This is a genomic window from Streptomyces sp. NPDC050287 (assembly GCF_044459385.1).
Taxonomy (GTDB): domain Bacteria; phylum Actinomycetota; class Actinomycetes; order Streptomycetales; family Streptomycetaceae; genus Streptomyces.
Genome location: NZ_JBITIY010000004.1, coordinates 1 through 57671 on the forward strand (window position 1 = coordinate 1; position 57671 = coordinate 57671).

43 protein-coding genes and 5 pseudogenes (1 of these 48 running past the window's edge) are annotated in these 57671 nt (G+C 69.1%); 27 read left to right on the forward strand and 21 right to left on the reverse strand.

Annotated elements, in window-relative coordinates:
* Positions 1 to 99: 99 nt before the first annotated feature.
* The 5 genes and pseudogenes from ACIBK3_RS15025 to ACIBK3_RS15045 all read right to left on the reverse strand — a co-directional run.
* Positions 100 to 954, reverse strand: a complete 855-nt coding sequence (locus ACIBK3_RS15025) for an IS5 family transposase (RefSeq protein ID WP_399365616.1) — start codon at positions 952 to 954, stop codon at positions 100 to 102.
* A 147-nt stretch (positions 955 to 1101) separates the two neighbouring features.
* Entirely contained in the window at positions 1102 to 1401 is a 300-nt protein-coding gene (locus ACIBK3_RS15030) for a hypothetical protein (RefSeq protein ID WP_399365618.1), read from the reverse strand.
* A gap of 3 nt (positions 1402 to 1404) precedes the next feature.
* Positions 1405 to 2079, reverse strand: a complete 675-nt coding sequence (locus ACIBK3_RS15035; protein WP_399365620.1) for a DUF6192 family protein — start codon at positions 2077 to 2079, stop codon at positions 1405 to 1407.
* On the reverse strand, positions 2016 to 2408 hold the full coding sequence (locus ACIBK3_RS15040; protein ID WP_399365622.1) for a hypothetical protein: 393 nt from the start codon (positions 2406 to 2408) through the stop codon (positions 2016 to 2018). Before ACIBK3_RS15040 ends, ACIBK3_RS15035 begins: the two co-directional genes overlap by 64 nt.
* 564 nt (positions 2409 to 2972) lie before the next feature.
* Positions 2973 to 3383: pseudogene (locus tag ACIBK3_RS15045) on the reverse strand (HNH endonuclease family protein); the annotation flags it as partial.
* A 290-nt stretch (positions 3384 to 3673) separates the two neighbouring features.
* Here ACIBK3_RS15045 and ACIBK3_RS15050 point away from each other — a divergent pair.
* The 5 genes and pseudogenes from ACIBK3_RS15050 to ACIBK3_RS15070 all read left to right on the forward strand — a co-directional run bounded on the left by ACIBK3_RS15050 (position 3674) and on the right by ACIBK3_RS15070 (position 7682).
* Positions 3674 to 4501: an SAM-dependent methyltransferase gene (locus ACIBK3_RS15050; protein ID WP_399365623.1), complete on the forward strand. Its 828-nt coding sequence runs from the start codon at positions 3674 to 3676 to the stop codon at positions 4499 to 4501.
* Positions 4502 to 4559: 58 nt separating this feature from the next.
* Positions 4560 to 4757 (forward strand): hypothetical protein, encoded by a 198-nt coding sequence (locus tag ACIBK3_RS15055; protein WP_399365625.1) that lies wholly within the window; start codon positions 4560 to 4562, stop codon positions 4755 to 4757.
* Positions 4758 to 5119: 362 nt separating this feature from the next.
* Positions 5120 to 5359: pseudogene (locus ACIBK3_RS15060) on the forward strand (Tn3 family transposase); the annotation flags it as partial.
* A gap of 195 nt (positions 5360 to 5554) precedes the next feature.
* The gene (locus tag ACIBK3_RS15065; RefSeq protein WP_399366799.1) at positions 5555 to 6994 is read left to right on the forward strand and encodes a sensor histidine kinase; all 1440 of its coding nucleotides are present in this window, start codon (positions 5555 to 5557) and stop codon (positions 6992 to 6994) included.
* 7 nt (positions 6995 to 7001) lie between these two features.
* Positions 7002 to 7682, forward strand: a complete 681-nt coding sequence (locus tag ACIBK3_RS15070) for a response regulator (RefSeq protein WP_399365627.1) — start codon at positions 7002 to 7004, stop codon at positions 7680 to 7682.
* Positions 7683 to 7721: 39 nt separating this feature from the next.
* On the opposite strand, the pseudogene ACIBK3_RS15075 reads toward ACIBK3_RS15070, so the two are convergent.
* The 7 genes and pseudogenes from ACIBK3_RS15075 to ACIBK3_RS15105 form a co-directional block, all read right to left on the reverse strand.
* Positions 7722 to 8363: pseudogene (locus ACIBK3_RS15075) on the reverse strand (phosphatase PAP2 family protein); the annotation flags it as partial.
* A 325-nt stretch (positions 8364 to 8688) separates the two neighbouring features.
* Positions 8689 to 9285, reverse strand: coding sequence for a hypothetical protein (locus ACIBK3_RS15080; RefSeq protein ID WP_399365628.1), 597 nt, complete (start codon positions 9283 to 9285; stop codon positions 8689 to 8691).
* A complete protein-coding gene (locus ACIBK3_RS15085) occupies positions 9282 to 10592 on the reverse strand; it encodes a hypothetical protein (RefSeq protein ID WP_399365630.1) in 1311 nt (436 codons plus the stop codon). The genes ACIBK3_RS15080 and ACIBK3_RS15085 overlap by 4 nt, the downstream gene beginning before the upstream one ends.
* The gene (locus ACIBK3_RS15090; RefSeq protein WP_399365632.1) at positions 10589 to 11383 is read right to left on the reverse strand and encodes an ABC transporter ATP-binding protein; all 795 of its coding nucleotides are present in this window, start codon (positions 11381 to 11383) and stop codon (positions 10589 to 10591) included. Before ACIBK3_RS15090 ends, ACIBK3_RS15085 begins: the two co-directional genes overlap by 4 nt.
* Positions 11384 to 11414: 31 nt before the next feature.
* Complete coding sequence (locus tag ACIBK3_RS15095; protein ID WP_399365634.1) at positions 11415 to 12215, reverse strand: hypothetical protein; 801 nt, start codon at positions 12213 to 12215, stop codon at positions 11415 to 11417.
* Positions 12212 to 12751 (reverse strand): RNA polymerase sigma factor, encoded by a 540-nt coding sequence (locus tag ACIBK3_RS15100; protein ID WP_399365636.1) that lies wholly within the window; start codon positions 12749 to 12751, stop codon positions 12212 to 12214. The genes ACIBK3_RS15095 and ACIBK3_RS15100 overlap by 4 nt, the downstream gene beginning before the upstream one ends.
* A 478-nt stretch (positions 12752 to 13229) precedes the next feature.
* Complete coding sequence (locus ACIBK3_RS15105) at positions 13230 to 13487, reverse strand: hypothetical protein (RefSeq protein ID WP_399365637.1); 258 nt, start codon at positions 13485 to 13487, stop codon at positions 13230 to 13232.
* A gap of 733 nt (positions 13488 to 14220) precedes the next feature.
* On the opposite strand from ACIBK3_RS15105, the gene ACIBK3_RS15110 reads away from it, so the two are divergent.
* Entirely contained in the window at positions 14221 to 14535 is a 315-nt protein-coding gene (locus tag ACIBK3_RS15110) for a hypothetical protein (protein WP_399365639.1), read from the forward strand.
* 81 nt (positions 14536 to 14616) lie between these two features.
* On the opposite strand, the gene ACIBK3_RS15115 is transcribed toward ACIBK3_RS15110, so the two are convergent.
* Both ACIBK3_RS15115 and ACIBK3_RS15120 read right to left on the reverse strand, forming a co-directional pair.
* The gene (locus tag ACIBK3_RS15115) at positions 14617 to 15495 is read right to left on the reverse strand and encodes an alpha/beta fold hydrolase (RefSeq protein WP_399365641.1); all 879 of its coding nucleotides are present in this window, start codon (positions 15493 to 15495) and stop codon (positions 14617 to 14619) included.
* A gap of 243 nt (positions 15496 to 15738) precedes the next feature.
* Entirely contained in the window at positions 15739 to 15894 is a 156-nt protein-coding gene (locus ACIBK3_RS15120) for a hypothetical protein (RefSeq protein ID WP_399365643.1), read from the reverse strand.
* 532 nt (positions 15895 to 16426) lie between these two features.
* On the opposite strand from ACIBK3_RS15120, the gene ACIBK3_RS15125 reads away from it, so the two are divergent.
* Positions 16427 to 17524, forward strand: coding sequence for an NmrA family NAD(P)-binding protein (locus ACIBK3_RS15125; RefSeq protein ID WP_399365645.1), 1098 nt, complete (start codon positions 16427 to 16429; stop codon positions 17522 to 17524).
* Positions 17525 to 17713: 189 nt separating this feature from the next.
* On the opposite strand, the pseudogene ACIBK3_RS15130 reads toward ACIBK3_RS15125, so the two are convergent.
* Positions 17714 to 18420: pseudogene (locus tag ACIBK3_RS15130) on the reverse strand (transposase family protein); the annotation flags it as partial.
* Positions 18421 to 18927: 507 nt separating this feature from the next.
* Between ACIBK3_RS15130 and ACIBK3_RS15135 the strand changes: the two are divergent.
* From ACIBK3_RS15135 to ACIBK3_RS15145, 3 genes are all read left to right on the forward strand, one after another.
* On the forward strand, positions 18928 to 19641 hold the full coding sequence (locus tag ACIBK3_RS15135) for a GntR family transcriptional regulator (RefSeq protein WP_399365647.1): 714 nt from the start codon (positions 18928 to 18930) through the stop codon (positions 19639 to 19641).
* A gap of 34 nt (positions 19642 to 19675) precedes the next feature.
* A complete protein-coding gene (locus ACIBK3_RS15140; RefSeq protein WP_399365649.1) occupies positions 19676 to 20842 on the forward strand; it encodes an NAD(P)/FAD-dependent oxidoreductase in 1167 nt (388 codons plus the stop codon).
* A 133-nt stretch (positions 20843 to 20975) separates the two neighbouring features.
* A complete protein-coding gene (locus ACIBK3_RS15145) occupies positions 20976 to 21323 on the forward strand; it encodes a hypothetical protein (RefSeq protein WP_399366801.1) in 348 nt (115 codons plus the stop codon).
* Between the two features lie 404 nt (positions 21324 to 21727).
* Here the strand turns inward: ACIBK3_RS15145 and ACIBK3_RS15150 are convergent, their stop codons facing one another.
* A complete protein-coding gene (locus tag ACIBK3_RS15150) occupies positions 21728 to 22651 on the reverse strand; it encodes an NTP transferase domain-containing protein (RefSeq protein WP_399365651.1) in 924 nt (307 codons plus the stop codon).
* 140 nt (positions 22652 to 22791) lie between these two features.
* Here ACIBK3_RS15150 and ACIBK3_RS15155 point away from each other — a divergent pair, with 140 nt between their 5' ends.
* The 7 genes from ACIBK3_RS15155 (at position 22792) to ACIBK3_RS15185 (ending at position 40994) form a co-directional block, all read left to right on the forward strand.
* Positions 22792 to 23997 (forward strand): glycosyltransferase, encoded by a 1206-nt coding sequence (locus ACIBK3_RS15155; protein WP_399366803.1) that lies wholly within the window; start codon positions 22792 to 22794, stop codon positions 23995 to 23997.
* 151 nt (positions 23998 to 24148) lie between these two features.
* Positions 24149 to 24532, forward strand: a complete 384-nt coding sequence (locus ACIBK3_RS15160; protein ID WP_399365653.1) for a signal peptidase I — start codon at positions 24149 to 24151, stop codon at positions 24530 to 24532.
* A gap of 651 nt (positions 24533 to 25183) precedes the next feature.
* Complete coding sequence (locus ACIBK3_RS15165) at positions 25184 to 29119, forward strand: amino acid adenylation domain-containing protein (RefSeq protein ID WP_399365655.1); 3936 nt, start codon at positions 25184 to 25186, stop codon at positions 29117 to 29119.
* Positions 29116 to 38427, forward strand: coding sequence for an amino acid adenylation domain-containing protein (locus ACIBK3_RS15170; protein ID WP_399365657.1), 9312 nt, complete (start codon positions 29116 to 29118; stop codon positions 38425 to 38427). The genes ACIBK3_RS15165 and ACIBK3_RS15170 overlap by 4 nt, the downstream gene beginning before the upstream one ends.
* Before the next feature lie 26 nt (positions 38428 to 38453).
* A complete protein-coding gene (locus ACIBK3_RS15175) occupies positions 38454 to 39326 on the forward strand; it encodes a TauD/TfdA dioxygenase family protein (protein ID WP_399365659.1) in 873 nt (290 codons plus the stop codon).
* Between the two features lie 434 nt (positions 39327 to 39760).
* The gene (locus ACIBK3_RS15180) at positions 39761 to 40309 is read left to right on the forward strand and encodes a hypothetical protein (protein WP_399365661.1); all 549 of its coding nucleotides are present in this window, start codon (positions 39761 to 39763) and stop codon (positions 40307 to 40309) included.
* A gap of 16 nt (positions 40310 to 40325) precedes the next feature.
* Positions 40326 to 40994: a class F sortase gene (locus ACIBK3_RS15185; protein WP_399365663.1), complete on the forward strand. Its 669-nt coding sequence runs from the start codon at positions 40326 to 40328 to the stop codon at positions 40992 to 40994.
* 471 nt (positions 40995 to 41465) lie between these two features.
* Here the strand turns inward: ACIBK3_RS15185 and ACIBK3_RS15190 are convergent, their stop codons facing one another.
* The 3 genes and pseudogenes from ACIBK3_RS15190 to ACIBK3_RS15200 form a co-directional block, all read right to left on the reverse strand.
* Entirely contained in the window at positions 41466 to 42014 is a 549-nt protein-coding gene (locus ACIBK3_RS15190) for a GNAT family N-acetyltransferase (RefSeq protein ID WP_399365665.1), read from the reverse strand.
* Between the two features lie 128 nt (positions 42015 to 42142).
* Positions 42143 to 43033, reverse strand: coding sequence for an aminoglycoside phosphotransferase family protein (locus ACIBK3_RS15195; protein ID WP_399365667.1), 891 nt, complete (start codon positions 43031 to 43033; stop codon positions 42143 to 42145).
* A gap of 176 nt (positions 43034 to 43209) precedes the next feature.
* A pseudogene (locus tag ACIBK3_RS15200) lies at positions 43210 to 43808 on the reverse strand (GntR family transcriptional regulator); the annotation flags it as partial.
* Positions 43809 to 44121: 313 nt separating this feature from the next.
* On the opposite strand from ACIBK3_RS15200, the gene ACIBK3_RS15205 reads away from it, so the two are divergent.
* The 4 genes from ACIBK3_RS15205 (at position 44122) to ACIBK3_RS15220 (ending at position 47812) form a co-directional block, all read left to right on the forward strand.
* Positions 44122 to 44865, forward strand: a complete 744-nt coding sequence (locus tag ACIBK3_RS15205; RefSeq protein WP_399365669.1) for an SDR family oxidoreductase — start codon at positions 44122 to 44124, stop codon at positions 44863 to 44865.
* A 431-nt stretch (positions 44866 to 45296) separates the two neighbouring features.
* Positions 45297 to 46136, forward strand: a complete 840-nt coding sequence (locus tag ACIBK3_RS15210; RefSeq protein WP_399365671.1) for a helix-turn-helix transcriptional regulator — start codon at positions 45297 to 45299, stop codon at positions 46134 to 46136.
* A 237-nt stretch (positions 46137 to 46373) separates the two neighbouring features.
* Complete coding sequence (locus tag ACIBK3_RS15215) at positions 46374 to 46967, forward strand: TetR/AcrR family transcriptional regulator (RefSeq protein WP_399365673.1); 594 nt, start codon at positions 46374 to 46376, stop codon at positions 46965 to 46967.
* Between the two features lie 107 nt (positions 46968 to 47074).
* Positions 47075 to 47812, forward strand: a complete 738-nt coding sequence (locus tag ACIBK3_RS15220; RefSeq protein ID WP_399365675.1) for an NADPH-dependent F420 reductase — start codon at positions 47075 to 47077, stop codon at positions 47810 to 47812.
* A 271-nt stretch (positions 47813 to 48083) separates the two neighbouring features.
* On the opposite strand, the gene ACIBK3_RS15225 is transcribed toward ACIBK3_RS15220, so the two are convergent.
* On the reverse strand, positions 48084 to 49268 hold the full coding sequence (locus ACIBK3_RS15225; RefSeq protein ID WP_399365677.1) for an ROK family protein: 1185 nt from the start codon (positions 49266 to 49268) through the stop codon (positions 48084 to 48086).
* A 314-nt stretch (positions 49269 to 49582) separates the two neighbouring features.
* On the opposite strand from ACIBK3_RS15225, the gene ACIBK3_RS15230 reads away from it, so the two are divergent.
* From ACIBK3_RS15230 to ACIBK3_RS15255, 6 genes are all read left to right on the forward strand, one after another.
* Positions 49583 to 50857, forward strand: a complete 1275-nt coding sequence (locus ACIBK3_RS15230) for an ABC transporter substrate-binding protein (RefSeq protein WP_399365679.1) — start codon at positions 49583 to 49585, stop codon at positions 50855 to 50857.
* A 15-nt stretch (positions 50858 to 50872) separates the two neighbouring features.
* Complete coding sequence (locus ACIBK3_RS15235; protein ID WP_399365681.1) at positions 50873 to 51841, forward strand: carbohydrate ABC transporter permease; 969 nt, start codon at positions 50873 to 50875, stop codon at positions 51839 to 51841.
* Entirely contained in the window at positions 51841 to 52710 is an 870-nt protein-coding gene (locus tag ACIBK3_RS15240) for a carbohydrate ABC transporter permease (RefSeq protein ID WP_399365683.1), read from the forward strand. Before ACIBK3_RS15235 ends, ACIBK3_RS15240 begins: the two co-directional genes overlap by 1 nt.
* 65 nt (positions 52711 to 52775) lie before the next feature.
* Positions 52776 to 54311 carry an alpha-N-arabinofuranosidase gene (locus tag ACIBK3_RS15245; RefSeq protein ID WP_399365685.1) on the forward strand — a complete coding sequence of 512 codons (1536 nt, stop codon included), beginning with the start codon at positions 52776 to 52778 and terminating at the stop codon, positions 54309 to 54311.
* A 71-nt stretch (positions 54312 to 54382) separates the two neighbouring features.
* Positions 54383 to 55888 (forward strand): RICIN domain-containing protein, encoded by a 1506-nt coding sequence (locus tag ACIBK3_RS15250; protein ID WP_399365687.1) that lies wholly within the window; start codon positions 54383 to 54385, stop codon positions 55886 to 55888.
* Between the two features lie 89 nt (positions 55889 to 55977).
* A complete protein-coding gene (locus ACIBK3_RS15255) occupies positions 55978 to 56772 on the forward strand; it encodes an RICIN domain-containing protein (RefSeq protein ID WP_399365689.1) in 795 nt (264 codons plus the stop codon).
* On the opposite strand, the gene ACIBK3_RS15260 is transcribed toward ACIBK3_RS15255, so the two are convergent.
* Positions 56664 to 57671 carry the 3' portion of a glycoside hydrolase family 97 catalytic domain-containing protein gene (locus ACIBK3_RS15260; protein ID WP_399365691.1) on the reverse strand. 966 nt of this gene lie beyond the right edge of the window, so 1008 of the gene's 1974 nt are visible here — the last part of the coding sequence; its start codon lies off the right edge, out of view; it ends in the stop codon at positions 56664 to 56666. The two genes, ACIBK3_RS15255 and ACIBK3_RS15260, sit on opposite strands and share 109 nt — an antisense overlap.

Genomic DNA, 57671 nt, shown 5'->3' on the forward strand with positions numbered 1-57671 from the left:
CCATCGTCCTCGCCGCCCTCAAGGCTCGGGTCCTCGCCCAAACCGGCGAGCCTCACGACAAGATCAAGACGACAGGTTAATGATCTGCAAGCCCTTAGGTCAGCGTATGGGCTTCTTCGTCCAACTGCTGGTGCGGGGGCTTTTGCGGGTGAGACGTCGGGTCATCATGGTGATGAGTGCCCAGTTCAGGTGTGCTTCGGAGTGCTGGGGCAGCCGTTCGTAGTCGCGTGCGTTGCGGCGGGCGTTCATGCACCAGCCGATCGTGCGCTCGACCTTCCAGCGGCGGGGCAGGACGACGAAGCCCTTGGTGCCCTTGGGCCGGGAGACGATGCGCAGGGTGAGCCAGAGGCGTTCGCGGGCCCAGTCCACGAGTTCGCCGGCGTAGCCGCGGTCGGCCCAGACCTGGGTGATCTGCGGCTGGGTGAGGCGCAGCCGCCAGAACACGTCGCGGGCGGCATCGCGGCCTTGCATGTCGGCGGGCGTCACCGTGATCATCACCGGCAGGCCGAGCGTGTCCACGGTGATATGTCGCTTGCGTCCGTTGATCTTTTTCGCGGCGTCGTAGCCGCGGCTGTTGCGGCCGACGGTGGAGGCGCCCTTGACCGACTGGGAGTCCACGATCAGCGTCACCGGGTGCGGGCAGCGGCCCTTGCCGGTACGGATCCGGCGCCGCAGCTGGTCACGGATGTAGGTGACGACCCCGGCCCGGTTCCACCTCCAGAAAAACCCGTAGACCGTCTCCCAGGGCGGGAAATCCGCAGGCAGAGCCCGCCACTTCGCGCCGTTGTCGACGATGTAGCGGATGCCGTCGACGATCTCGCGCCGCGGCCACTTCTCCGGGTGCCCGCCGGTCTTGGTCTGGCAGGCCGGGATGGGCAGCAGGGGTTCGAGAAGGGCCCATTCGGCGACGGAGGTGTCGGAGGGGTAGCGGCGGCGACGGGAGGCAGCGGGCATGGCGGGCTCGGCAGAGGTCGGCTGCGAACGGGGGCTATTTGGAGAGCTGGGCAAGGGTGGCGCGGACGCCGGTGAGCTGGGCGGTGGCGAGCTGGGCCCATTCGTCGTCGGGGTAGCGGGCCAGGTGCGGATCGAGCGTGCCCGTGATCACCGGGTCAGCCGGCCGAGGATCTGCCGGAACTGCCGCTTGTCGTACTCGATCCAGTCCGTGGGGTCGTCGGAGAACATGAACCCGTCCCGGCGGGTCCAGGTGATCGGCGTCAGGTTCTCCGCGGCGACGACGTCGCGGACGTGCCGGATGCCCCGGCCGACCTGCGAGCGGGTCAGGCGGGTGGCGGCCATGAGCTGGTAGGTGTGCAGGCCCGCGGGCCTGGCTTCCATCAGGGCGACGCGGACCAGGTCGCCGTAGTGCTCCGCCAGCGGCCGAGCCTCCCGGCGTCGCGGCATGGCCTACTCGCCTTTGAGCAGCTGGACCAGCTGCTCGTCCAGGGTGAATTCGCCGTTGTCGAGGGCTCCTTCGAGCCAGTCCGCCGCCGCGCGGACCCGGCCGATCTGCCGGCGCACGGTCTCGCGTTCGTCCTCGGTGAACTCCTGCCCGCGTAGCTGCGGGACCAGGCGGCCCAGGGTGGCCACGAAGCCGTGGCAGGAGCCGACCAGGTCGAGGTATTCGATGGTGTGCTCGATCGCTCGGGCGGCCGGCGTGCGTTCGCGGATCCGGTCACGGGTCTCGTTGGAGTTGTCGAACTGGGCGCGGTTGACGAGCGTCCGGGTGGTGTCGTCCCGCATCGTCTTCCGGGCGACGGCCGGGCGGCGCAGCAGACCGGTAGTGACCTCCTGCGCGACGGTGTCGTCCCTGGTCCGCTCCGTGACGACCCGGACCTTCTCAGCCGGGGTGACGTGCTCGGTGACCGCCGGCCGCTTCAGCAGGTCGGTGGCGACCTGGGCTGCGACCTCGTCGTCCCGGGTCAGGTCGGCCACGGCCTGGACCTTCTCGTCCACCGTGACCGGCCGGTCGACGCGCTGGCCGACGACCCGCTTCGCGCCGTCCGGCGTCCACTGCCTCACCCCGGTTCGCGGGTTGAACGGCGCGTCCTCGATCGCCGCCCACCGCTCGTCCTCGTCCACGACCGAGGCGAGGATGCGGTGAACGACACGCCCTCCTTTCGGCGCCCCTCCGGCCAGCGGTTGGCGGTGTAACGCCAGTCCTCCACCGTCCGGCGTTCCACGCCGATGTCGTCCGCGAACAGCTGCAACGACTCCGTGACGGTGAACAGGTCGTCCGTGCCGTTCGGCATCGACCCGCCCACCGCCCTCATCGGCTCGATCTCCAACGCCATGTCACCCAGGGCAAATTGAGAGCGGGCGATCTGCGCGATCAGTTCCTTTGCCTGGGTGACGAGCTGCTCGTAACGCTGCCGGGTGACGTTCCCGATCCGGTCGGTCACGTCGGTCATGATGACCACCGCCCTCGCCGGGGTCCGGCCCAGCCACCACGCCGTGACCGGTCAAAGGGGCGCCGACCCCGGTCACTGTCCACCGTGACGCGGGCGCGACACGCCGGGGCAGGGCGTGAACCGGGGGCGCTCGAAGTGCTCGGGAGTCGGTGCCAACTTCCCTGCAAAACATGGGGTGTTCGAGGTGTTCGCGAGGCGTTCGGCTAGGGCGTTTCCGTAACGCCGTTCCGCGACGCCCGCCGCTGACGGCAGGCACGCACCCGGCAACGGTCCGAGCAGTACACCGCAGCCCTCGACCGTTCCACCCCCACCGTCCACGACCGTCCGCAGACCGGGCACTCCGCATGCTCTCCCCGCTGCATCGCCATGACCCGCTGGCGAGTCTGCTGAAGCCTCCGCCACCGCCTTGACCTGCACCGACCCGAACAGAACACCGCCTCCGCCGCCATCGTCTGCGGCAGCGGATCACCGCACTCTCGGCAGTACCGCCGAGCCGTCCCGCCAGCCCCCACACCTCAGATCATCCAGGCGCACGCACCTCACGGCCAGGGATCAAAAACACCTACTCAGGCCCCAGCGCGTCTTGTCGGCCACCCAGTCGGTTGCGTGCCAGCAGCGGTAGCCTTCCGCGGGCAGCAGCCAGGTGGCAGGCTCCTGATCGGCCTTCGAACGGTTCGAAGCGGCCGACACCGCGATCAGAGCCCGCGTGTCTCCCAGGTCGTTGGCGTAGGCCTCACCTTCTTGCGCGCTCCAGGCAAAGGCGCCGGAGTGCCATGCTTCGGCGAGCGGGACCAGATGGTCGATGTCCAGCCCCCGCGTTGCGTCGAACACGCGGTCGTCGTAGGGCGAATACCACTCCCCACCGGTCAGGACACAGTTCGCACGCTGCTCAGGTGCGATGACCGCCTCGGCCTTGAGGAGCTCCTGCCGGGTGTTACTGCCGTCCCGGTCAGCGTCGATCCACTGCCGGATCTTGACATCTCCCGGCCACTCCCACGGCCGCGAACTCCCGCCCCGCACCAGTGGACCGGCCCGCGGCGCCCGGGCGTGAAGAAGGCCGCCGCCCCGGCGTTGGATCCGCGGTTCCCGCACGGCCCGCCCGCAACACCGCGCTGCGGCGGCCATGGGGCCCCAAGTGCCGCTCTGCTTGCGGTCCGCAGCAGGGTTGTTGTCACCGGGCCCCGCTGTCCTTGCATGCCCTCTCACCGCCCCGACCGGCTGGAGGATCCCAAAACGAGGCTGCGCAGGCGACGTTGCGGTGGAGAATGGCAGTCATGACGAACGAGGGCTCCTCCATCGACCCGGCCAAGCCCAGCATCGCCCGCGTCTACGACTACCTGCTCGGCGGCAAGGACAACTACGCCGTGGACCGCGAGATCGGCGACGTGTTCAAGCGCGACCTGCCCGGTTCGGTGGCCATCGCCTTCGCCAACCGCGCGGCCCTGACGCGAGCGGTCAGGGAGATCGCGAAGACCACCGGCATTCGGCAGTTCATCGACCTGGGCAGTGGCCTGCCGACCGCGGACAACGTCCACCAGGTCGCGCAACGGCACGCTCCCGAGTCCCGGGTCGTCTACGTCGACATCGACCCCCAAGTGTTGGTCCACGGCCGCGCACTGCTGGAGAAGAACGACCGGACCCGCGTCGTCGCGGTCGATGTGCGCAACCCCGAAGGCATCCGCACTCACCCCGACACCATCGAGATCATCGACTTCGCTCGTCCCGTCGCCGTCATCCTCAGCGCCATCCTCCACCACGTCAACGATGACGAGGACCCTGCCGGCATCGTCCGCTACTGGCGCGACCACGTCCCCTCCGGAAGCTACTTCTTCGTCAGCCACTTCCGCTCTGGCAACAACCCGGAGACCGCGGAGGCCGAGAAGGTCCTCCAGCAGACGTTCGGCCGCGGCCGGTGGCGCACCGACGCGGAAATCGCCTCCCTGCTGGAAGGCCTGGAAATCCTCGACCCCGGGATCGTCCCCGCGTCCCTGTGGCGTCCCGACGAAACCGACAACGCGTGGGACAGGGGCAAAAGACGAGAGCTCACGGTCTGGGAACACCTCATCGCCGCCGGACTGGCCCGGAAAGCATAGACGGATCCCCGGATGGCGATCGCCGGGCGGTTGCGCCTCTGGCCGCAAGATCGCCGGGGTGGCGCACCGACACGGTATCGACGCCGGCGCCAACTGGCGGGCCGAAACCACCGCTCGAGCGCGTACTGCACCGTCGAAGGCGTTCTCCGTAAGCGTGCCGGTGAATCAACCTGAAACGGCGTCTGTTGTGCACGAGCAGCTGCTGTCGGCGGTCATCGAGGGCGTCGAGGTCACGGATGGCAGTTGGACGATGTGAGCACATACGGCGCTGCCGGCTCGCACTACGACAATTATTTTCCCCGTTTCTGGGCCTTGCTCGTCTTTCGTACGACCTCTCTTGAAAATCACCTGCGGTGACACGCGTCGGCGCGGTTCACGCGGTCTGTTCGCGTGAGGTGATGGTGACGTCCATGCCGAGGGCCGCGAGTTGGGCGATCAGGCGTCGCGTCCGGCGTTCCCTGCCGAGGCGGTTGGTGAGCCGCTGCGCGGTGTTGCGGGCGGGCCGTGCGGGAACCGCGGATCCAGCGCCGGGGCGGCGGCCAGCGGCCGGTCCTTGACCCGGCGCCGCTGCACCGCGCCCTGAACCGGCGCGACGTTGTCCTAGTGCGAGCCGGCAGTCTGGTCCTCAACGCCGTGGTCCTGTGGAACACCCGCTACCTGTACGCCGCTGCCCGACAGCTTCGTGCTGAGGGCCACGATCTCAAGGGTGAGGACGTGGCCCGGCTCTCTCCGCTGAAGGACCGGCACATCAACTCTCTCGGCCGCTATCAGTTCAACCTCGTGGCTAGCGGGCCAGGCAGTGGCCCGCGCCCACTGCGTGACCCGGACGCGACCGAAGACGCGGACGACGAAGGGTAAGACCGGACCGGGAGCACGGTCCCGCGCATGCACCCGCTGGATCCGTGTGCCTGGGCGGTCGTTGAGCTGGCAAGCCCTGCACGAAAAGCGGGGTGATTCGGCGCCCAGTGCTCTCCGGTCACCGGCGCAGATTGGACTTTCGGCAGTGGTCGGACGGCGCCTGATGTCCGTACCGTCACCTCTGTGGACAGCACAATGATCAACCATGAGGTTGCGAACGGAACCGCTGTTTTACGGCGGGCACTTGATCCTGGAACTATTCTCACGGCGGCTACCGCGGTGGCCGCCGGTCTGAGCGTGATGAACCTCTGGTGGGCTGTCCCGACTGCCATCGCCGCGTTCCTGGCAGGACGACGGCCTGGACGGACGGCGCCGACAGCGCTCGCCCTGGTCGCGATTCTCGCGGCCAGTGTGGTGGCCTTTTCCGTCGTTCCTGCTTGGCTCCCCCTGGCCGGCCGCTTTGTGACCGTGGTGGTGGCAGCCACGATGCTGCCGTGGTTCGCGGGCCGGTTCTGGCGCCAGTATCAGCAGCTTGTCCGGGCCGGATGGGAGCGCGCCGATCAGCTGCAACGCGAGCAGCAACTGATCGCTGATCAAGCCCGGCTGCGCGAGCGGGCACGTATCGCCCAGGACATGCATGACGTACTCGGCCATGACCTGAGCCTGATCGCGCTGTCGGCCGGCGCACTCAAACTCGCGCCGGATCTTGAAGAACGCCACCAAAGGGCCGCAGGGGACATCCGAGCCAGAGCCGCGGCCGCGGTGGAGCGTCTCGGCGAGGTGATCGGTGTCCTGCGTGAGGAGACCGACACAACGTCGATGGGCCCCAACGACGCCAGCCTCACGAGTCTGACCTCCGAGGCTTCCGGGGCCGGTCTCACGGTGGAGTTGTGCATCGACGGCGAGGCGGACGACGTGCCGCCCGTGGTCAAACGGGCGGCTCACCGGGTCGTGCAGGAAGCTCTGACCAACGTTGCCAAGCACGCGTCCGGCGCGACCACGACTGTCCACGTGACGCATACGGCAACAGAAACTCAGGTCGTCGTGGAGAACGGCCCGCCGTCGTCCGCGGCCAACCAGCGGCCCCGGCCTCGGAGCGGAGGGCGTGGTCTTGTCGGTCTCGAAGAACGTATGCGGTTGACCGGCGGTTCGTTCGATCACGGCCCGCACGACGGAGGCTACGCGGTCGTCGCGCGTATCCCGCACACACCCTCGCCGCCGTCAACGCCGCTCTCGCCCTCAGCCTCTCGCGGCGACGATTTGCCGCAGGAACATCGCCGCGCTCGGCGCCGGGTCGGCCGGGCGCTGGTCGCCGCGGTCATGGTGCCCCTCGTGACGGGAGCTTTGCTGAGCGGAGCTCTCACGGGTTGGGAGATGCTGTCGGCGTCACGGTCGGTCCTGGACCCACGCGACTATGCCCGCCTGCATGTAGGACAAGATCGTTCCGAGGTGGTGCGTTTCCTGCCGGACCGGCAGACGAACCATCGACCACTGACTGCCGAGCCGACTGGAGACGGCGTAACGTGCGAGTACTACGCGATGACGGCCGACCGGTTCGACGACCGGTCCGGCGACGCCTACCAGCTCTGTTTCCGGAAGGACACCCTGGTGTCCCTGGACACGATCACCCCGTGAGCGCCCGATGATCCGGGTAATGATCGCCGACGATGAGCCGATGATCCGCGCAGGGGTACGCGCCGTTCTTGCCACGGATCCGGATATCGAAGTCGTCGCCGAGGCCGTCGACGGGCACGACGCCGTGGAACTGGTCCAACGCCATCGTCCCGCGGTGGCCGTACTCGATATCCGCATGCCGGGAATCAACGGCATCGACGCCGCCGCGGAAATCCGCAGCACGGTGCCGACCACGAACATCATCATGCTGACGACCTTCGGCGAGGACGACTACATCCTCAAGGCGCTCGGCGGTGGTGCAGCAGGCTTCCTGATCAAGTCGGGCGAACCCGAGGAACTGATCACCGGAGTCCGTGCAGTGGCCGAAGGCGCCGCCTACCTGTCACCGAAAGTCGCGGCCCGGGTCATCGCGCACCTCGCCGCGACGGGCGCGGGCACCCTGGCCGGTCGGCGCTCCGCCGCCCGCCACCGGGTCGCCGCCCTCACCGCCCGGGAAAGAGAGGTACTGGCCTTTCTCGGAAGCGGCCTGTCCAACGGGCAGATCGCCCGGCGGCTCCATGTGGTGGAGGGAACGGTCAAAGCCCACGTGAGTTCCATCCTGGCGAGGCTGGGCGTCGCCAACCGGGCCGCTGCCGCGGTGGTGGCCCACGAGGCCGGGATCATTCCGCCTCAACCTTCCCAGCCGTGATGCCGCCCCCTGGGCAAAGGGCATGAACGCGAGCAGCACCGCCGCCACGACAGCGCCGCCGAGCGTCGCGCCGGCGAGCACATCGTGCGGGTAATGGACCCCCACCAGCACACGCAGCAGCGCGGCAGCCCCAGCCAGCGGCAGCGTGATCGCGGCGAGGCGGGGCCGCAGCACGGCGAGACCGACGGCCAGGCCGGCGGCCAGGGTGGCGTGGTTGCTCGGGAACGACCAGTCCCCCGCTCCGGGGCATTCCGCGACAGATTCGGCGCCTGCGCGTAACGCACGGCAAGGACGCTCCTCGTCCACGACGAGCTTCACCGCTTCGCTCACCGCATAGGCCGCGACGGTGCCGAGACCGGTCAGGACGGATCCGGAGACCTCCCGTGTGTTTTTGCGGCGGATTGCCGTCCACCACATCCAGACCAGCAACATTCCGAGGATCACCAAAGCACCCTCGGTGGCCACTTCCAGGAGAAGGCCCAGCCACGACGGTGCATCCGCCACCGCCCCGGCCACCGACCGGTACGCGGACGCCGAAGCCCCACCCGTGACCTCGACAGCACCAACCTCGCCCAGCCCACCGGGGGCCAGCCAAGTGACGACTCCTGATCCCACGCTCAGGACGGCCAACGCGCCGAGCAGCCGACCGGCTCGGACTTTCATTCGCGGTTCACGTTCCATGGGGCCCGAACGTAGAAGCGGGAACAGCCGGGAACCCGAGCCGAACGGCAACACCGGACCTTGACGATCGTCACGGTTGACAGCTACGAGCACCCTCGTTCCGCGTCACGGGACATCCTGACCTTCAACAAACCTTCGTTTTCTGAAGGTCGCTCTGTGGGGCCGCGCAGACCCCCGCAGAGCCTTCAAAGCCCCTTCAAGAACTGGGTCATTCAACAACCCCGCACCACCGTTTTCCGACATGATCCGGGGCCATGACCGCCCTCGAACCGGCCGAGCCGGGCCTCCTCGTCGCCGAACCACTCGTCCGACGAAACCGCACAGGCTACGTCACAAGATCTCCGGCTGTAGTACGTGGGCCTCGGCTGACGTAGGCGGCGGTTCCGGCGGCGGTGAGTACCGCTGCGACCATGGCCGCGGGTCGGCTGTCGGAGGCCTGTGTCTGCCAGGTCAGCGCCTCCCCCGCGGTGCCCATGCCCGGGAACACCGCCGCGCCGAGCGTCCACCCGAGAGGCAGGAACCACGAGCGAGCGGTGCCGACCGTGGCCGTCCCCAGTGCGGTCAGGCCCAGCAGGCCGGCCGCGTCGCGGACGACACATCCGAACGGCCCGAACCGCGTGCCGGTGAGCAGTGTGGCCAGCAGCAGCATGAGTACGCATCCCAGGGCCGTGGCCAGGTGGGACATCCGCAGCCATCCCCACGGCCTCGCCGCCGTGCGGTCCAGGGCGTCGTCGGGTCCTGAGAGCGTGGTGGTGGCGACGGCTACCAGGAACAGGACCGTCAGGGCGAGTACGGTGCCGCTCACCTCGCCCTTGACGCTGAAGGCCGTCGCCAGCAGCCACGCGATGGCAGTGCCCGCGACGGCCGCGCCGAGCGCCGCCGGCACCTGGCGCGAGCGGACGTAGAGCGTCAGTCCTGTCATCGGGCGCCTCGGCTCAGGAGGTCGGTGGTGTCCTGGCACTTCTGGGCGGCCCGGTAGACGGCGACAACCCGGGCTTCGGCCTCGGCTCGCGGCAGTGCCTGCAGTCCCTTCCAGAGCTTGACGGCGTCCGGGTCATCGAATTCGAGGCCATCGGGACCGGCGGTCGGCTCCCGGTCGAGCAGCCAGTAGGCCGCAGCGGTGGCGGCTGTGAAGTTCCGGTTGTCTCCGCAGCTGAGAGGGCCGGTGAACACTCCGGTGAGCATCGTCGGTTCGAGCCGTCCCGGGTGGGCGAGGTGACCGTGCTTGTCGACCGTGATACGCATCAGCGCGGTGTCGGCCCGCGAGCTCGGTGACGTAGGAGGAGAGAACGTGGAGGTGTCCTCATGTGCCTCGACGATCGATGTTTTCGTCAGGAGTCCCAATGCGTGCCGGGCCTTGGGGGTTACCTCGGGCAGCAACCCTTCGTGCGCCCGGCTGACGCAGACCCGCGGGGTGTCGTCGCTGCACACCAGTTCCTGAGCGACCGGGTCGAGCGTCCCTTGGTCGTAGGCATCGCCGGTCGGCACCACCAGGGCCGTGGCCGTGGCCCCGATGGCCAGCGGCAGCAGCGCGGCGAACGCGAACTTACGGTTTTGGACGGCGAAGAGCACGACGCCGGCCACCGCGACCGCGGCCATCCAGAGTGCCTGGGCAGCGCTGACTCCGCCGTCGACGGTGTCGTAGTCGCTGAACATGCTCATCCCCATGGCCGGGGAGAACGCCGCCGTGAATCCGCCGTCCGGAAGGGCGTGGGGCGCGAGCATCAGTAGCGCGAAGCCGATCACAGCCAGCGCGGGTGCGGTGGCGAGCGCCGGCACCAGGCGTCCGACGGCCAATCCGAGCCAGACCGAGGCGATCATCGCGACCAGCCCGACGGCCACGACGACAAACGCGGCCGGCGGCAGGTAGCGCGCCGTGTCGGCGATCCGCGGTGCCGCCGCGAGGAGCGTGACCAGGTAGGCGAGGAGCACCGCCAGAGCCGTCGTGGCCAGGATCGGCACCATGCGTTGCGATCTCGGGCGGGGCACGGCGGCGAGCAGTTCGGCGACGTTGGCTCGGTGCTCGCGATAGGACTGCCAGGCGCCGGCGGCCATCGCAAGGGGCGAGAGAACCGCGAGGTATTCGCGCTGCGTCATGGCCAGCGCCATCCACCCCGTGGACCATCGCCCCGCGGTGGCGTGGAGGACGATCGTGCCGGCGACGGCGATCAGGAGCGCGGCGCCGAGGGCGGCCGAGCGCCGGAGCTCGATGCCGAGGATGCGGTTCATGCGTTGCTCCGGTGCTGGCGCAGGAGTGCGGAGTAGCCGCGCTCCGCAGGGCTGTCGCCCGCGTCGCCCTGCCCACCGCGGGCGATCAGGTCGTCGGGGGTGCCCTGGAAGAGGAGTCGGCCTTCGTTCATGAGGATGACGTCGGTGCAGGCAGCGACGACGTCCTCGACGAGGTGGGTGGAGACCAGGACACAGCTGTCGGCGCCGAGGTCACGCAGCAGGTCGCGGAAGTCGAGACGTTGTTCGGGGTCGAGTCCGACGGTGGGCTCGTCGAGCAGTAGCAGTTCGGGGTCGTTCACGATGGCCTGGGCGATGCCGGCCCGGCGCAGCATGCCGCCGGACAGCGTCTTCATCTTGGCGTCGGCCTTGGTGGTGAGACCCACCCGATCGATCGCGCGTTGTACGGCGTCGGGTATCGCGGTTTTGGGCATTTCCTTGAGCCAGGCCATGTACGCGATGAACTCGCGGACGGTGAACCGCGGGTAGAAGCCGAACTGCTGCGGCAGATACCCCAGTTTGCGACGCACCTCGCGCAGGTCGGCACGGCCGTCCACCTGCGCGCCGAGCAGCGTCAATGAGCCGCTGGCGGGCTTGACGACGGTGGACAGCGCGCGCATCAGCGTGGTCTTGCCGGCGCCGTTCGGGCCGAGCACACCGTGCACGCCGGCAGTCAGCGTCAAGTCGAGTCCGTCGACGGCCAGGTGCCGCTGGGCCCGGACACGCAGTTCCTTTGCGTGGACGAGCCAAGGATGAAGGGTGGGAGCCGTTTCGGCAGCGCGCACCGCTCGCATGGTCTCTCCTGTTGATCTTGTTGATGGGGGGTCAGTTGCCACTGGTCAGGCGGCGGAAGTGGGTGGCGGCGAGCGGTGTGACCGCGGCAAGGGCCACGGTGGCCACCACCCAGTCGGCGGTGCTGCCCGGCTGCAGTACCGGGGACAGGGACTGGGCCGCCACACTCGGCAGCAGGACTGCCGCGGACCAGACCACCGCGAGTCCGATCGCCGCGCGCCGTACGCCGATGAGGGCGCCGAGCACGAGGGTGGCCCCCGTGAACGCCAGGCACGGCAGCAGGGTGAGGGCCAGCGAGGTTCCGGTGCTCACACCCGCCACCAGCAATGCCGGAAGCACGACGACGAGCACCGCGAGCGTCCGCCGCAGCACCATGGCCAGGCCGGCTGCCGGTGTGGTGGCGATCAGTTCCCAGGCGGGGTCGATCCGCCGGCTCCAGGCCACCGCGACGCCGGGCAGCGGAGCCACCGGGGCCAGCAGCAGAACGAGCGACGGCAGGCTCGGCTCGGCGGAGTCCAGGAGTACGCCACAGCCCAGCACCGCGACGGTCACCGCGAGCCAGGGCAGCAGCGTCCACGCGAGCCAGCGTCGGTGCACGGCCGCTGCTGGTGTGCGTTGCCGGGTCGGCGACGGGCTCGCTTCGATCGCCTGGCCGAGCGAGACGGCGACACGGTCGAGCAGATCCGTCGTGGCAGGGGTGGCCTTGGCGGCAAGTGACTCACGGCAGTTGGCGCACGCGTCGAGATGGACCTCGATCGACCAGAGCGCGGCGTCGTCGAGTCCGTGCCCGCCGTCCGCGTAGCGGGCCAGGACCGTGGCGGTGGGATGAGTCATGAGAGCGCCTCCCGCAACGCGATCCGAGCCCGCCGCGCGCGGGTTTTCACCGTGCCCTCCGGCATACCGAGCAGCACCGCCGTCTGACGGACCGACAGGTCGTCGAGCACCATCGCCTGCAGCACCTGCCGCAACTCCGGTGGCAGCCGCAGCAGCGCCTGTTCGAAGTTCTGGTCGACGCGGTTCGCCATCACCTCGTCCTCGGCGGCCGGCGCGGTCGTGTCGAGCAGGGCAACGGTCGGCACCCGCTCCTGCCGGGCGCGTCGGCGGAACGCGTCGACAAGACGGTTCGCGGCGATCGTCCAGAGCCAGCCGACCGCACTGCCCTCGGTCACGGAGCCCGCATAGCTGCCGGCCGCACGCCAGACCGCCAGGTAGGTCTCCTGGAGCACGTCGGCGACGACGTCGTCGTCGGCGCAGCGGCGGCGGAGCCGCACCGCCAACCAGGGCGAAGTACGCCGATACAACTCGTCGAACGCTGCCCGGTCACCACCGGCGACGCGACGCACGAGTTCTGCCTCGTCGAGGTCTGCCATACCTTTCACGATCAGGGAGACGAAACGACCGTCCATTCAGGTTCTCGGACGCTCCGGCGGCTCCCGAAAGCAACAGCGCTTTACGCCGAGCGCGAGGTCGTCCAACTCACCGGCCGGCCCGAATCGCACCGTGGGCAGTTGCCCCGGATCGCCTCGCGTACGCGGGCCCCGCGCTCGCCGGCGTCGTTACCGGGGGCCAAGTCGGCCCTCACCGTGCAGGGCTCGCCGAGTTCGCCGGAGTCGTCGGCCTCGACGACAGCGCCCTCGACGTCGACCCGGCCGTGATCACCGGTTACAAGGCCGCCCGGAACCGCCCATCCTCCGGGATGTGGAGTGCTGAAGACCTCGTCCGGGAGCCCCGGTTCAAGCGTGTGCCGGGCCGGCCTGATGGCATTCCCGGGCGACGCCTTGCGGGCGCTGCCGGCGTACACGTCGAAGTGCCCGCCCCGCCTTGGCAGGCGAAGCCGGGCGCGTCGTCCTAGACCTCCGACGGTATGGCTGGCGCGGGAAGGTCGAGAACACGGGCGAGGGCGGCTGTGACGGGAGCGCAGTGGCCGGGCAGGTGCCTGGAGGCCCAATCGGCTGCCAGCGTGAGGAAGTCGGCCAGGTCGCGCTCGGCACCGGCCAGCAGGTTGCGGAGCTCGGCGACGGACAGCTCGATCACCGGACTGTCGCTCTGCTCGGTGTTGACAGTGAGCCGGACGCTGTCGCCGAAGCGCTCCGCGACCGGTGACACGGGATCGTGGCCGAAACCGAGCAGGCCTCCGGCGTCGATGAACTGGTGCCAGTCGCGCCAGTCCTCCAGTCCATCACAGCAGCCAGGCAGGAAGGTGACGCCTGTGGAGTTGTCGGTGACCCGCAGGCCGCGGCGGCGAAGAGGTTGTCGAATGTCAGCAGTCCGTGAAGGAACGAGTCAAGTGCGTCGGCCGGACGAGGCGGGCAGTCGCCGTCGGGGCCCATGTCATTGCAGCCGGCGATGCGCATCACCGCCGCCCCGACCTCAGCGGGTGAGAGCTCACCACTGAGAGGCAGAAAGCCGAACGACCCGACCTCGGCGACAGGCCAGAGGTCGAAGCCGTCAGGTGCGTACCTCTCCAGGACGGGCCGCATCACGATCACCCGCGAAGTGTTCCGCATCCCCGCCCGTATCGCCTCCCGATTACGCCGAGCACCCAGCGGGTGTGGTCGGCGGCCGGCGTGGTCCGGATCGCCGCCCCTACCTGTGAGTTGATGGTGGCGTGTCCGGCCCACGGGCGCGATTCGGCGCGGGTGCACAGCCGGTACTCCCGCACGCCGGCCGACGTTGCTGCTGGTGGCCGGCCGGTGCTGACAGGTCTGACGGTTCGGCGGTTGTTCTGTGACGGTCCGGCCTGCGGCCGGCGGACGCTTGCCGAGCAGGTGGATGGGCTGACCTTGCGCTACCCGCGCCGTAGTCCGCTGCTGCAGCATCTGGTGCAGATGGCCGGGTGTTGCTCGCCCGCCGTGGCGGAGCCCGGCTCCCGCACATTCTGAAGGCGCCGCCGTCGCGGACGAGTGTGCTGTTCCAGCTGATGCGCATACGGCTGCCCTCGGTCGCGACACCGCGGGTGCTGGGCGTGGATGACTTCGCGCTGTACGCAGACGTCTACGGCACGCTGCTCGTGGACGCGGACACGCGGCTGCCGATCGAGGTGGCGGCCGGGCGCGATGCGGAGCAGTTGGCCGCCTTGAGCTTGACCACGGACTCGCGTGGTCGGCGCTCCACCTCGGGGACCTGCTGCGCTTCGGTGCCTACCCGCTCATAGAGTCTGTAGGGACGGCTCTCTGGTCTACCGGGAGGGCATCACCGACGGGAACCCCCTGCGTGCCAGGACGTCGGGCGGCGGTCACGCCACCGCGTTCAACAGTCCGGCGAGGATGCCGGGCCGTTCCAGCGCGATGAAGTGGCCCGCTCCCGGCACCTGCGTGAACTCGGCGGCAGGCAGCAGTTCCTTGTCGGCCTGCCGGTCCGAGGGCCGGGACCAGTCCCTCTCCCCGTAGAGGAGGTGGACGGGTGCCTTGACCTCGGGGTAGCGCGAGCGGGCGGCGATGAGACTGGGCAGGCTCTGGTACACGGCCCTGGCGACGGTCGGGTAGCCGGGGCGGCTGCCCACCTGGAGGAGCTCGTCGACGTAGTCTGCCCGCAGAGCGGCCTTGTCGCCCAGCCCGCCCTGAAGGATCCTGCGAAGGGCCGGCTTGGGCTCCACCCCGGCGATCACCGGGCCCACCCCCGGAGTGAGAACGCCGGTGACCACCACACGGGCGAGGAGACTGGACCGGGCGATCCCGCCGGGGAAGTCGTACGTGTTCACCGCGACGACGCGCCGTACCCGCTCCGGCAGATCGGCCGCGGTGGTCAGGGCGAGAACCGCCCCCATGGACTCCCCCATCAGGGTCACGTCATGGAGGTCGAGTTCGGTGAGGAGCCGCTTGACGCCCGCGCGCATGGCCGGCTCGTCGTACGACGCGCCGGGCACGATCTCGGAGTAGCCCATCCCCGGCAGGTCGAGGGCGTACACGGTGTACCGGTCCGAGATCAGGGGGATGAGGGAGCGGAAGTGCTCGGCCTGGGTGCGCACGGTGTGCAGCAGGACCACGGGAGCGCCGGTGCCCGCTTTGAGGTAGCGCAGGGTTCCCTCGTCGCTGCGGTGTCCTGTGCGCGGGACGATGATGTGGCTGGTGGTCCCCGGAATGTGAATCGTGGGACGTGGCTCTGGGCTGGGCATCTTGTCAGCTTCCCTTTGTGTGAACTGCTGCGGACAGGTGATTCGGACCGGGACCGCTCGAAGGGGGGTGACCACGCACCGACCCTTGGACTCGCCGAGAAACCGACCGGTTTCGGTCATCGTAAACCGATCGGTTTCCGCACGCAAGGCTGAGTTTGCCATCCGCAGCAACAGGGTCAGCGCACAAGAGAGACGCGAAGGCGTCATCCGCGCAACGTTCGCCGAGTTCGCACCCAAGGGCCGCTACGGCACCTCCAAGCGCTCCAGATGCAGGTGTACGGCTACACCGCCACCGCAGCCACCGAGGCCCAGGGCGACACGTGCCGCGACGAGCATGTCGACGCTGATGGCCGCGCCGCCGACGACGGATGCGCCCGCGAAACCGAGATCGGTTTCCATAGCGGCAAGTGAGCGGGGAGCCGCTGACCTGTGAGTGATCCGAAAACACGCACGCCCCCGCCGGCCGCCGTTCTCTGCGCCCCACGAGCGCCAAGATGGCCCAACTCCGCGTTGTTATCTGGGCATATGGCCGAAGCGGCCCGTCGATCGCGCGGGTTCAACCCGTTACGAAGACTCCGGCGCTGACCGACGCGCGTTTGCCGGGTCGCGGGTGACGGCCGGGCGCCGGTTTCCGGGTGACGGCCGGGCGCCGGTGGAGGGGAGTTGGGCCTCCGGTCATGCAGGCCGCCTGCGACCTGCGTCCGTCCCGGCCGACCGTGATGGGCGTCTTCCGTGCCCAGGATCGCGAGGTCGTCGAGGCGCCACTGCACGAGACGCTTGCCACTCGGAAACCGAGCGGTATACCCTGCTTGAAACCGATCGGTTTCTCAAAGGGGTCTCAATCGTCGGGCTGATGCAGAGATCAGCCTTGAACGCACCGCGCCCATCGCGCACTGATCACCTACGCAACAACCCTCCGGAGTCGTGTTCCATGTCTTCTCACACCACCTCCAGTATCTTCGTGATCGGCGGTACGGGGGCTCAAGGGATGCCCATCGTCCGCTCCCTTGTCGCCGACAAGAAATACTCCGTCCGGGTTCTCACCCGCGATTCCAGCTCCCCCCGAGCACAAGCGCTCCTCGCGCTCGGCAACGTCTCCCTCCTCGAAGGGTCGTTCGCCGACGAGGACGTGCTGCGGGAGGGGTTCCGCGGCTGTGACGGAGTATTCATCAACATCGACGGGTTCAACACCGGCGAGAAAACGGAGACCTACTGGGCGATCCGCAGTTACGAGATAGCGATTGAAGAAGGAATCAGGTTCTTCGTTTACGGAAATCTCGACTACACCCTCAAGAAGTCCGGCTACGACTCGAGGTTCCGCACCGGCCATTATGACGGTAAAGGCCGCATGGCCGAATGGGTGTTGTTTCAAAATGAAAAGAACAGGGACCGGATGGGTGCAGCGGTCTTCACGTCAGGTCCGTACATTGAGATGGTGATCTCACCGCTCACGCCCATGACGCCCACCATTGAGGACGGAGTCGTCACGTGGCGAGTACCTCTCGGCGAAGGAGCTGTTCCTCACGTGGCTCTCGTGGACTGCGGATTCTATGTTCGCTGGCTCTTCGACCATCCGGAGCGCGCGAATGGCATGGACCTCGAAGTCGCCATCGAACACATGACCTATGCCGACATGGCTGCGGCGTTCGAGAAGGTCACCGGGCATCCGGCACAGTACATCGACACTGATCTGGACACATATTGGAACGCCTCGGACGTGAGGGGAATTGCCGATCAGCCTGCCGGTTACAACGCCGATCCCAACGATAAGAGCACCATGAGCTTCCGGGACAATTTCACTGGCTTCTGGAATACGTGGAAGCACGGAATCATCACCCGAGATTACGCCCTGCTCGACGAAATCCACCCCAACAGGATCAGAAGTGCCGAGGAGTGGTTCCGTCGGGAGGACCAGTTGGGGAGGGAACTCGGTAAAGGTAGCCTCTGGGAGAGGGTCCAACCGGAGAACTGGAGCCTCGACTCTGCGGTCCTCAAGAGCAGTGCAGATATGAGGACGGGCAAGTTGTGAACGGGTGCGCGGTATGGCGGCTCGGTAGACGCTGAGCGATGAATGCATGTCCGCGATCTTCGCCGGGAGTTATTGGCCGACCTCGGCCTGGAATGGGCGACGGCGTCGACAATCGCGGCGAAGAAGTGTGCGGGGAAGCATTCACTGAAGCCTTCTCAGTAACATCTCGTGACGGTTTGTGATCTTCGTTCAGGTAGTGCGGCCGTGTTCCATCTGGAGCAGGACGAGGGCGGCTCGGGCGATCCGGGTGATGCTGCCAGGGTCGAGGCTGACCCGGCGGAGAGCCTTGAACGTGACTTTGAGTAGGGCATTCGCACGCTCGGCGACATAGTGGGTGCCACGGGTCACCTTGTTGAATGCCTCTTGTTCGAGGCCGAGTTCGCGGCCCTGCAGTTTCTTGACCGGGTGGCGGAAGCCCTCGCCGGCGTTCTCGTAGCCGAGGTCGGTCAGGGTCGGGATACCGAGGGTGGCGGCGAGTCGGTTCAGTGCGGTGATCAGGCCGTGGGTGCGGGGCAGGTGGTGTCGTGTTCGCGGCCGGGGCGGACCGGGGACACCCAGACCGGCCAGCCGTCGATGGCGGAGATGACCTGAACGTTCCCGCCATGGTGCTTGTGTTTCCCGGACCACCACACGTCGGCCCCATTGGGGCCGGGGGCGGCGACGCGGTCGGTGCGGATGACGGTGCCGTCCAGGTTGAGGTGGGTGTATCCGGCGGCGGCTGCCCGCTCCAGCGCGGTGGACAGGTCCGGGGCGTGGTCGGCGAGCACGGTCAGCCCCTCGTGCAGATAGCGGTAGGCGGTGGGCACCGAGATCTGGTTGTCCCGGGCGAGTTGGGCCAACCGGGTCCCGTCGACGAACCACCGCAGGACGAGGATGCCCTGCTTGAAGACGGGAAGACCCCAATGATTCCCAGCTCGTACGAGCTGGCCACCAGACCGGTGGCACTGGCCTTCCTCTCAGAGAGGTGGCTGCTGAGTAGATCCTCTGCGAGCGCGGTATTGACCGGTCAATTATCTGATTGTACGGTCTAGTGGACGGCGCTGGTCGCCGTGCAGATCAGACGGGAGACCGACATGACGAATCAGGCAAGGGCCCAGACCCTGGCGCTCGACTACCGGCTGAAAGAATCTCCACCGTGGGAACGGCGCCGGCCGTTACGGGGCCCAGCGTGTTTCAGCGAATCGGTGAAGGCAGGGCCGATCGCCCGTCATCGGCGGTCCGGAAGGCTCCAGGCGCAGGCGCGCCCGTACCGTCGTCGGCTCGGCTCCGGGGTCACCGTCGAACCCGCCCGGCACCGCGCGGGACAGGTCGGGACCAGCACCCCGCCCATGAGGCTCGGACGCTGAAGACTGGGCTGGTCAGCTCGCTCTTACCAGTCAATCGAGTGAATGTACGGTCTAACCATGACCGTGCCACTCTATGTACAGATCAGGCGAGAGTTCGAAGCGAAGATCCAGTCCGGGGCCCTCCCGCCTGGCTCGCGTCTGCCAAGCGAGATGGATATCTCCGCCGAGTACGGCGTCAGTCGTGCCACGGCCCAACGGGTCCTCAATGACCTGGCCGAGGCGGGGCTGGCAATCCGCCAGCGGCGCCACGGATCGTTCGTCGCGGACGTGACGCGGCAGATCAATCTGCTCAACTTCGTCACCCCTGCGGCAGCCGCAAAGGGCGCGCCGGGCAGACACGAAGTGGTTTCCGCGCGGATCGTCAGGGCCGCCGACGCCATCCTGACCCTCTCTGGCGCCTCCGCCGACACGGCCGTAGTGGAACTGGTCCGCCGCAAACTGAACGTACGCGAGGAGCCGCAGTCGGTGGAGCGGCACGTCGTGCTCTTCGCGGCCGCCCCCGACCTGCTGAACGAGAACCTCGAAGACCTCGTCACCCTCCCGTATCTGCAGCGCAGAGGAGTACCGATCGACTCGATCCGGCTCTACCTCGACCCGGTGGCCCTCGACGAGCACGATGCCGCATTGCTGCACAGCGAGACCGGAACGCCCGCGCTGATGAGGCGCAGGGAGTTGCGTGCCGATGACGGCAGCACCGTCGAGGTGGTGACGACCCTCGTCCGTCCGGGAACCGCCGAGTTCTTCCTGGAGCTTCCCGTCCCCGCCATGTGAGCAGCGTGCCGCTGCCAGAAAGGATCCGCACACAATGAAGGTCATCATCATCGGTGCCGGCGTGCTGGGCGTGAGCGTCGCGAGGCAGCTTGCCGTCGCCGGCGAGGACGTTCTCCTGCTCGATCAGCGGGGAGCCGGCACCGGCACGACCGCGACCACCTTCGCCTGGACCAACTCCAGCCGGAAGCCCGACCCGGACTACCACCGGCTGAACCTCGCGGGGATGGAGGAGCACGCCAGGCTCGCCGGGCAACTGCGCGGCGCACCGTCGTACTTCCCCAGCGGAGCGCTGCAGTGGGCGGACACCGCAAACGAGCAGCGGCTCGCCGACAACGTGGAACGACTGCAGGCACTCGGCTACCCCGCACGCTGGGTCACCCCCGACGAAGCGGCGCGGACCGCAGGCGGACTTCGCATCCCGGCGACCATCACGTCCATCGCACACTTCCCCAGCGAGGGATACGTTCTGCCGGACCGCTTCGTGAACAACCTGCTGGCGGACGCCGAGCAGCACGGAGCCACGTTCGCGATCGGCGAGGTCGTAGCAATCAACGACGGGCCTGACCGAGTATCCGTCACCCTGGCCGGAGGCGAGGTCTGTACGGGCGATCGAGTCGTCCTGGCGGCAGGCCGCTGGACGGAACGGCTCGCCGCACGGGCCGGGATCGACGTTCCCATGGTGACGGATGCCGGTCGCGGAGCGCAGACCGTCGGCCTGCTCGGGTACGCCAGGTCACCACAACTCGACCTGCGCTGCGTGGTCCACAGCCCCGGCCTCAACCTCCGCCCCGAGGCTGGCGGGCATACCGTCCTGCAGGCTCTCGATCTGAACGCCCACGTCGATCCGGCAGACCCGCCGTCCGCGGACGGGGACATCGCGAGCACCCTCGCCCGACGGTTCTCCGCACTGCTGCCCGACCCGGGCCGGGCGCCGGAGATCGACCTGCGCATCGGCCTGCGGTCACTGCCCGCGGACGGCCACACCGTCGCCGGCTATGCCTCCGCTCGGTCCCGCGTCTACTGCCTCGTCTCGCACAGCGGGGTCACCCTGGCGCCGATTCTGGGACGCCTGGTCGCGGCCGAGATCACAACCGATCAGGAGCAGGACCTCCTTGGGGCCTTCCGGCCCACACGATTCACCGGCGTACGGCGCTCCGACATCGAGGTGGATCAACACGCCACCAGCCTGGGCGAGCAGTAGCCGACAGCCCTCCCCCGCGATTCCCTTCACGGAAGGCCTGACGGCATGACAGCCACAGACACCCGCGACACACAGTGGGGACCGGCTGGTGCTGGGCGCGCTGACGCAGTACCGGATGGCCACCACCGAGCAGATGCACCGGGTGATCGCCCCCTCGGTGCGCACCCGGCAGACCGGGCGGCGACTGGCCAGACTGCGCGCTGAGGTGCTGGTCGACCGCATCACCTTGCCGCAGGCCGGACGCACCCGTGTGTGGTTTCCCCACCTCGTACGGCGTACAACTCGCCTCCGAGTGGCCCGAGATGAGCGGCCGGCCCTCCAAAACCGTGTCCGATCCGACCACCGTACGGCTGAAGGCCGGCCACACGCTGACCGTGACCGGGACCGCCCTCGTGGCTTCGAAGCCGACATCGCTCAGCAGCGTGTCGTCCGTCGTGCGGTCGGAGGACGAACCGGCTCGCCCGTACCCCGACTTCAGTAGGCGACTGCCAATAGCCGCACGATGACGAGAGGGGGCCCGCACGGGGAGCGTGGGCTGTGTTCGAGGACCGGCTGTACCGCGTCGGCGGTCAAGGCGCGCAGTTCACCGGTCGCGCGCGACGTCGAAGCGGCGCAGACCCTCCGGCTCAGCACACCGCACCATGGCGACCTGGCGCAACCTCGCCATCGGCGCCCTTCGCCTCGCCGGGAAGAGCAACATCACCGCGGGCCTCCGGCGCAACGCTCGCGACGCCAGCCGACCGCTCACCCTCCTCGGACTCACATGGTCACGAAACAGGCGCAACGCGACTACGCCGAGGCCCTGCGACGCCTCTCCCGTGATCGTCGGATCCGTCGTTGGATTCACACTCCCCCCGCATCGCCACCACGTCGGCGCGCAAGAAGTCAGCCCGCGGGGGTGTTGTAGTTGACGATCCCCTCCACCATGAGAGCGACCGCACCGGCCAACGGGTTGGTCGTTCCTGTGCCCACGACGTCGGGAAGCTTGTGCGCCTCGCTCTCAGTGACGGCCACCATGCCCCAGAACGCGTTGAAGCCGGACGGATCCACCGGCTTGTCGGTGGCCGCCCCCACAGTCAGGACGCCTCCCGCTTCGCGCACGGCCAACGCGCCCATCTGGCGGAGCGTGTCGTGATCCCGCTCCTCGGCGGCCACCACGCTCCAGCCCGCCACCTCCACCTGCCGTAAGGCGTCAAGGAGCTTGCCAGGCGTGTCCGGCCCCGCGACAACGATGTCAGGCAGGACGAGGGCCACCGGCCCCTGTGTCATGGGCAGGGCGGACCGTATCGCCCCGTCAAGCCCAGGCCCGAACGACTCGTCCTGGTAGACGAAAACCATCTGGAAGGTGTCGGCATAGCGAGCGAGATAACTCACTGTGTCCAGTTTGTGCGGTGCGAACACGACGACCATGCGCACATTGAGTCCGCTCTTGGCGAGTTCGACGACGGCTTCCAGGCTGCGGTCCAGCACGGTGACCCCAGGAGCCAGACAGTGCAGCTCCTTCGGGTAGGGCGCCCCGAAACGTGTTCCGTATCCCGCACAGGGGAGGATGACCGAAACATCAGGTACGGGTGTGGACGAACTCTGCATCGAGTAACACTCCGGTTGTGTGGACGATGGGGGAACTTGCACACCTCGCCGAGCACAGACTGCCCAGAGCCGGCCGACGCTGAACCTCCGGCCCCACGCACACCGGCGCGCACCACAGCCACTGGGATGACTTTTCCCACTATCCCCTGAAGGCGCAAGTCCGTTGCGAAATAGCCGAGTTGACCGGCGCAACCAAGCGCGATGACGCGAGGCGACCATCGCCTGGCCTGGCCGACACGCGGCCTACACTGCTGCCGATCATTCCTGACGGCCGACGTGTCGCCGCCGCCGGCCAACACCCCCGAACCTGGGCGGAAGCGACGGAAACGCATGGAAGACCCGACGAAAGAGGACGCTGTATGCGGGTGCTGTTGTCTACATACGGGACACGTGGCGACGTCGAACCGCTGGTGGCACTCGCGGTGCGGCTACGGGCGCTCGGCGCTGCGGTGAGGATGTGCGCCCCGCCGGACGAGGAGTTCGCCGAGCGGCTCGCGGGTATCGGAGTGCAACTGGTGCCGGTCGGTCCACCCGTCAGGGAGTTGATGCGCGGGAAGAGCCTGCCCTCGGCGACGGACCTGGCCCGCTACAGGGACGAGTTGGTCGAGACACAGTTCGACACGTTCCCTGCGGCGTTCGACGGATGTGACGTGGTGGTGGCGGCAGGTCTGGGGCAGGTCGCCGCGCGATCCGTGGCCGAGGCCGCGGGTATCTCCTACGTGTACGTGAGCTACGCAGCGGTCCACCTGCCGTCGCCGCACCACGCGCCACCGCCGCGGCCGGGCTGGCCGGAGCCTGAGGTCGCCGACAACCGGACACTGTGGGAGCTGGACGCCCAGAACGTCAACGCGCAGTTCGGCGAGGCCCTCAACCGTCACCGGACGGCGCTCGGTCTGCCACTGGTGGACAACGTGCGCGATCACATCCTCACCGATCACCCATGGTTGGCGGCGGACCCGGTCCTGGGACCGTGGCGGGAGACTCCCGGCCTCGACGTCGTACAGACAGGCGCGTGGACCCTCGTGGACGAACGACCTCTCCCGGCGGACTTGGCGAGGTTCCTGGATGCGGGCACCCCGCCGGTCTATGTGGGCTTCGGCAGTATGCCCCCGGCCGAGGGCATCGGTGGCATGGCCGTCGAGGCGATCCGCGCGCGCGGGCACCGCGTACTGGTATCCCGTGGTTGGGCGGACCTGGATCTCGTCGACGACGGCGATGACTGCTTCGCCGTCGGCGAGGCCAACCATCAGAACCTGTTCGGCAAGGTGGCCGCTGTGGTCCACCACGGCGGCGCGGGTACGACGCTGACGGCGGCCCGGGCGGGCGCGCCGCAAGTGGTGATACCTCTGCAACTGTCGGACAACCCGTACTGGGCCGGCCAGGTGGCGGCATTGGACCTCGGTGCGGCCCTGGACGCTCCGGCCACGACCGCCGAATCTCTTGGCATCGCGCTCAAGACTGCTCTGTCACCCGAGACCCGGGCGCGTGCGAAGGCCCTGGGAAGCCGGCTGAGCACCGACGGAGCGGAGGTGGCCGCGCACTGGTTGGTTGACGAGTCGCGGTGAACGACGCCGGCCCGCGGTGCCCGGGCTGATCCCGGACGCAGGGGCCCCGGGCGGGGTGAACCCGTCCGGGGCTTCAGCATGTGCGGACCGTGGCCCTGCGGTTGATCGCCCACGGCTGACACCGCGCCCTCGGTTGCTACCGTTCCGGTTCATGGATGACGGCGTGTACGTAGGCAATGCGGGCAAGGACGCGGCAGGGGACCGGGGTTGGCTGCTCGGGCACTTCAAGGAGCAGGGCGATCCCCGCCACAGTGACGCCGTCGAGGTCAAATGGGGTGTTCATCCACGCGGTGAGCAACGAGCGCAGTGGGTGCAGGGCGAGGTGCGGACAGCTCTGCTGGTTCTCATCACAGGACGTTTCCGCATGGAGTTCCCCGGCCGCAGCGTGCTGCTGGAACGGCAGGGCGACTATGTCGTCTGGGGACAGGGGGTGGATCACTCCTGGTTCGCCGAGGACGACTCCGTGGTCATGACTGTGCGATGGCCTTCTGTCTCTGGATACGCCGTCCCCGACAACGCGGCGCGACCGAAGTGAACTATCTGCTCCAATTGGTCCGCCATCTTCAGGCAAAAGCCCTTTATGTCGCACCCCGAGCGTAAACAGCACTCCGTCAATTGGCGGGTGTGGCGTTGGTCACCGTTGACCACCCAATCGGAGCGCATTTAGCATCAGCGGAAATGAGACACCGCACTGGCGGCTGAATAAACAGAAGCGTCCGCAACCGCTACTCTGCATGCACCTCGCGCAACTTCAAGGAGTTAGAGTAGACAGATGGCGATGTTCAGAAGCTTGTGCGAGGCGCCGCCGAGTCCCTGAAAGCCCGGTTCGAAATCCGGAACGACCAGCCCTCAGTGTTGTTCGCACAGCAGCGCAGCGAGGGCGATGACCTGGCTGAACAGCTGATACCCCAACGGGGTGTCCCGCCGAAGAACCTAGACCCGTAGGCGTTGATTTCACATCGCACTTTTCGCACTTTGATTGCAACGCATACATTCCGGACGTCAGCCTGAAGCCGCGCAAAGGTGACCATGCCGGGCAATCCCGTACTGGATCGCATGAACCACTGATACTCCGGGAACGCCGGACCCCATTTCCGCCGCGTTCCCTTCTCGTGAAGGGTAATCTGTGTCCTTACCCCGAATCGCAGTCAGTAGTCATTCCGGTGAAGAGACCAAATCCGCACCCTTGTCACTGGCGCAGGAACGCCTGTGGGTCACGGCGCGCATGGACGGAGACGCCAGCGCCGCCTACAACGAGCCGATGCCCTTCGATATCCGGGGACCGCTGGACCGGGACCTGCTCATCAAGGCGCTTCATCTGCTCGCGGCCCGGCACGAGGCTCTGCGCACCCGGTTGGCCCCCTTCGAGGGTTCGGCTCTTCAAGTAGTCGATCCGCCGGACACGGGTTTCCCGGTGACCTTCGAGGATCTGACGGGACTGCCGGACGGGGCCGAACAGTTCACGCGCATACGGTCGGAGGTGGAGGGCACCCCGTTCCGCCTGGGCGAGGAGCCCATGGTGCGCGGCTGCCTGATAGCACTCCAACCGCACCATCACGTATTGATCCTGACGGCGCATCACATCATCTTCGACGGCTGGTCCCGCTCCCTGCTGCTGAGAGAGCTGGGCACGGTGTACTCCGCGCTACAGCACGGGCAGGACGTCTCACTGCCCGGACTTACCTGGCAGTACAGCGACTACACGCGCTGGCAGTGGGAGTGGATGTCCGGAGACGGGCCCGCCTCACACGCCGAATACTGGACCACCGCACTGGCCGGCACCCCGGCCGTGATCTCCCTGCCCACCGATCGGCCCCGCCCACCCGAACAGGACTTCCGCGGCGACCGCTTGCCCGTGACCGTCGACGCGGACCTGACGCGGGCCCTGCGCGCGCTGGCCTCGGACAACGATGTCTCCCTGTACGCGACCGTCCTCACCGGCTGGTCCGTACTGCTGTCCCTGCTCTCCGGGCAGGACGACATCGTTGTCGGGGCTCCCACGTCGAACCGCCGACGCGGGGACGTCGAGGGTCTGATCGGCTTCTTCGTCAACACCCTCGCCCTGCGCGCGGACCTCTCCGGCTCCCCCACCGTCAAAGACGCCCTGAAGCGGGTGAACCAGCGCATCCGTGACGCCCTCAAGCACGTCGACCTCCCCTTCGAGCGCGTCGTCGAACTGGTCAATCCACCGCGGAGCCCCTCCTACACGGCCCTGTTCCAGACCATGTTCGCCTGGGTCCCCTCGATGCGGAAAGAACTCGAACTTCGGGGTCTGAAGGTCGAGTTGCGGGAAGACGCCGCCCACGTACCCGCGAAGTTCGACATGGTCCTGGCCCTGGCCGATGAGGGCCGGCACCTCACCGGGGACATCGACTACGCGGTGGCGCTCTTCGACCGGGCGACGGTCGAACGGTGCATACGTCAATTCCTCCGCGTGCTGCGTCTGATGACCGAGCAGCCAGATGCCGAGATCGCCGACCTGACGCTGCTCGACGAGGACGAGCAGCGGGCACTCCTGGCCACTTTCAGCACCGGGCCCGCCGTGACCGAGCCGGCACCGGCGGGCGTGCTGGAACGCTTCGCCGCGCAGGTCCGCGAACGACCCGGGCAGTGTGCGGTGGTGGCCGATGACGCGGAACTGGACTACGAGACACTCGACCACCGCGCCAACCGCCTCGCCCATGCGCTGATCGCCCGTGGTGCCGGTCCCGACCGTGTCGTGGGCCTGCACGCCGGACGTACGACCGAACTCGTCGTCGGCGTGCTCGGGATCCTCAAGTCCGGAGCCGCATACCTGCCCCTCGACCCCGGCCAGCCCCCGGAGCGGCTCGCTGCCATGGTCAGCGACGCCACACCGGTCCTCGTGCTGACCGACCGGACGAACGCCGCCGACGACAACGGACACTTGTGGGAGCACCTGGCGAAGGTGGAGGCGGAGGGGACGCACGACGAGGCGCCGGCCATCGAGACGGACCCGGCTCGGCTCGCCTACGTCATCTACACCTCGGGATCGACCGGCCGCCCCAAGGGCGTGGCGGTGACGCACGCAAGCGTCGTCAATCTCTTCGACCACTGGCGCGAACTCATGGGCGACGCCCCCGGCGAGGCGGCCTCGGCCTGGTCCAGCATCGGCTTCGACGCGTCGGTGCACGAACTCCTCGCCCCGTTGACCACCGGCGCCGTGCTCCACCTGGTTCCCGACGAACTACGTGGTGACCCTCGGGCATTGCTGGACTGGATGCGCGAACGCAAGATCACCCAGGCGTTTCTGCCCCCGTCCTACGTCCTGTGGATCGGCGAGGATCCGGCCACACGCCTGGCCGGATCGAGCCTGCGTCAGCTCCTGACCGGAGTGGAATCCCTGCCCGAGAGCACCCTGCACCGCATGCGTGAGCTGCTGCCCGGCTTGCGCGTCTGCTTCGGCTACGGCCCGACCGAGGCCACGCTCTACTCGACCGCCTACACCGACCCGCAGCCGTACGAGCGGTCGTGTCCCATCGGGCGGCCGCTGCGGGGCACCCGCCTGTACCTGCTCGACGACCGAATGCGCCCGGTACCCGTGGGAGTTCCCGGAGAGGTCTACCTCGGTGGCGCGAGTCTGGCCCGGGGATATCTGAACCGCCCCGACCTCACCGACGAACTCTTCGTGCCCGACCCGTTCGTCCCCGGTGAACGCCTCTACCGCACCGGCGACTTGGCCCGTTGGCTGCCGGACGGCAACGCCGAGTACGTCGGCCGCCGCGACGACCAGCTCAAGCTGCGCGGCTTCCGTATCGAACCCGGCGAGGTCGAGGCGGCGCTGCTGGCGGTCCCCGGGGTGCGGGAGGCTGTCGTCCTGGCCGACCGCGACACACCCGGTGGCCCTCACCTGGTCGCCGGCGTGGGATGTGACGCCGAAGCCACGCGGATGCCGTACGAGTGGCGCGCGGCCCTCAAGGACCGTCTGCCCGACTACATGATCCCCGCCGTGGTGGTCGAGTTTCCGCGACTGCCGTTGAACCGCAGCGGCAAGGTGGACCGGACAGAGGTGCTGCGCGCCGCGGCTGCAGTCCGCGCGGGGCGGGTCAACACGGCCGCGCCCCGCGACCACGTGGAGATGGCGCTGTACCGGGTCTGGCGCGGGGTGCTGCTGCACCCGGACATCGGAATCGGTGACAACTTCTTCGAGCTGGGCGGCACGTCGATATCGGCGATCAAGATGGCGTCTGCCGTCCAGGAGGAACTCGGCGTCGCGCTGGCCGTCCGGGACGTCATGCTGCACCCCACCATCGAGGCGCTCGCCGAGCGGGTGCGCGGCAACGGCGGCGATGCCGCGCAGTCCGCGGAGCTCAGCAGCCTGGTCGCATTCCGGGCGGGCGGCGGCCGACAGCGTGTGGTGTGTGTGCACCCCGCCGGCGGCACCGCGTTCTGCTACCTGCCGCTGTCCGCCGAACTGGCCGACGACATCGGCGCGGTGGGGCTTCAGGCACCCGGCATCAATCCCGGCGAACACACCCTGCCCGGGGTCGAGGCGATGGCCGAGGAGTATCTGCGGCTCGTCGCTCCCGGCGCCGACGAGGCACTGGTGCTGTGCGGGCTCTCCTACGGCGGTCTGATCGCGTACGAGATGGGCCGCCGCCTGATGGCGGCCGGACACGAGAAGGTGAGCGTGGTCCTCCTCGACACTCACGGTGCTGAGGACGACGAGGCGCGCGCCGCGATCGAGCCGGTCGGCATGGAGGAGTTCCGGGAGAAACTGGTGCGCTTCAACGGCATGTACCCGGGGATCGACGACGACCAGGTCGCCCGGTACCTGAACGTCTACAACCACCATCGCGCGACGGCGCGTGACTACGCCGTACCCGAATCGCCCGCCCGCGTGGTGCTGATGCAGGCGACGGCCGTGGAGGACGACGACACGGACGGCGAGGGTGCCGCTCGTCTCCGCGCGTTCTGGCGCCGTCGCGTCAGCGGTGAGTTCGTGGTCGAACCGGTCGCCTGCGGTCACTGGGACATGCTGGAGAGCGACGGACTGCCGCGCGTCGCCTCCGTCCTCACCTCCGAACTGCATCGGCTGACTTCCGCTCCGGGCCAGGACGAGCCGGAGCGCACAGCACCTTCAGGCACGTCGGAGGTCCGATGAAACCGCGCGTCGAAACGTCCCCCGCCGAGGTGGCCGAGGACTTGAGCGTCCCGCCCGGGATAGCCCTTGAGATTCACCGCCGAGCCCTTCGCACACCACACGCCGAGGCGGTCGTCGACCACGAAGTAGGCCTCGACTATGCGACGTTGAACGCGACAGCCGCCGCCGTCGCCCAGACGCTGAGGTGTCAGGGCGTCACCGCGGGGCAGGCCGTGGCGGTGGCGTTGCCGCGGTCGTGGCGGCTGGTCTGCGTGATGCTGGGGATTCTGCGGCTGGGGGCGCGGGTCGTGCCCCTCGACACGCAGAGCCCGGACGAACGCCGTCACTTCATCCTCCGGGATTCCTCTGCGGTCGCCCTGGTGTGCGAGACGATCGAGAGCGTCACCGGGCTCCCGCAGGACGTGAAGGCGCTCGCCGCGGACACCCTGCTGCCCGAACTTCCGGATGCCGCTGCCGCCGTGGAGGCACCGTCCGTCCCCGGCGAAGTGTCCTTCCTGTTCTACACCTCCGGAACGACGGGGCGGCCCAAGGGAGTCGAGGTCCGTGACGCCGGAGTCCGGCGGCTGGCACAACCCGGCTACATCCGCGTCGAGCCCGGTCTGCGCTATGCCTGCCTGGCCAACCCGGCGTTCGACGCGCTGAGTTTCGAGATCTGGGTGCCCCTGCTGACCGGGGGCTGCTGCGTGATCCTGAGCGACGGGGACGTGCAGACTCCCGAACGGTTCGCCGCCGCGCTGCGGCACGAGTGCGTGGACACCCTCTTCATCACCGCGGCGCTGTTCAACGCGATGGTCACGGCGGTGCCGGACTGCTTCGCCGCGGCCGGCGAGGTTCTTGTGGGCGGCGAGCAGCTCAACGCCCAAGTCATGCGCCGCTGGTACCGGGACAATGCCGGCAGCGGCACCCGCCTGTTCAACGCGTACGGGCCGACTGAGTCCGCCACCTTCGCCCTGTGCCATCCGATCCCGCGGGACTTCGACGGGGACGTGGTGCCGATCGGTCGCCCCTTGCCGCAGACCGGTGCGGTCCTGGTGGTTCCGGGCCAGGAGCGGGTCGCCGCGCCCGGTGAGGTCGGCGAACTCGTGTTGAGCGGAGCCGGACTCGCCGCCGGATACCGCAACCTTCCCGAGGAGACCGAGCGCCGTTTCGTGCGGCTTGCGTGGCTCGACGGTGGTGAGGAGCGGTACTACCGCACCGGTGACCTCGTACGGGCCGACAACGGGGGCCTGGTGGAGTACGTCGGACGAACCGACCGCCAGGTCAAGGTCCGTGGTTTCAGGATCGAGCCGGGCGAGGTGGAACGGCACGTTCTCACCCACCCGGCCATCCAGCGGGCCTACGTGTGCACACGCCGCGCGGGCAAGGAGGGACCCAACGAACTGCTGGCGTTCGTCGTCCTCCGACAGGAACTGTCCTACGAGGATTTCGACAGCCACTTGGCGGCCCACCTGCCCGCCTACATGCGCCCCCACCAGATCCATCTCGTGGCCGAGCTGCCGCTCAACGCCAATGGCAAGGTGGACCAGGCCGCCCTGCTGCGGCAGGCCGACCGGCCTTGGCGGCCCGCCGCCTCCGACTCCGACGCACCGGCCATGACGGAGACGGAGCGCCGGGTCGTCGACCTGGCCGAGGAGATACTCTCCACCACCGGCCTCGGCCTCGGCGACCGGTGGATCGCCAGCGGCGGTGACTCGTTGAAGGCGCTGCGGTTCTGCTTCGCCGTACGGCAGCGATGGGGCCGTGAGCTGACTCAGGCAGCCGTCCTGCACGGCGACCTGGCCGCCGTCGCACGGTCCCTGACCACGGCCTCTCCGGGCGAGGAGGGCGCCTTGCCGGCACCGGTGGTCTCCGGTGCCCGCTCGGCGCCCGCCACGAGCGAACAGCAGCGGCTGTGGCTGCTGCAGCGCCGCACCCCGGGCTCCCGGGCCTACTCCGTCAACCAGGCCTTCCGCGTGGACGGACCCGTCGACAGCACTGCCCTGCGGCAAGCGCTGCGCAGCCTGGTGACACGCCACGAGGCGCTGCGGACCAGCTTCGGCCTCGGGCTGGACGGCCTGGAGCAGACCGTCGGCGAGCCGTACGACCCCTGGCACGAGCCGGGCCCCCAGCAGACCTGGGACGAGGAAGAAGCGCACGCCTTCGCCGACACCTTCTTCGCCGAGCCCTTCGATCTCGCCGTTCCCCGCATGCTCCGCGCCTGCTGGCTGCCGCGTGACGGCGGCGGCACGCTCCTGCTGCACCTGCACCACATCGCCGTGGACGGCTGGTCGTTGAGCATCCTGCTGCACGACCTGTCGGCCGCCTACGCCGAAAGCGGCCGGCACGAGGCACCCGCTCCTACCCCCCTGGACTTCGCCGTCTGGCAGAGCGACCGGTTCACGAGCACGGCCTACCAGGTGCAGCGCGATGAACTGCTGGGTTTCTACCGGGATTTGGCGGAGCCGCTAGAGCCGCTGCCCGCCCGGGACACTGGTCCGGCACCGCGGGCGCACCTGCTGCACACGTCGCTCGACGACGTTCGGCTGGCCCAAGTGGACCACCTGTGCGCCGAGTTCGGACTGACCCGGTTCCAGGTCCTGCTGAGCGTGTTCTCCTGGTGCCTGTACGGCGTGACCGGCCTGGTCCGTCCGCGCATCGCCGCCCCGGTCGCGGGCCGCCCGGTGCGCGAGTTCGAGGACAGCGTGGGCATGATGGCGAACACCGTGCTGCTGCCCCTGACCGTCGTGCCCGGTGAGGACCTGCGCTCACATCTCGCCCGCACCAGGACCGGCACGGGGCAGGTACTGGGCCGCCAGGACGTGGCGCTCACCGACGTCCTGACCGGCTGGGAGGACGTCGGCGACAGCACACCGTTCGATTTCCTGTTCGTCCTGGAGAACACCGACTTCGGGGCGCTGCGGCTGCCCGGCTGCGCCCAGCACCCCCTGTGGTGGCATCCGGCGGAGGCCAAGTGCCCGATGACGGTCTCCGTGGTCGAGCACGCGGACGGCCTCGACGTGTTGTGGGAGTACGCCGAGGACCGGTTCACCGGCGAGGACGTCGAGGCGATGGCGGAGCTGCTTTGGCGGGGAGTGGACGCGCTTGCGGCCGGTGGCCGCTCCACCGCTCGTGAACTCGTCGGGCCCTACCGGCGGTCCCTTCCGGAGCACGGGCGCGGACCCGCACCGGAACCCGGCTTCACCACGATCGCCGAAGGCTTCGGCCGGCAGGTCGCCCGCACCCCGGACGCCCCCGCCGTCGTCACGGCCGACGGCGGCACCCTGAGCTACGCGGCCCTCGACGCCCGTGCCGCAGCCCTCGCCACGGAACTGGCCGACCGCTACCCGATCCCGGCCGACGGCAGCCCGTGCCGGGCGGCCCTGTACCTGGATCCCTGCGTCGAACACGTGGTGGCGCTGTTGGCCCTGGCACGGCTGAACGTCACCGCCGTCCCCCTCGACCCCTCCTACCCGGCCGACGTGCTACGCCGCGTCCTGGACCAGATCGACCCGCTGTGCGTCCTGACCACGCAGGACAGCTCGCCGGAACTGGACGCACTGCTTCCGAACGGTGTGGTGCGCCACCTCGTTCTGCCGGCGGACCCGGCGCCGCGGAAGGGCGCCGGCACGAGTGCGTCGTACGACGGGCACACCTCTGGCCGACACACGGTCGACGGGCCGCCACACGACGGCACCCGCCCCCTGTACACACTGTTCACCTCCGGCTCCACCGGCGTCCCCAAGGGCGTGCAGATCCACGACCGCACACTGTGCGACCTGATCAGGTGGCAGTCCGGTCCCGGCGGCCTGTCCGCCCCCGCGGCGACCCAGCAGTTCTCGATGCTGGCGTTCGACGTCTCCTTCCAGGAGATCTTCGGGACACTGTGCACAGGTGGCAGCCTCCACCTCGTACGTCCCGAGTGGCGTCAGGACGCGCCCGCGCTCCTGGACCGGCTGGAGGCCGCGGGCGCCGAGCGGATCTTCATGCCCTACGTGGCCCTGCAACTGCTGGCCGAGTACGCCGTCCGCCTGAACAGGTATCCCTCCCGGCTGCGCGAAGTGGTCACCGCGGGCGAGCAGTTGGTGTGCACCGACAGCATCCGGCGCTGGTTCGCCGGACTTCCCGGCGCGCGCCTGTTCAACCACTACGGGCCGACCGAGACACATGTGGTCAGCGCCCTGTGCCTGGAGGGGGATCCCGGGCAATGGCCCGAGCGGCCCGCCATCGGACGCCCGGTGGCGGGCGCCGATCTGCGGGTGGTGGACGCCCAGGGCGACCCGGTCCCGACCGGGTGCACCGGCGAGCTGCTGATCGGCGGCACCATGACCACCCGCTGCTACCTCGACGAACCCGCACTCGTCGACACCCGCTTCGTCGAGCTCCCCGGCGCGGGCCTGTTCTACCGCAGCGGTGACCGAGCGTTCTTCGATCGTGAGGGCCTGCTGCACTACGCCGGCCGCGACGACCAGCAGATCAAACTGAGTGGGCACCGGCTTGAACTCGGCTCCGTCGAGGCGGCCCTGCTGCGGCATCCGGCGGTGGTCAACGCCGTCGTCGCACGTGACGGCGACCGGCTGACGGCCGGCCTGGAAGTCCGTGGCGAAGCACCGTCCGCCGATGACCTGGCCGCGCATCTGTCCGTCCTTCTGCCCTCCTACGTACGTGTGGACCGCTTCCGCAGGCTGGAGAGACTGCCCCGCACACCCAGCGGCAAGCTGGACCGGCAGGCGATCCTCCAGGCACCAGGGGAAGAGATACCCCGTTCCGCGATCGCCCGCACGAGCCTGTCGGCCGAGGAGGAGCGCCTCAGCGTTGCCTTCGAGGAGGTCACCGGGTCGGTGATCGCTCCGGACCAGACCTTCTTCGAGGCGGGTGCCTCCAGTCTCGCTCTGATGCGCTTCCACCTGCGCTGCACCACGGCACTTGGTTTACGCTTCAGCGTCGCGGACCTCTTCGAGCACGTCACCGTCCGCTCCCTGGCCCGCCACCTCACCGCCCCGCGGCCGCTGACCCCGTCGGCCGCGAAGAACGACCCGGCCCCCGAACCCGGCGAACCGATCGCCGTCGTCGGCATGGCGGTACGGGTGCCCGGCGCCCCGGACCTGGCCGCCTTCTGGGACCTCGTGGTCTCCGGCGGCACCGGAATCCGCCGCATCGACGCGCCGGAAGGGGTCGTCGGAGCGCACAGCACGCTCGACGGCATGCTCGACTTCGACCCGGGCCACTTCGGCATCAGCCCCCAAGAGGCACGTCTGATGGACCCCCAACAGCGCCACCTGCTGATGGCCGCCGTGCAGGCCCTGGCGCACGCCGGAGTGGCGGACACCTCGGCCGCACGGGTGGGCCTGGTGGCCGGCGCTGGGGAGAACACCTACTTCCAGTCCCTGCTGCGCGAGGCAGACCCCGACCGGCTGCCTGACGGCTTCCAGCTCGCCCTGCACCATGAGAAGGACTTCCTGGCCACCAAGGTGGCGTACCACCTCGGGCTGACCGGCCCCGCCTTCAGCGCCCAGACGGCCTGCTCCAGCTCTCTGGTCGCCGTGCACCTCGCCGCCGGACTGCTCCGGCAGGGCGAAGCCGACGTGATGCTCGCCGGAGGAGTACTCGTCGACCCCGGGCTGACCGGCGGCTACCGCTACCGCCCGCAGCACATCTTCTCCGCCGACGGCGACTGCCGGCCCTTCAGCGACGACGCCACAGGCACGGTCGGCGCGAGCGGCGTCGGCGTCGTGGTCCTCAAAACGCTGAGGCAGGCACGGCGCGACGAAGACACCGTCTACGCACTCATCACCGGCTCCGCGATCAACAACGACGGTGCGGCGAAGATGAGTTACGCCGCGCCGTCCCTGGCCGGACAGCGGGAAGTGATCCGGACAGCGCTGTCCCGCGCCGGCCGCACCGGCGCCGACCTCGGCTATGTGGAGGCCCACGGCACCGGCACCCGGCTGGGCGACCCGATCGAAGTGGCGGCGCTACGGGAGGCGTTCGACGTCAGTGAGTCCGGCCGTTGTGCTCTGAGCTCCGTCAAGAGCCAGCTCGGCCACATGGGCGCGGCCGCCGGTGTGGTGGGCCTCGTCCGCGCGGGTCTCGCCGTGCACCACGGCACGCTCCCGCCGAACCTCAACTTCCGTGCCTTCAATCCGGAGATCGGGCCCGACCCCGCTCCCTTCCACGTCCCGGCCGTAGCCACGCCCTGGCCCGGGGGACGCGAACGGGTGGCCGCGGTCAGCAGTTTCGGGATCGGCGGCACCAACGCCCACGTCATCGTGGAGCAGGACACCACGCCCGTACCGGTGACGCCCCGCGAGATACCCCAGTGCCTCGTGCTGTCGGCCTCCAGCGCGGACGCCCTGGCCGCCGACGCCGCTCGGATCGCCGACTACCTCCAACTGCACCCGGAGCGCTTCGAGTTCGTACTGCGTCATCTCCAGGCCGGGCGGGTCGCTCGCCGCCTGCGGACCGCGGCACCCGTGACGGACGCCGCCGCGGCCGAGCACTGGCTGCGCGCGGTGGCCACAGGAGCCGTGCCGCTCGCCACCGCGCACCCGGATACCGTAACGGTCTCCGCGGCCGGTAGCACGGCCCACGACCTCGCCGAGGACTGGTCCGCCGGACGCCCGGTCGACTGGGGGGCAGGCTCCGCTCCGGCGCCCTGGGACTTCCCTCCCCCGTCCTTCTCCCTCTCGGAATACGACTTCGACCGACTGCCCGAGGACCCGCCTGCGCCCCCGGCCGCCCCACACCGGCGGCTGCCCCCGGAGAAGTGGCTGCACCAGCCGCACTGGGTCCGGCTGCGACGTGCCGCCGTCGCGCACACCCCCGTGCCGGCCGACCGCGTGTCCACCGTGATCGTCGTAGCCTCCGACAACACTCCGCGGACAGCGCTCGCGCCCTTCAAAGCGGTGGCGTCGCGCGTGATACGGGTGCACCCGGCAGGCACCTTCGCCCGCAGAGGACCGGACGCCTACGACGCGGACCCCGCTGATCCGGTATCTCTGCGCCGGCTGTTCGACGCACTGTCCGAGGACGGCGTCCCGCCCTCTGCCGACACGGAGTGGGTGCACGCCCTGCCCCTCGACGTGACAGGACCGGTCGGTCCCGGCACCCTGGAACACGCCCGTCACACCTGCCTGGACAGCACGGCGGCCCTCGCCAAGGCGCTGGCCGGGCGAAACGGCTCCCCACGCGTGTGGTGGCTGTCGTACGGCGCCCGGCCTGTGGCGGGAACGGTGGACAGACCTGAACTGGCGCTCCTCGCCGGGCCGGTCGAAGTCGCCCATCAGGAGTCCGCCCTGAACGGCCACTGGCTCGACCTCCCCGACGGCGACCTCACCCGCTGGGCCGCACACGTGGCCTCGCTCGTCGCCGAAACACGTGAGGCCCCTCATCCCGGCGGACCGGCCCTGCCGCGGCAGCTCGCGCTGCGGCAGGGTTACTGGTGGCGGCCGGACACCGTACCCGTACCCGAGCCGGCGGGTACGCGGTCCCTCGTACCGGCCGGAGCGGACACCGTCCACCTGGTGCTCGGCGGCACGGGCGGCATGGGCCGCGCCATCGCCGCCTGGCTGCTCGAACACACCCGCGGCCGGGTCCTGCTGCTGTCCAGAAACCCGCGGCTGCCCGAGGAGTTGAACGAATGCGCCGACCGCATCGGCCTCGTCCCGGCGGATCTCGCGACCATGCCCGTTCACGAGGTGGCGGCTGCCGTCGCCGACCACACGTCACGGCTGGACGGCGTCATCCACGCGGCCGGTATCGGACACGGCGGGCTGCTCGTACGACGTGACGCCACCGCGATGCGCGACGCCGCCGCGGTCCGCGAGAGGGGCGCACTCGTCGTCGAGCACCTGATCGGAGCCTTCCGCCCGCAGATCGCGGTCTACTGCTCCTCGATGTCCGCCCTGCTCGGCGGTGTCGGCCAGAGCGACTACGCGGCCGGCGCGAGCCTCCTCGACGGCTTCGCCCACCACCGGGCCACCGAGACGGAGACGACCGTCCGGATCGGCATCGACTGGGACATCTGGCGCGAGACCGGAATGGCGACCCGGGTCCTGAACACGGACAGCCGCCATCAGGCCCACCTCGCCCTGGGCCTGACCGTCGAGGAAGGCAAAGCGGTCTTCGCCCATGCCCTGGCCCTGCAACTGCCTCAACTCCTCGTCTCCACCACCGACATCGAGGCCTCCCGGGCCTTCTACGCTCCCGCCGAGAACGCGGACCGGTCCTCGCGCTGCGGACCGGCGTACCCGACGGACGCAGAGGAGGAGGCCTCCGACGCCGGCAGTACCGGAGAGCGCGCGGGCGCCACGGCCCGGATGATTCAGGAACTGCTGGGCGTGGACGAACTGGACCCCGAGGACTCCCTCTACGACCTGGGCGCCGACTCGCTGACCCTGATCAGCCTGATCGACCGGATCGAGGACGACTACGGCGTCGAGGTCGACCTGGGCTCGTTCAGCCACCGTGTCAGCCTCGCGGAGATCCTCAAGCACATCGAGGCGGCCCTCACCTCCGCCGACCCCACCACCGAGGCGGCCGGCAGGACCTCCAGGGTCGTCCTCGACATCTGGCAGGAGGGAACCGGTTCGGCCGTGCTGTGCCTGGTGCACCCCGTGGGCGGAGACATCCAGGCCTACCGCTCCCTGGTGACAGCGCTCGGACCCGCACCGACGGTGTGCCTCATCGCCGACCCGGCACTGCGCGACGACGAGATGCCCGCGTGGTCACTGGCCGAGCAGGCCCGTCACTACGACGCGGAGCTGCGTGAGCGCTTCGGCGGACCGGACCACCGGCTCCACCTGGCCGGATGGTCCTACGGCGCCCGGGTGGCGATGGAGATGGCGAGCCTCGCCGAGTCGGCCGGCCGGCCACCGGCAGCGCTCTACCTTCTGGATCCGCCACCGCCCCAGGCGAAAGCGCTGGTCGCCGCCTACGACGAGGCTCACCTGGAAAAGGTGTTCGCCGCCGAACTCGGCACCGGCGTCCCCTCGTTGCCGACCGAGCACGCACAGGCGTACGCCGAGAGGCTGGCCCGCTGCTGCCGCGCGAACCTGCGCAGCCTCGGGGAACATCGCGTACGGCCGCTCGGCTCCGTCCCCGCGTATCTGTGGCTGGCCGAACACCCCACCGCGGGCATGCCCACTCCTGCGGACCCCCAGGAGCCGGACCGGCAGTGGAACACCTTCCTGCCCCCGTCCGCCGTACGCCGGTATCTGCCCACCGACCACTACGGCATCGTCGCGGCACCCCACGTGGACACGGTGGCCGAGACCATCAGGGCGACGCTCGCGTCCCCGGGTGCCGCTAGCCACGGGACCGCCGACCTGTAAACCACAACGACCCCCTGGAGAATGACATGGAGACATACGAACGCGAAGCACTGGAAGCGGTGACCACGCGTCCCGCGCACCCCTACCGCACGCTCACCGTCGAACGGATCACCCCTGTTCTGGGGGCGGAGGTCTCAGGCGTCGACCTGTCGCGGGAGATCCCGGCGGAGCAACTGGAAGAGATCCGGGTCGCCTTCCGCGACCACCACGTCCTCGTCTTCCGCGATCAGACGATCACCGCCGAGCATCACAAGGGCTTCGCCGCCGCCTTCGGCGAACTGCGCCCCGTCAACCCGCCGCCACCCGAGGGCGATCCCTACATCCTGGAGATCCGTACGACGTCGGCCGCGGCGGACGTGGCGGGCAACGGCTGGCACGCGGACGGCACCGCCGACGCCGAACCGTCACTGGGGTCGATGCTCTACATCACCGAGATACCCGAGCCGGGATGCGGCGGCGACACCCTCTTCGCCAACATGCACCTCGCCTACGACATGCTCTCACCGGCGATGCGGGCCCTGCTGGACCCGCTGACCGCGATACACGACGGCGCGCAGGCTCTGGCGGGATACACACCGCCCGCGGACTACGTCATCCCCAAGAGCGAACACCCGCTCATCGCCCGGCACCCCGAGACCGACCGCAAACTGCTGTACGTCAACAAGGCCTACACCAGCCGCATCCCGCAGCTCTCCGCCGACGAGAGCCGGGCCCTGCTCGACGTACTCTTCGACATCATCGCCCGCCGGCCGGTCCTGCACTGCCGCGTCCGCTGGACCCCGGGCACGCTCGTCTTCTGGGACAACCGGTGCGTCCAGCACCACGCGACGTACGACTACTACCCCTACGCCCGCTACGGCCAGCGCGTCGCCATCAACGGCGGCCCGGTCAAGGGCTGATGTCCTGAACAGGTGAAGCGCCGGGTGCACGGACCCCGGCGCCGCGGTTCGGCGACAGGCTGCCCCTGTGGGTTCCTTGCCCGTTCTTCACCCGCCGGCCGACCCGCTGCGACGGGGCTGAGGCATCGCCGATGGCGACGCTGCGGGCCAGGCTGGAGCAGGACCGGCCTGGGCGAACGGGTGAGCGAGAGAGCTGCGCGCAGGGCTCTCACCGCGCTGGAGACGTTCCTGGACCACCCCCAGCTGCCCGCGGTGGCCGCCACCCGCCCCTATGGCCTTTCGCGGCGGGCCCTGACCGCGATGTCACCGCGACACGCCGAATCGACGGACAGAAACACCCGATCGGTCTAGATATGTCGGATATGCCCCGGGGATTCATAGGGGTGAAGGTGTCAGCGAAATCCCGCTGACCTCGCCACATATCAGGAGGACCAATGTCCGCGGTGACCAGGAGGAAGACAGCGACGTTCGCCGCCACGGCGGCGGCCGGAGCGTTCGCGGCAACCGTGATGCTCGCGGGCCCTGCATACGCGGACGGAACCCCGAGCACGAAGGCGACACCGTTCACGGGCCGTACCGAGGGCGGCAGCCTCATACTCAAGGACGGCGACATCATCGCCTGCGCGGCTGTCGGCCAACTGCAGGTCGTCCAGCCGAACGGCGTCATCCGCGAGACCGATGGCGCCGGTACGAAGTTCACGACGCCCGCGGGCACTCGTGTCCTGACGATCCGTCAGGGGACCGTAAAGGTGACCGTCGACCGGGTCAGCGCCGAGGTCACCTGCGGGAAGGAACTCTTCCCCACCACCACCGCGTTCGTGCCTTCCACCAGTCTCAAAGACGGGGTGAAGGCCGGCGCCGGAGGCACGGTGTCCGGACTGAGCACCGCCACGATGGTAGGTGGCGGCGGGCTGGCCGCGGCTGGGCTTGTCGGCGGTGCGGTTCTGCTGCGTCGCCGCGGTGCCGCCGGCTCCCGGGTCTGACGGGCCAGGGGCGGGCGTGCCATCGGACAGGCGCCGCCTGCGCGCCAGCCCACGTTCGTACGGCACCCGCGCAGGCCTCGCTGCGGCCGCCGCCGCGCTCGCGACCGGCAGCTGGATGATCTACGCGGGTACACGTACCGAGGCCCCGCCCCTGCCAGATGCCGCGCAGGCCGTCGTGCGATCCGTCCAGGTGCCGACGCCGTACGTGACACCGATGGCACCCTCGCCGCCTACGGCCATCCGCATCCCGAGCATCGGCGTCGACGCACCGGTCGTCGGCCTGGAGGCGGACCAGAGCGGGCATCTGCGGACACCGCCGGAGACAGACAACAACCTGGCCGGCTGGTACCAGGACGGCACCCGTCCGGGCAGCACCGGGAACGCCATCATTGCCGGACACGTCGACACCCCGCGGGGGCGGGCCGTCTTCTACGCCCTGGGCGCTGTGCACAAGGGCGACACCATCGCCGTCACACGCGCTGACCGCAGCACGGCGCTGTTCTCCGTGTACGGCATCGAGGTCCACCCGAAGAACGCCTTTCCCGACGAGCTCGTCTACGGCGCCACGCAGCAACCGGAACTGCGCGTCATCACCTGCGGCGGGAGGTACACCAAGGCGACCGGCTACCAGGCGAACGTCGTCGTCTACGCCCGCCTGGCCAAGGCCGTTCCCGCCGGACGCTGACGGGCAGCTGGAACGCATCAGCCGAACCGGGCACACGACGACGATCCCCTGCGCCGCGGGTCGCTGCGGCGGGGCTGCTGCCGGTGGCGGGAATCGGCATGATGCTGAACGCCGGGTAGCCGCTACGCCGTACCGCCATCGCGTCCGCCTCGAACCGCGTCCCCGGCGGTGCGAGGGAGGCGACTGCGCTCAGCGTCCGGGCGGGGAGGCGGTCGCCGGTGGGGGCACCTTCCGCTCGAGCGAAGACGCGACTACGAGCGGCTCCCCCAGCACTCCGAAGCGCACCTGAACTGGGCGCTCATCACCATGATGCCCCGGGGCCTGACCCGTGGAAGCCCCGGCACCGACAACTGGTCGGCTGCTCAGAGGTGATTCCATACGAGCGGACAGCGCCAGAACAGCCGTCGTCGCAACGGCGCCAAGGCCAACGACCGATCGGTGGTCTCGTGGGTTCCGCGCTGTCGCACGAGCTCAACCGGGCTGCGTGACCGAGGACCACACGCCGAACCACTGCTCTGCACCCCACTCCTCGAACCGTTGCACCTCGGTGAACCCCAGCTTGGCCGCGAGGCGCATCGAGCGGTCGTTGGCGATCTGGGTGCAGAGCACCACCGGCTCGCCGGGAAGCGCGTCGGCGAACCAGTCGAGTGCCGCTGCGCACGCCTCGGCGGCATACCCGTGTCCCCACGCCTCCGGCAGGAACATGTAGCCGAGCTCGGCCTCTTCGGCATCCGGACGGACGTGTCCCGGACGCTCTGCACCGCGCCGATCGAGCGTGATCGTGCCGATCATCGCCCCGCCCAGATCGATCACGAAAAGGCCAGGGCGACGCCCGGGCACCTCAGGCACCGCGCGTTCGAGCTCATCACGCGGTCGAGGGCCACCGAGGTAGGTGCGCACCTCTGACGAGGCGAACAGCTCGATGAACGCCACACGGTCCCGGGCCTCGGACTCGCGAAGCACGAGCCGCTCGGTCTTTACCGGGGCTGGTGGCCAGGCGACGGGCCCAAGCTCAGTCATGGCGCGCAACCTATCGCACCCCGCAGGGAAGGAGCCTCAGATCCCGGAACAAAGATCAACCGCTTCCCGAACCGTCGGACTCGAACGTGACCAGGTCAGACTATGAAGAACAAGCAAAGAAGCGCGCGTCAGACGCCCTTCAGCACACGATCAAGTGCCGCCCGGCCTACAGGTCCCCAGTTCGGCTTGCCGCCGGGAAGGCCCCGATCTCCGTTCTGCCCCATGAGCATCAGGAAGAGGCTCTTCACAGCGGCCAGCCCGCGGGCACGCCGGATCGCCGAGTCGTCTGCATGCGCGTACATGTCGAAGAACCGTGAGGCCGTGCCCGCGGGCAGCAGCACCCATGCGGCGGCCAGGTCCCACGCTGGATCGCCGGCGAACATGTCACCGAAGTCGACGATGCCCGAGAGCGTTCCGTCCGAGACGACGACGTTCGCGGGATGGAGGTCGCCGTGCACCCACACTGGCGGGCCCTCCCACGCCTGGGCCGCAACGGCGTCGTCCCAGACGGCCCGGACGTCGGCAGCGATGTCGTCGGGGGCAACGGCCTGGAAGAAGTTCTCGAAGCCGTCCGTGCAGTTCCTGGGATGGGCACCGCGGTCCGTAGCGATCGGCGCGTCGGCGGGCGCCTCCACATGGAGCGCCCGGAGGAAACCCGCCAGCGTGTCGGCCGCGTGGGCACCGCGACTGATCGAGCCGTGGTCCAGTGGCTCGCCGGCAACCCACGTCATCACGGTCCAGTGCTTGGGGAAGCGCTCGGACGGTTCGCCGAACCGCACCGGGGTCGGCACCGGGAGCGGCAGGCGCGGGGCCAGCACGGGCAGCCACCGCCGCTCCTTGAGCTGATGCTCCGGGGAGGGGTCCATGCGCTGCATGCGCACGGCCAACTCGTCCCCGAGGCGCCACATTTGGTTGCCCCAGCCGCCCGCGACCTCGCGGATGGCCAGCCCTGCGAGGTCTGGATGTTGCTCCTGCAGCAGGTCGCGGACCAGGTCTGCGGTGATCTCGATCTCGGTCATGCGAAGTCACAGTACTGAGGCGGCAGGCGGAGCGGCTCTCGCTCCGGAACAGTTCGCTGTGATTCCTCCGGCATCCCCGATTCGGTTTCAGAGAGCTGCGGATCAGAGGCTTTGGGGCGGACCGGCCCCCGTCAGTCCTCTCCCCCACGCATCACGACGGCGCCGGTCTCCGCGCGTCACGTCACGCGAATGCCCTCGCGGTCTTCGAGGGCGCTGATGGCGGTGGCGGTGAGGCGGTGCGTGATGTGGCCTCGCATCAGCCCGGCGGCTTCGGCGGCACGGCCGTGCACGATCAGGGAGACAAGTTGGTGGTGCTCCTGAAGGTCCCTGGTGCGGGGTTCGTCCCCGGGCGGGAGTTCGAGGCCGAGGCGACGATAGCGGTCGGACTTGTCCCACACGTCGTCCAGGAGACGGATGAGGACGTCGTTGTGCGAGGCCCGGTACAGCGCCTGGTGGAAGGCGCGGTGGGCCGTGAGTGCCCCTTCCACCCATTGGCGGGGACGGGGAGGAGCTTGTCGACGGCGGCGCGCATGGTGGCGATGTCGTCGTCGGTGCGTCGCTGGGCGGCGAGTTCCGCGGCGGTGGGGTCCAGGGACAGACGGACCTCGAAGAGCTGGCGGGCCTCCTTCGAGTTCATGACGGAGACCCGGACGTCGCGTTGGGTGTCGACGGTGACGAGTCCCTCGCTGCTGAGGCGGCGGATGGCCTCGCGCAGGGGCGTGATGCTCATGTTGAGGGATTCGGCGAGACCGTACTGGGCGAGCCGTGAACCGGCAGGGAGAGGGCCGAGAGGATCCGATCGCGCAGTTCTGCGTAGGCAAGGTCACTCTCCGGTCGGCAGCCCGCGTTGCTTTCCAGCAGCCCTACGACCGCTCTCTCATCGGCGACCGAACGATGCTTCTCCTACCGGCGGCTCGCTGCGCCTGGTCTGGAGGCGCCGGTCGGCTGTGGCGTCTTACACGGCTCAGCCAGGGACCGCCGATCCATGGATAAACCTTCCTCTCCCGCCCCTGCGCGGGCGCCCCTACGTTCGAGGCCGCGGGCGCTCACCCGGCCCGCCGTACCGAAGGAGCAAGACCCTCATGAAGATGACCGGCAACACAATCCTGATCACGGGCGGAACCTCGGGCATCGGCCTCGGCCTGGCCCTGCGCCTGCACGAGGCCGGCAACAAGGTGATCGTCGCCGGCCGGCGCAAGGAACTCCTCGACGAGATCACGGCCGAGCACCCGGGCATCGACGCGCTCGTCCTCGACGTCGCGGACCCCGACTCGATCGCCCGGGCCCGTGAGACCGTGGCGGCGAGCCACCCGGGGCTGAACGTCCTGGTCAACAACGCCGGCATCATGCTGCTGGAGAACCTCCTCGACCCGGCCGACCTCCGCGTCGCCGAGGATCACGTCGCGACCAATCTGCTCGGCACGATCCGGATGACGTATGCCTTCCTGCCGCTGCTGGTGGGCAAGGACGACGCGGTCGTCGTGAACGTCACCTCCGCGCTGGCGTTCGTACCGTTCCCGATCACGCCGACCTACAGCGCGACCAAGGCCGCGCTGCACTCCTTCTCCGAGAGCCTGCGCATCCAGCTCGCCGGTGCTGACGCCGGCGTCCAGGTGATCGAGGTGGTTCCGCCGGGCGTACGCACGACCCTGCTGGGCCAGCAGGACAGCGACCAGTCCATGCCGTTGGACGACTTCCTCACCGAGACCCTCGACTTGCTGCGCGAGAAGCCCGACGCGAAGGAGCTGGTCGTCGAGCGCGCCAGGTTCATCCGCGACGCGCAGGCCAACGGCTCCTACGACGACGTCCTCGCCATGATCAGCGGCAGCTGACCGACCTGTAGTGACCGACGCGGAACAACAGCACGCGGACGGGTCCTGTAGGGCCACGTCGTCGCACTGGAGGCGACCGGCTCCGTCCTGCGCGCCGAGGGGCACGCGAGCGCCCGTCCGACACGGCGGACATCGTCGTGTCGGCCGGCCGGGCGACGAGGCCCGCGGCCGGTCCCAATCGTTGGGCGTCCTCGACAGGGACCGCCGCGGCGGGCCGTCTTCCCGACCGACGGCCCGCAGCGCACCGCCGGCAGCCGGCGAAATTTACCAGCGGGTCATGCGGGTCATGCGGGTCATGACCATCGGGGCGTCTCGCTGCGAGCGCCATCGGCGTCGGCCGTACGAGCGGCTTCGCGCGGGCTGGACAGCACTGCTCAGCCATGGATCGGCGGTCTCTGGATAGCCGGACGGGATGCGGCGAGGATGGGCGCATGGACAAGAAGGAACTGGCGGAATTCCTGCGTCGCCGGCGTGAGACGCTGCGCCCGCGCGACGTCGGGCTGGTCGAGGGGCCACGCAGGCGTACGCAGGGGCTGCGCCGCGAGGAGGTCGCGCAGCTCGCCGGCATGTCCACCGACTACTACGCCCGGCTGGAACAGCAGCGTGCTCCGCAGCCCTCCGTCCAGATCACCGCGGCTCTCGCCCGGGCACTGCGGCTCACCCTGGACGAACGCGACCATCTCTTCGTCCTCATCGGCCACAACGCCCCAGCCCGTTTCCAGCGTTCCGAACACGTCAGCCCGACGCTGCTACGGGTCCTGGACCGCCTGGACGACTCCCCGGCCCTCGTGCAGACCGACTTGTTCGACACCCTCGCGATGAACCCCTTGGCCGTCGCACTGCTCGGCGACCAGACCCGCCACACCGGTCTGGCCAGTAGCGGCTACTACCGCTGGTTCATGGACCCGGCCGAACGTCTGATGGTTCCCGAGGAGACCCACGAACGCCACGGCCGCGCCCAGGCGGCACGCCTGCGGGCCGCGCTGACAGCCGGCAGCGACACCCCCCGAGCCGCCCGGATCCTCGCCGAACTCCAGGAACACAGCCCCGAGTTCGTCCGCATGTGGGAACTTCAGGAGGTCGCCCAACGCTACGACGACTGCAAGACCATCCTCCATCCCGAACTCGGCCGCATCGACGTCGACGCCCAGCTCCTGTACACCGAGAACCGCGCCCAGACCCTGGTGGTGCTGACCACCCGCCCCGGCACGGAGAGCCACAGCAAACTCGAACTGCTCTCCGTCATCGGACACCAACAGCTCACCCCCTGACGCCCTGGACCTGGGGGGCTCGGCCGAGAGAGGCCGGACAAGGCACCCTGGAATGGTGCAACCCGCACGGCTCTTGCCCTGCGCTCTGCGGCCAGACAGGTGGGACCCCTGTGCTGTCCGGGCTCTGTGGTCGGGCCGCCCATTTGACCGGATGCCGCCTCCGTTTTACTCTCGAATACATACGGAGGCAGCATCCGTTTTGATGCGACCGCAGGATCTCGGCAGGCAGGAGGACGCATGAGCGCCGTTCAACAGCGGGGACGCAAGCCCCGCGCGGACGTGCAGCGCAACCGCGCTGCGCTCCTGGAGACCGCGCAGCGCCACTTCCTGCAGCACGGGGTCGGTACCTCCCTGGAGGCGGTGGCCAAGGAGGCGGGCGTCGGGCCCGGCACCCTGTACCGGCACTTCCCCACCCGGGAGGCGCTGCTGGCGGCCGTGCTGCAGACGCGCTCCGAGGAACTGGTGGCCCGCCAGGCGGACATCGAGCGCCTCGGCGACCCCGCCGAGGCGCTGGAGCAGTGGCTGCGGGCGATGGAGGAGTACTTCAGCGCCTTCAGCGGTCTGCCGGACCCGCTCATGGCCGCGGCCAGGGCGCAGGATCCGGACAACCCGCTCACGATTCCCTGCGACATCCTCATCTCCGCCACCGATCAGTACGTGCGAGCCGCGCAGCTCGCGGGGCGCGTGCGCGCGTCGGTGCGGGGGCACGACCTGTTCCTCGCGGCCTGCTCCGTTGCCTGGATCAAGGGCACGGGTACCGAGGAGGAGTCGCTCGACCGGCTCCGCACGCTCATCGCGAGCGGCTACCGCCAGCAGGACACCCAGGCGTAAACCGCCAGACACCCGGCCCGGCCCCGCCCCCAACGCCAGGCGGACCACCACACGGCCATCACCTCGCGCTGCCCCCAGCGGCGGCACAACCCCTCAAGGGACAAATCATGAAAATTACTGTTATAGGCGCCGGAGCCATCGGCGGGAACCTCGCCGCCAAGCTCAGCACGGCCGGTCACGACGTCCAGGTGGCCGACGCCCGCGGCCCCGGGGCCGTCCGGGCCGAGGTGCTGGAGTCCGGGGCCCGCGCGGTGGAGCTCGCCGACGCCGTCCAGGGCCGGGACGTCATCGTCCTGGCGATCCCGTTCGGGGTGGCGGGCAAGCTGGCGGACCTGTTCGCGTCGGTGCCCGACGAGACGGTGGTCATCGACACCTCGAACTACTACCCCGGCATGCTCAGCGAGCCGATCGAGGCGGTGGACAACGGCCAGGTGGAGAGCGTGTACACCGCCGAGCTGCTCGGCCGCCCCGTGGTCAAGGCGTGGAACGCCGCCCTGGCCGAAACCCAGCGGACCCGGGGCGTCCCGGCCGGAACCCCCGGCCGCATCGCCATCCCCGTCGCCGGCGACACCGACCAGGCGCGTCGCGTGGCCATGCAGCTCGTGGACGACACCGGCTTCGACCCCTACGACGCCGGCACCCTGGCCGACTCCTGGCGCCAGCAGCCGAACAGCCCCGCCTACTGCACTGAACTGACCATCGGCGAACTGCCGGCGGCCCTGGCCGCGGCCGACCGCGCCAAGGACGCTGCCATCCGCGACAGCCTGCCGGAACGCTTGGCCGCCCTCGGCGCCGATCCCACCGTCGACGACGTCGTCGAGATGAACCGCGCCGCCCACCGCTGAGTCACCCGACGCGGCTCTCGTGCGCCCTGGGCGTACACCAGGCCATTCTCGCCACGGCCTTGGCCCGCTCGGGCCCGGACGATTTCGTCAGTGTCTCCCGAAAGCGACACGTCGATCGGATCTTCTTGACGTCGCGACGGGACTGTTCCTCTCATGCCGCAGGGCCGATCACCGTCCCGGATCGCGCATGTCCAGCCGCTTTTTTGGGAGATGCGGGATCCGGCGCGTCCGGGGGTCCGTCCTCAAGCTGGAGCCGCTCGCGGCAGGAGGGTCAGGACAGGAATCCCTCCAGGACGAGGGTCGCCGCGCCGAGGCTGACCGGGTTGCGGTCGATGGGGCCGAGACTGATCTCGGTGCCTTCCCAGGGTTCGGCGAGCGCGTAGCGGGCGGCGGTGGCGCGTACGTGCGGCAGCATGGCGTTTCCCAGACTGTCGGCGACCCAGCCGGTGAGCACGATGATCTGCGGGTTGCACAGGTTGATCAGGTTGGCGATGGCGATGCCGAGGTAGCGGCCGGTCGTGGCGATCACCTGTTGTGCGGTGGGGTCGCCGGCCGCGTGGGCGGTGGCCAGGGCGTTGATGGTCGCCGTCTGGTCGTCGGGGTGCAGGAGCGGACTGTCCGGGTCGGTCTCCGCGAGGTGCTGCATGATGCCGGGAGCGCCCACGTAGGTCTCCACGCATCCGACGCATCCGCGGCGGCAGTTGCGGCCGTCGATGACCAGGTTGGTGTGGCCCCATTCGCCGGCCGTGTTCGTGGCCCCGCGGTAGAGCGCCCCCTGGATGGCCAGGCCCGCGCCGACGCCGGTTCCCAGGGTGAGGACGGCGACGTCGTCGCGGCCGCGTGCGGCACCGAACCACAGTTCGGCGACGGTGCTCGCACGCAACGGGTTGTCGAGGAGGACCGGCACATCAGGGAGCCGGTCGGTGAGCAGGGCCCGCAGCGGCACGTCGTTCCACTTCCAGTTCGGGGCGAAGACGGAGGCCGTGCCGTCCGGCCGTACCTGGCCGGGAATGCTGACGCCGATTCCGAGGATTCTGTCGCGCGGCGTCCGGGCCTGCGCGATCGCGTCGTCGATGCCGCGGACGATGCGGTCCACGACGTAGTCCGGCGGGTTGTCGTGCGGGTGCAGTTCCTGCTCGGCTCTGGCCAGGACCCGCAGCGCGGGATCGAAAATCTCGGCATGGACGTAGGTCTCGGCGATGTCGACGCCGATGAGCCGGGGGCCGTCGGGGTCGGGTGCGAGAAGGTTCCGCGGACGTCCGCCCCCCGAAGCCTGCTGTCCGATCTCGGCCAGGAGCCGCACGTCGTGCAACTCGCTGACGATGTCGGACGCGGTCGCCACCGACAGACCCGTGGCTGCGGCGATGTCACGCCTGACGACGGGTGCCGAGGCGATGAGGTGCCGCATCACAGCGAAACGGTTGGTCCGGCGAATGTCCTGGTAGGTGCGCTTCAACGACGCTGTCCTGTGCTCGGAGGGGGCGGGTGCCTGATCGTATCCGCAGGCGCACGCCACTGAAACTACCCGGCACAGACTTTTTCTGGCTTGTTGACGAAGGGGTGTAGCGCGCATAACCTGCGTCTCGCCCTGCTCGCTGCCACCCCGTCAGCGGTAGGAATTCCCCCCGCGATTGCGTGCCCCCACCCCGCGGGCTTCGCGTCGCGCTCGTACCGGCCGCACTCCGCGGCCGTCCACAGCGTCATCACCCGCCGTCGCGGCCTCGTTCCCAAGGCCCGGACCCACACCCGTTCTTCACAGCAGAGGTGGCCATGTCCCCTGAGCAGAACCCCAGCAGATCGTTCGGCCGCAGATCTTTCCTGCGCGCCTCCGGCACCGTGGCGGCGGCGGGATTCCTCGCCGCGTGCGGCGGGAACACCGGTCGTGGCGGCGGCTCCGCCGGCGGCAAGGCGGCGATCAGCCAGTGGTACCACCAGTACGGCGAGGCGGGCACCCAGCAGGCGGCGCTGCGGTACGCGAAGGCGTACACCAAGGCCGACGTGTCCGTGCAGTGGATCCCCGGTGACTACAACTCGAAACTGGCCAGCGGCCTGGTGTCCAGCAACGGCCCGGATGTCTTCGAGTTCCACCCCGATGTGCAGATGGCCAAGTCCGGGCAGATCGTGCCGCTGGACGACATCATCGCGGACGTGAAGTCCGACTTCACGGAGAAGGATCTGACCGCCAACTCGGTTGACGGCAAGGTCTACGGCATCCGCATGATCGACGACCCGCAGTTCCTGTACTACCGCAAGAGCATGCTCGAGAAGGCCGGCATCGAGCCCCCGACCACCTTCGACGAACTCATAGAGGCCTCCCGCAAGCTCACCGACGGTGGGGTCAAGGGCCTGTACCTCGGCCTGAAGGCCGGCAGCGACATCCTGGTCAATCCCCTGATCTGGGCCACCGGCAGTGAGCTGCTGACCGCCGACCACAAGGTCGCCTTCGACACCCCGGCGACTGTCGAGGGCCTGAAGAAGATGCGCGAGCTCTACACCAGCAAGACGCTGCTGCTCGGCGCCCCCACCGACTGGTGGGACCCGTCGGCGTTCATTCAGGGCCTGACGGCGATGCAGTGGTGCGGTTTGTGGGCGATGCCCGGCATCCAGAAGGCGTTGGGCGACGACTTCGGCATCGTCCCCCTGCCCGGCATCGGCAGCGCCGGCCGCCCGGTGGTCTACAACGGCGGCTGGTCCACGTACGTAAGCGCCAAGGCCAAGGACGTCGACGCGGCCAAGGCGTTCGTGAAGTGGCTGTGGATCGAGCAGACGAAGCTCCAGGAGGACTGGTGCACCTCCTACGGCTTCCACATCCCCCCGCGCAAGAGCCTTGCGGCCAAGGCCACCAAGCTGCAGAGCGGCACCGCCGCCGAAGCGGTGAAGCTCTTCGAGACGAACGGGCACTACGACGACCCGTACTGGACCCAGGGCATGATCACGATTTCCCAGGACATGGTGAACAACGCCGTGGTCAGCGGAAAGAGCCCCGAGTCCGAGGTGGCAAAGGCCCGCACCCGGGTCGAGGCCGAACTCAAGAAGATCGTCTGAGGGGCCCTGACAGGCATGACAACCACCACCACCGGTGGCGCCCGTCCGGGCGCCACCGCGCCACCCGGCCCCGTGGCGAAGGCGAGAGGTGACAGGCACGGGGTGCGAGGCAGCACCCGCACCTTCTGGCTCTTCGCGGGTCCCTTCCTGGCCGGTCTCCTGCTGTTCGTCTACGTGCCGGTCGGCTGGAGCTTCTACCTGAGCCTCTTCCAGGCCCAGAACACGGTCACCCCGACGAAGTTCGTCGGCCTGGACAACTACGCGGACATCCTCACCGAAGGGCCGTTCACCGACAGCCTGTGGACCTTCACGCTCTTCGCGGTGATCGTCGTACCTCTCACCTACGTCCTGGCTCTGGCACTCGCGCTGCTCGTCCACCGCATCCGCGTCGCCCGTGCCTTCTTCCGTTCGGTGTTCTTCATACCCACCGCGTGCTCCTACGTCGTGGCCTCGATGGTGTGGAAGCTGTCGATCTTCAACGGGGTGCGCTTCGGTCTCGCCAACACCGTCCTGGGCTGGTTCGGGATCGACCCCATCGCCTGGATCGGCACCGTCTCCCCGCCCTGGTACTGGCTGGTGCTGGTCACCGTACGGCTCTGGCTCCAGCTGGGCTTCTACATGATCCTTTTCCTGGCCGCCCTGCAGCAGATCCCCAGGGAACTGTACGAAGCGGCCTGGACGGACGGCGCCCGACCGGGGTGGCAGACCTTCCGGCACATCACCCTGCCGCAGCTGCGCACCACCTCGGTCGCCGTGGTGCTGCTCCTGCTGATCGCGGCCTACCAGGCGTTCGACGAGTTCTACAACCTGCTGCCCAACACCCCCTACGCCCGGCCGCCGTTGGTCTACCTCTACTACACGGCCCTCGGGCAGGGGCAGGACTTCGGCCACGGCAGCGCGGGGGCGCTGGTGCTGTCGGGACTCATCACGACGGTGACGCTGCTGCAGGGCAGGATCTTCGGCTTCGGAAAGGCGGACAGCTGATGGCCACCTCCAGCACCCAGGTCCGCGGCCGTCCACGTGCGGTGAGCGGACGGGCCGGCAGCGTCGCCGTCTACACCGGCGCGGTCGTCGCGGCGCTGCTGTTCCTGGTCCCGTTCTATCTGCTGATCCGCAACAGCCTGGCCACCGACGCCGACCTCACCGGGGTGAACTGGACGTTCTTCCCGACCGTGCTGCACTGGGAGAACATCTCCGAGCTGTTCGACGACCCCGCGGTTCCCATGGCGCACAGCATGTGGAACTCGCTCGTCGTCGGGGTGCTCGGCACCGCCGGGCAACTGCTGGTCTGCTCCCTGGCCGGCTACGCGCTGGCCCGTGTCCCGTACCGGCACGCCAACAAGATCTTCTATGCGGTGCTGGCCACCCTCATGATCCCCAGCGCGGTCACCTTCGTGCCCAGCTTCGTCCTCGTGTCGTCACTGGGCTGGGTCTCCAGTCTGCAAGGTCTGATCGTGCCGGGCCTGTTCAGCGGCTTCACCGCCTTCCTCTTCCGGCAGTACTTCCTCGGCTTCCCCAAGGAACTGGAGGAGGCCGCCCGGATCGACGGTCTCGGCAGCTGGGGCACGTACTGGCGGATCGTCGTCCCCAACTCCACCGGCTTCTTCTCGGCGATCGCGGTGATCACGTTCATCACCAACTGGAACGCCTTCCTGTGGCCGCTGGTCATCGGCCAGGACCAGTCCAGCTGGACGGTGCAGGTGGCCCTGTCGACCTTCACCACCGCGCAGACCGTCAACATCCACGAGCTGTTCCTCGCCGCCACCGTGTCCATCCTGCCGCTGGTGCTCGTCTTCCTCTTCCTGCAGCGGTACCTGGTCGAAGGCGTCGCGCACACCGGCATCAAGGGCTGACCGCGGAGCGCCCCGGCAATCGTACGGAACACCACTCTTCGCACCGATCCACCCCGGAGTGACCCATGCCCAACCCCGCCGGCCACCCGCCGCTCGCAGGGGCCATACATCTGGACCCCCACTTCACCGTCGGCGAGGTGAATCCGCGGCTGTTCGGATCCTTCGTCGAGCACCTCGGCCGCTGCGTCTACACCGGCGTCTTCGAACCGGACCACCCGAGCGCCGACGAGGACGGACTGCGCACCGACGTCCTGGCCCTGATCCGGGAACTCGGCGTCACCATGGTCCGCTACCCCGGGGGCAACTTCGTCTCCGGCTACCGCTGGGAAGACGGAGTCGGCCCGGTGGAGCAGCGGCCCCGCCGGCTCGACGGCGCCTGGCGGACCGTCGAGACGAACCGGTTCGGGCTGAACGAGTTCATGCGCTTCGCGGCCAAGGCCGACGTCGAGCCGATGCAGGCCGTCAACCTCGGCACCCGCGGCCTGCAAGAGGCACTCGACCTCCTGGAGTACACCAACCACCCTCGCGGCACGGCCTTCTCCGAGCTGCGCCGCTCGCACGGCGTGGACCAGCCGCACGGCATCCGGCTGTGGTGCCTGGGCAACGAGATGGACGGCCCTTGGCAGCTCGGTCACAAGAACGCCGACGAGTACGGCCGCCTCGCCGCCGTCACCGCCAAGGCCATGCGCGATGTCGACCCCGGTCTGCAACTGGTCGCCTGCGGAAGCTCCAACCGCTCGATGCCGACCTTCGGCGCCTGGGAGGCGACGGTCCTGGAGCACACGTACGACCTCGTCGACTTCATCTCCTGCCACGCCTACTACGAGGAGAGCGACGGCGACGTCGACAGCTTCCTCGCCTCGGCCGCCGACATGGAAGCCTTCATCGACGGGGTGGTCGCCACCGCCGACCACATCGGGGCCAAGCGCCACTCCGGCAAGCGGATCGACCTCTCCTTCGACGAGTGGAACGTCTGGTACCAGAGCCGGCCGGTCAACAACACCGACACCCCGGACTGGAGCGTGGCTCCGCGCCAGCTCGAGGACGTCTACACCGTCACCGACGCCGTCGTGGTCGGCAGCCTGCTGATCACCCTGCTGCGCCACTGCGACCGCGTCACCGCGGCCTGCCTCGCCCAGCTGGTGAACGTCATCGCCCCCATCATGACCGAGCCCGGCGGCCCGGCCTGGCGGCAGACCATCTTCCACCCCTTCGCCGACGCGGCCCGCCACGGCCGCGGCCAGGTGCTCCGGCTCGCCCTGGACAGCCCCGTCCACGACACCGCCCGCTACGGCGAGGTGCCACTGCTGCACGCGACCGCCGTCCGGCGGGAGGACGGGACGCTCACCGTCTTCGCCGTCAACCGGGACACCGCTCGGCCGCTCGAACTCACCGCAGATCTGCGGGCGTTCCGCCCGGTGGCCGGGCAGATGACGCATACTGCTCTCGCCGACCCCGACCGTCACGCGGCCAACACCATCCAGCATCAGGACCGCGTGACGCCGAAGCCGGTGACCGGCACCGTCACGCACGGCGGACGGCTGAGCGCCCTGCTGCCACCGATGTCCTGGAACACCATCACCATCCCGCTCGCCCCCTGAGCGGCCCCAGGGTCCCACCGCTCGCCCCGTACCCCCGCACCATCCCCGGACCTCAACGGAGAGGCGACACCATGCCCGACACCACATCGCACCGCACACCGCCACCGCGCACCCGGTGGCGGACCACCTTCGCCACGCTCCTGACCCTGCTCGGCGGCCTCGCCGCCCTGCTCGTACCCGTCACGCAGGCACAAGCGGCCTCGGTGACGTTCACGACGGGTGCCGACCGGACCGACCAGAACGGCAACGCGCTCCAGCTGCACGGCCTCGGCATCATCAAGGTGGGCAGCACCTGGTACGGCTTCGGCGAGGACAAGACCGGCAGGGCGTCGGGGGACACGTCCTTCCAGGACATCCCCTGCTACACCTCGACCGACCTGGCGAACTGGACCTACCAGCGTCAGGCCCTGTCCCTGCAGGCCAGCGGTGACCTGGGGCCCAGCCGCATCGTGGAGCGGCCGAAGGTCATCTACAACGCGTCGACCAGCACGTACGTGATGTACATGCACATCGACAGCACCAACTACGCCGACGCCAGAGTCGGCGTGGCCACCAGCAGCACCCCGTGCGGTCCCTACAGCTACCGGGGAAGCTTCCGCCCGATGGGCAACCTCAGCCGTGACATCGGCCTGTTCCAGGACACCGACGGCACCGGCTACCTGCTGAGCGAGGACCGCAACAACGGCCTGCGCATCTACAAGCTGTCCGCCGACTACCTCTCCGTGGACAGCGCGGTGGCGGTGCTGGGCAGCGGCGGCAGCAGCGGCAGCGTCGAGTCGCCCGCCATGGTGAAGATCAACGGCATGTACTACATGTTCGGCTCCCACCTGACGGGCTGGAGCCTGAACGACAACATCTACGCCACCGCCACCTCGCTGAGCGGCCCGTGGTCGGCGTTCCGCGACTTCGCCGCCCCCGGCACCCACACCTACGGCAGTCAGACCGCGAACGTCATCACGGTCCAGGGCACTTCCGGCACCACGTACATCTACGCCGGTGACCGCTGGGACACCTCCAACCTGGGCGCGTCGAAGCTGATCTGGCTGCCGCTGACCATCCGGGGCACGACGGTGAACCTCGGTCAGTACCCGACCTGGTCCCTCGACGTGGGCGCGGGCACGTGGACGGCCGGCAGCGGGATCCCGTCGGAGGGGGTCCACACCCTGAAGAACGTCAGCAGTTCGATGCTGATGGACGTCTCCGGCGGCTCCACCGCGACCGGCGCCAAGATCATCCAGTGGCCGTCCACCGGCGCTACGAACCAGCAGTGGACCCTCACGCGGGTGGCGGACAACATCTACACGCTCAAGAGCGTGAAGAGCGGGCTGTGCCTGGACGTCCCGGGCAAGTCGGCCGCCACGGGCGTCCAGTTGCAGCAGTGGACCTGCAACGGCGGGACCAACCAGCAGTGGGCCCTCGACCTGACCGGCAGCTACACCGGCAGCAACTACATGCTGGTCGGCGTCGGCAGCGGCCTGAACATCGGGGTCGCGGGCTCGACCACCCAGGGAGCGGCGGTGGACCAGGAGCTCGGTGGCAGCGCGAGCGCCAACACCGAGACCTGGACCATCTCCTGAACGGGCGCCCCGGCGGCTCTCAGGGAGCGGGCCGCCGGGGCACGCCCCATACCGAAGTCACCTCACGGGGGCCGGCGCGGACCGGGACGTTGTCCGCTCGCCACAGCGGCAAGGTCCTCGACAGCCTGGGCGACTCCGCCCAGGGCACCCAGCTCGTCCAGTGGCAGGACACGGGCGGCGAGGGCCAGCGGTGGAAACTCGTCGACGTGGATGGCGCCCACTACCGGCTCGTCAACGTCCGCAACGGCGGTGCGCGGACGTCGCAGACGGCTCCACGAGCGACAACGGCCGCGTCATCCAGTGGCCCGCCGGTACCGGCACCAACCAGCAGTGGCAGCTCGACGCCCTGTGACGGAACGGTGCGGTGCGGAATTCCCCGGCCGCGCCGAGGCCCATCGCACGCCCTCGGTCCGGGCGCGGAGGGCGTACTCGGCAACGACCTTGGCGTGCAGATCGGGTCGAGGGTGTCGTCATCGACAGCCCTCAGGGCGGCGCCCGTAACGGTCGTGCGGCGTCGGCGCGTTGGCGGCCAGGGCGCCGCCCAGGTCTCCCGTTCTGATTGCCTCGCGCTACCCTCCCCCGGGTCTGTGAGGGAGCTCGAACGGCTCGGCGTAACAAGAGGCCACCGCAGGGCGGGCTCGCACCACCAACAGCAACGAGTGATCAACGCGATGGGTGTTGACCCTCGACAGCACTGGATTTTGCCGGCCTTGCGAGCTCTGCCTCCGAGGTCGGAAGTGCATCACCATCACCGACGGAACCCGCGCCCGTCGTGTCAGCTCGGCTTGAGGATGATCGCCTGGCCGCCCGCGGAAGCCATCGCCACGTCCAGCGTGGTGGCCGAGGTGACCGTCCGGGTGCTGACCACGACCGGCGTCTGGTAGGGGCTGGTGCCCGGGGTGCCGTCGGCGTAGACGGTCGCCGTGTACGTTCCGCTGCCCAGGAACGTCAGCGGAAGCGACAGGGTCCGGGACGTCTCGTTGGTCATCGCCCCGATGTACCAGGTGTCGCCGTGGCGGCGGGCGACGGCGACGTACTGGCCGATCGATCCGGCCAGGGTGCGGCTCTGGTCCCAGGTGGTGGGGATGGCGTCGAACCATGGCAGCCCCGGCCAGTTGGACGTGTTGGCGAACTTGGACGGCGAGTCGTACCAGTACAGGAAGTTCAGCGGCTGGTAGAAGACCGCCGCCATGGCCATCTGGTGGACGTTGGTGGTCCGGTCCCGCGACTGGCCGTAGCAGATGGTGTAGTCCATCGGCCCGCCGATGTTGCGGGCGAACGGCAGGGTCACGTTGTGGCTCGCGGTCGGGAAGCGCTCGTTGCCGCGCACGCCCTCCATGGTGATCCAGTTCGGGTACGTCCGTTCGTAGCCGAACGGCCGCACGTCGTCGTGCATGTCGATCAGCAGCTTGTACTTGGCCGCCGTCCTGACCCAGTTCGTGATCTGGTTCGTCATCGCCTGGGTGCCGTCGTTGATGAACCCGAGCTTGACGCCCACGGCGCCCCAGCTCTTGTAGAGGCCGAACAGGCTGTCGGGGTTGCCCGCCGCTCTGCGGTCGACGTAGAGGATGACGCCGATGCCCTTGCTCGTGGCGTAGGAGATGACCGAGGACAGGTCGATCTCCGGTATCGGCTTCGTCGCGTCGGTGCTGTGGTCGGCGTCGCCGTACCATCCGCCGTCGTACTCGATGTACTGCAGGCCGCGAGCCACGGCGAAGTCGACGCCCGCCATCCCGGCGGCGGTGGTCAGCTGTACACGGAAGGCCTTGCCGGGCTTGATCCA

What these genes read in the sequence shown, in the direction of transcription:
- ACIBK3_RS15025 (WP_399365616.1), bottom strand. Translation starts at nt 954, where the DNA reads ATGCCCGCTGCCTCCCGTCGCCGCCGCTACCCCTCCGACACCTCCGTC.
- ACIBK3_RS15030 (WP_399365618.1), bottom strand. Translation starts at nt 1,401, where the DNA reads ATGCCGCGACGCCGGGAGGCTCGGCCGCTGGCGGAGCACTACGGCGAC.
- ACIBK3_RS15040 (WP_399365622.1), bottom strand. Translation starts at nt 2,408, where the DNA reads ATGACCGACGTGACCGACCGGATCGGGAACGTCACCCGGCAGCGTTAC.
- ACIBK3_RS15050 (WP_399365623.1), top strand. Translation starts at nt 3,674, where the DNA reads ATGGCAGTCATGACGAACGAGGGCTCCTCCATCGACCCGGCCAAGCCC.
- ACIBK3_RS15065 (WP_399366799.1), top strand. Translation starts at nt 5,555, where the DNA reads ATGATCAACCATGAGGTTGCGAACGGAACCGCTGTTTTACGGCGGGCA.
- ACIBK3_RS15070 (WP_399365627.1), top strand. Translation starts at nt 7,002, where the DNA reads ATGATCCGGGTAATGATCGCCGACGATGAGCCGATGATCCGCGCAGGG.
- ACIBK3_RS15080 (WP_399365628.1), bottom strand. Translation starts at nt 9,285, where the DNA reads ATGACAGGACTGACGCTCTACGTCCGCTCGCGCCAGGTGCCGGCGGCG.
- ACIBK3_RS15085 (WP_399365630.1), bottom strand. Translation starts at nt 10,592, where the DNA reads ATGAACCGCATCCTCGGCATCGAGCTCCGGCGCTCGGCCGCCCTCGGC.
- ACIBK3_RS15090 (WP_399365632.1), bottom strand. Translation starts at nt 11,383, where the DNA reads ATGCGAGCGGTGCGCGCTGCCGAAACGGCTCCCACCCTTCATCCTTGG.
- ACIBK3_RS15095 (WP_399365634.1), bottom strand. Translation starts at nt 12,215, where the DNA reads ATGACTCATCCCACCGCCACGGTCCTGGCCCGCTACGCGGACGGCGGG.
- ACIBK3_RS15100 (WP_399365636.1), bottom strand. Translation starts at nt 12,751, where the DNA reads ATGGCAGACCTCGACGAGGCAGAACTCGTGCGTCGCGTCGCCGGTGGT.
- ACIBK3_RS15115 (WP_399365641.1), bottom strand. Translation starts at nt 15,495, where the DNA reads ATGCCCAGCCCAGAGCCACGTCCCACGATTCACATTCCGGGGACCACC.
- ACIBK3_RS15120 (WP_399365643.1), bottom strand. Translation starts at nt 15,894, where the DNA reads ATGGAAACCGATCTCGGTTTCGCGGGCGCATCCGTCGTCGGCGGCGCG.
- ACIBK3_RS15125 (WP_399365645.1), top strand. Translation starts at nt 16,427, where the DNA reads ATGTCTTCTCACACCACCTCCAGTATCTTCGTGATCGGCGGTACGGGG.
- ACIBK3_RS15135 (WP_399365647.1), top strand. Translation starts at nt 18,928, where the DNA reads ATGACCGTGCCACTCTATGTACAGATCAGGCGAGAGTTCGAAGCGAAG.
- ACIBK3_RS15140 (WP_399365649.1), top strand. Translation starts at nt 19,676, where the DNA reads ATGAAGGTCATCATCATCGGTGCCGGCGTGCTGGGCGTGAGCGTCGCG.
- ACIBK3_RS15145 (WP_399366801.1), top strand. Translation starts at nt 20,976, where the DNA reads ATGCACCGGGTGATCGCCCCCTCGGTGCGCACCCGGCAGACCGGGCGG.
- ACIBK3_RS15150 (WP_399365651.1), bottom strand. Translation starts at nt 22,651, where the DNA reads ATGGTCGCCTCGCGTCATCGCGCTTGGTTGCGCCGGTCAACTCGGCTA.
- ACIBK3_RS15155 (WP_399366803.1), top strand. Translation starts at nt 22,792, where the DNA reads ATGCGGGTGCTGTTGTCTACATACGGGACACGTGGCGACGTCGAACCG.
- ACIBK3_RS15160 (WP_399365653.1), top strand. Translation starts at nt 24,149, where the DNA reads ATGGATGACGGCGTGTACGTAGGCAATGCGGGCAAGGACGCGGCAGGG.
- ACIBK3_RS15170 (WP_399365657.1), top strand. Translation starts at nt 29,116, where the DNA reads ATGAAACCGCGCGTCGAAACGTCCCCCGCCGAGGTGGCCGAGGACTTG.
- ACIBK3_RS15175 (WP_399365659.1), top strand. Translation starts at nt 38,454, where the DNA reads ATGGAGACATACGAACGCGAAGCACTGGAAGCGGTGACCACGCGTCCC.
- ACIBK3_RS15180 (WP_399365661.1), top strand. Translation starts at nt 39,761, where the DNA reads ATGTCCGCGGTGACCAGGAGGAAGACAGCGACGTTCGCCGCCACGGCG.
- ACIBK3_RS15190 (WP_399365665.1), bottom strand. Translation starts at nt 42,014, where the DNA reads ATGACTGAGCTTGGGCCCGTCGCCTGGCCACCAGCCCCGGTAAAGACC.
- ACIBK3_RS15195 (WP_399365667.1), bottom strand. Translation starts at nt 43,033, where the DNA reads ATGACCGAGATCGAGATCACCGCAGACCTGGTCCGCGACCTGCTGCAG.
- ACIBK3_RS15205 (WP_399365669.1), top strand. Translation starts at nt 44,122, where the DNA reads ATGACCGGCAACACAATCCTGATCACGGGCGGAACCTCGGGCATCGGC.
- ACIBK3_RS15210 (WP_399365671.1), top strand. Translation starts at nt 45,297, where the DNA reads ATGGACAAGAAGGAACTGGCGGAATTCCTGCGTCGCCGGCGTGAGACG.
- ACIBK3_RS15215 (WP_399365673.1), top strand. Translation starts at nt 46,374, where the DNA reads ATGAGCGCCGTTCAACAGCGGGGACGCAAGCCCCGCGCGGACGTGCAG.
- ACIBK3_RS15220 (WP_399365675.1), top strand. Translation starts at nt 47,075, where the DNA reads ATGAAAATTACTGTTATAGGCGCCGGAGCCATCGGCGGGAACCTCGCC.
- ACIBK3_RS15230 (WP_399365679.1), top strand. Translation starts at nt 49,583, where the DNA reads ATGTCCCCTGAGCAGAACCCCAGCAGATCGTTCGGCCGCAGATCTTTC.
- ACIBK3_RS15235 (WP_399365681.1), top strand. Translation starts at nt 50,873, where the DNA reads ATGACAACCACCACCACCGGTGGCGCCCGTCCGGGCGCCACCGCGCCA.
- ACIBK3_RS15240 (WP_399365683.1), top strand. Translation starts at nt 51,841, where the DNA reads ATGGCCACCTCCAGCACCCAGGTCCGCGGCCGTCCACGTGCGGTGAGC.
- ACIBK3_RS15245 (WP_399365685.1), top strand. Translation starts at nt 52,776, where the DNA reads ATGCCCAACCCCGCCGGCCACCCGCCGCTCGCAGGGGCCATACATCTG.
- ACIBK3_RS15250 (WP_399365687.1), top strand. Translation starts at nt 54,383, where the DNA reads ATGCCCGACACCACATCGCACCGCACACCGCCACCGCGCACCCGGTGG.